Here is a 57,671-nt window from a genome sequence, read left to right as displayed (position 1 = left end):
GTGAAATATAGCGGACCTCGTCGATCGAATCTTTCAGAACCACTAAGTCCTCTTGAGTAAGGGCTTCATCCGGGTCGTCTGTTCTGTTTGCTGTCAGGTTGATCGTTGTGGCACCCAAGTCACTGAACGTTGAAGTAATTTCCTGAGCGGCCCCGTTCCCCACGGCCAGGATCGCAATAACTGACGCAATACCGATAATGATGCCCAGCATGGTCAGGAAGGAGCGCATCTTGTTTGCGAAGATACTGTCCAGTGCCATTTTAAAGTTTTCCTTTATGAACACTTAATCCACCTCCGCTTCTGAATGCTTTTTAGGTGTAACTTTTTCATCTTCGATGATTTTTCCATCACGGAAGTGAATGATACGTTTCGTATAGGCAGCCATTTCAGGCTCGTGAGTGACCATAACGATCGTGGTGCCTTCTGCATTCAAATCCTGAAAAATTCGCATAATGTCTTCAGTAGTCTTGGAATCCAAGTTCCCTGTAGGCTCATCTGCCATGAGTACGGAGGGCCGATTCACGATTGCACGGGCAATGGCAACACGCTGTTTCTGTCCGCCGGAAATTTCGTTCGTGAAGTGATACAAACGATCACCCAACCCCACTTTTTCCAGTGCTTCTGTTGCACGTTCTTTTCTTTCATTATAAGGAACTTTAGCATAAACAAGCGGAAGCATGACGTTTTCAAGGACATTCATGCGCGCCATCAGATTAAAGGACTGAAAGACAAAGCCGATCTCTTTATTTCTGATCCCGGCCAGCTGAGAATCAGATAAGCCAGTCACATCCTTACCGTTGAGCAAATATTTTCCGCTGTCAAATCGGTCAAGCAGTCCCAGGATATTCATCAGTGTGGATTTCCCGGATCCGCTGGGACCCATTACGGAGGTGAACTCTCCTTCTTTGATTGAGAGCGTTACTTTATCCAATGCTCTGATAGTTTCTCCGCCCAAACGATATATTTTCTCTATATCGGTAATTTCTATCACGAGATATCCTCCTTCTAGTTTTCCAGCTCGACTTCTAAGCCATCTTCAATATCTGCGCCTGGAGACAGTACGACCTGATCTCCGGCTGACACGCCGTTTGTCACTTCAATAATGGCTTCAGACTGAATGCCTGTTTCAATATCGGCACGTTCTGCGATCCCGTCGGTCACAATAAATACATAGGGTTCGTTGTTTTCGTTGTAATTCAGTGCCTCTACGGGTATGACCAGAGCCCCCTCTTCTGAATCCACGATGATATCGACATCGATCTCAAAGCCGGCAATCAGGCCGGACGTGTCTGAGTCAAATGTGACCGTGGCCCCCAGCTGAGTCGTGGCACCGGTTTGTGTCTGCTGTTGTGTAGCTACAGGGTCGATTTCAGAAACGGTCCCCTCAAATTCCGTGTCGTTATAGGTTAAGATAACAGCCTGATCGACCTCGACTTCACTCGCATCGGATCGTGATAATTGAAGAGCGACTTTCAAGTCAGTCAAATTCGCGATGACGAGCGACGGCCGTCCCTGCTGGGCACTGTTATCTGCAGCGTCTTCTGCTACATTCACCTGAGTGACTGTACCGTCAAAGTCCGCTTCAAAAGTCGTACCGTCCACATACGTTAGGAGCGTATCGCCTTCTTCGACTGTGTCTCCGACCGACACGTTCAGTTCAGTAACTAATCCCTGACCGATGATTTCCTGTGTCTCACTCGGTTCGATCATTCCCGATGTCACTACCGTATCGGTTATGTCTTCTTCTGTGACCTCAGCTGTTCTGACGGTCGCTATGTCATCTTCCTGTTGACTGCTGTAGATGCTGTAACCGACAAAGCCAACAAAAGCCAGAAACAGTATCAATCCTATCCATTTTTTCCCTCTCATAATTAAGCGTCCTTTCTCTTTTCTTATTTTTATAAACTAAGTAACAACCTTAATTATACAGCTTGAAAAGAGTGGTTTCTATGAATACGAGATAAAATCATGAAATCTTCATGCTTTGAGAACGGTAAAAAAGTTGCTTGGGATATAATAAACCGTTAATCAAGAGGGTCCGTTTAGTGTGTGATTTCGATATGTGGTAAACTATAAATACAATGAACGCAGATATCAACGATGCAAGTGAAAGGGAAGGAGAAACTCGAATGAAAGAGAAAGTTTTTGCAGTCGGTGACGTGCACGGGCAGATCACGATGTTTAAAGAGATCCTTGAGTACTGGAATCCTGATGAAGAACAGCTGGTCCTGGTCGGAGATCTGGGCGACAGAGGGGAAGACCCCAAAGCATGTTTCGAGTTAGCCAAAGACCTCGTGGATAATCATGATGCCATTTGTCTCCGGGGGAATCATGAAGAAATGCTTCTGGACTTTCTGCAGAATCCGCAATATTCCGCTGCCACTTATGAAATGAACGGAGGCATGGTGACGGTCCAGTCTTTCCTTCAGATGGAAGAAGGGAATTATGACGCTGTCGAACTTGCCGCAAGCCTGCAGGCAAAAGTCCCGTGGCTGAAACCCTTCATCGAGTCTTTACCTTTAAAATATGAATGGGAAGATTACGTTTTTGTGCATGCCGGGGTCGATCTGACGCTGGATGACTGGCGCGATTCCAAAAAACGTGATTATGTCTGGATCAGAGAAGGCTTTTACGATCAGCCGAATCATACGGATAAAACATTTATTTTTGGCCATACGGTAACGGCGATGCTGCATAACGTTCAGACGAATACAGATATCTGGGATTCCGGTGACGGAAAAATCGGTATCGACGGGGGAGCGGTATACGGCGGGACCATGCACGGGCTCGTTTTTGACAAAAAAGACCTCGTTGCTCAGTATAAAGTAGATAATACCGGGTACGCATTTTCTGAGTACCTGAGGAAGAAGGATTCATAATAAGCATGAGAATAGGCACACTATCGGATCTGCATATCGATCGAAATAAATGGGAGCTTGACGACGGAGAAACCACGCTTTCTATCCTGTCAGGTATGATAAAAGAGAAGGCAGTAAATGTCCTCCTTGTAGCCGGAGATATCTCCAATCATTACCTTGAAAGTCATGCATTCCTGAAAAAACTTGAGCAAGAAGCCGATGTTCCAGTGAAATTCGTTCCCGGAAATCATGATTACTGGGCCAAAGAACACGATGTTACAGACAGTCATGAAATCAATGCTTTTTTCAACCAGCAGCCATATTCTCTTGTTGGTAAACCTTACCTTTTAAATGAAGACTGGGCAGTAGTGGGGACACCCGGCTGGTACGATTACGGCTATGCGGACCAGGAAAAATACAGTGAAGCCCAGTTTGAAAAGAAGAAATATGGGTTTGCTTCCTGGAACGATCTGCACTTTGTCAACTGGAACCAGAGTGACAGAGATGTGAGTCAGGCTATGCTGAACCAGCTTTATAAAGACCTTCATGCAGTCAAAGGCAAAAAGGTCATTATGATGACGCATATAGCGACGCATCCGGAATTCGTGGTCCCACTGCCGCATCGCATCTATAACTATGCCAATGCCTTTCTTGGTGCAAAGGGATATGAAGCAGTATATAAGGACTTTGAATCCATCAAGTACAGTATCATGGGTCATGTGCACTTCAGAAAAGTCATCCGGGAGGGAGACAAAACCTTTATTTCTCCTTGTCTGGGGAGCAGTAAGCACTGGACAGATAAGCGGCTGAAAAATCAGCTGGAAAAAAGTCTGGTCACGTTCGACCTTTAAAAGGGCGGATCCAAGATTATGGATTCGTTCTTTTTCGATTTTATGATAAACTGGATGAGATGAACTAACGTATTGGAGATGAATGGTTTGACAGAAGAAAATAAGCATATATTAAATTTACTGATAAAGGATTTAAAAGGGTATTCTAAAAAACAGATCACCGCTGTACTGGACTTGCTCGAAGGCGGCAATACTGTCCCGTTTATTGCCCGTTACCGTAAAGAGGCCACCGGATCGCTGGATGAAGTGCAGATCAGAGAAATCGAAGAGCGGCACACCTATCTGACGAATCTGGAAAAACGAAAAACAGATGTCCTGGCATCGATCGAAGAACAGGGAAAACTGACTCCTGAGCTCGAAAAAGAGATCAAAACAGCGAATCAGATGCAGCGTGTGGAAGATTTGTACCGTCCGTATAAACAGAAACGTCGCACAAAAGCAACGATCGCCAAGGAGCAGGGGCTGGAACCTTTAGCAGAATGGGTACTGACCTACCCTTCAGGCTCTTTAAATGAAGAAGCCGCAAAATACATCGATGAAGAAAGCGGCGTGACATCAGTCGAAGATGCCTTGGCTGGTGTCCATGAAATCCTAGCGGAACACGTTTCAGACAATCCGACTTACCGCGAATGGATCCGTGAATATACCTACAACAAGGGCGAGATCGTCTCCAAAGTCAAAGATGAAGAGGCGGATGAAAAAGGTATCTTCGAGATGTACTACGATTACTCAGAGGCGCTGGACAGCCTTGTTTCCCACCGTATACTGGCATTGAACCGTGGGGAGAAGGAAGATATCCTTACAGTCGGTATCTCCGTAGACGAAGACTATATCCACCGCTACATGGCCCGTCAGGAACTGCCTGATGGAAAGGCGACAGAAGCAACTGAAAAAGTTAAAGAGGCGATCAGTGATGCCTATAAACGCTTCATCGGCCCGGCGATCGAACGAGAAATAAGAAGCGACCTGTTTGAGAAGGCGGAAGAACAGGCGATCAGTGTCTTTGGCGAAAATCTGCGTAATCTTCTGCTTCAGGCCCCTTTAAAAGACCAGACGATTTTAGGCCTGGACCCGGCTTACCGAACGGGCTGTAAACTGGCTGTCATCGACGCGACAGGTAAAGTGCTCGGTATCGATGTGATCTATCCGCATAAACCGGCGCCTGCCGGGAAGAGGAAGGAAGCCAAAGGTAAGTTTCTGGAGATGGTGAAAAAGTATAACGTGGATACGGTCGCCATCGGTAACGGGACGGCCAGTCGCGAGTCGGAGACCTTTACCGCTGAAGCACTTAAAGAAGTAGACAAAAAAGTGGCTTATGTCATCGTCAACGAAGCGGGAGCGTCTGTTTATTCAGCAAGCCCCGAAGCGCGCCGAGAATTTCCGGATCTTCAGGTCGAACAGCGGAGTGCCGTCAGCATCGCCAGACGTCTGCAGGACCCCTTAGCCGAACTGGTCAAGATCGATCCGGAAGCGATCGGGGTCGGACAGTACCAGCACGATGTGTCCCAGAAGAAACTGAGCGACCAGCTGGACTTTGTCATCGAAGTCGTCGTCAACCAGGTAGGCGTCAACGTGAATACCGCGAGTGCTGCGTTACTCAAACACATCTCCGGGCTGACCAAGACAACTGCTGAAAACGTCGTGACCTACCGTGAAGAAAACGGGAAATTTACCAGTCGCTCGCAACTGAAGAAAGTCAAGCGTCTTGGACCTAAAGCCTTTGAACAGTCGGTCGGCTTCCTGCGTATTCCGGACGGAAAAGAGCCCTTTGACAATACCGGTATCCATCCCGAGACATACAAAGAAGCAAAACAAATCATCGAACTGACTGGTCTGACAAAAGACAGTCTGGGTTCAAAAGATCTAAAAGCCCGGTTCAAACTTGTGGATGATGAAATGATCATGGAAGAAACGGGTCTGGGACAGGAAACGATCGAAGATATCAAAAAAGCTCTGGTCGCTCCAGGACGAGATATGCGTGACGACATGCCTGCACCGCTGCTGCGTACAGATGTTTTGACGATGGAAGATTTGCAGGAAGGCATGGAGCTTGAAGGGACCGTGAGGAATGTGGTAGACTTTGGCGCGTTCGTAGACATTGGTGTGAAACAGGACGGTCTGGTCCATATTTCAAAATTAAGTAATTCCTTCATCAAGCATCCAAGCAATGTGGTCGCTGTCGGTGATATCGTGAAAGTATGGATCGATTCAGTGGATGTGAATAAAGGCCGCATCTCACTCAGCATGATCGAAAAAGAGAATAAATAAGTATGTAAAAGGGGAGGTCAGGGGTCTGTTTTGACCTCTGACTTTATAAAAGGCGGAAGTTTTATGGAAACACATGAACTGCAGCAGTTAGTTGAAGAAATTTCTCTGAAAGAATTCAAGCAGCCGTTCAGGCACAAAGCATCATTTAACAGTCGACTGCGAACCACAGGAGGCAGGTATCATCTTGGTTCACATCATCTGGATTTTAATCCGAAAGTTTTCGAAAAAGCTGGGATGGAGACCTTCATAGGGGTCATCAAACATGAACTGTGCCATTATCATCTGCACTTAAACGGTAAAGGGTATCGGCACAAGGACAGCGACTTCAAAAATCTGCTCAAAGAAGTGGGAGGTCTGCGCTACACGCCGTCATTAAAAACATTGGACCAGCCGATAAAAGTCTGGCAGTATCAGTGCAGAAAGTGCGGCAGTGTCGCTCAAAGAAAACGGCGATTCAATACAGAAAAATTCGTCTGCGCCAAGTGTAAAGGTTGTTTTGAGCTGTTAGGAAAAACCGAAATGAAAAAGACAGCCGTTGACTGAGATCAGCGGCTGTCTTTTTCTCCTTATATCCTGATACCGACTTGTTCAAAGTGCTGTTCGAGGTCTGAAATGTTGCCGTCAAAAACATGACCCTCCATTCCCAGAGCGGCTGCGCCTTCGATATTCTCTCTTGAATCATCTACAAAGAAGCATTCGGACGGTGCGAGATCGAAGTAGCTGAAAAACATCTGATAAAGTTCTTTTTCCGGTTTGAGGCCTTTCCAGTCTGAAGAGAGAAACAGACCATCGAAATAATCCAGTCCTGGAATGATGTGTTTGAACTGGTGAAAATCCTGAGACACGTTCGAAAACAAATAGAGGTCATATCCATTGGCTTTCAGCCGTTCAAGAATATCTTCCATTTCAGATATGGGTGTCATATTTTCATACCAGGTGTCTAAAACATCGCTCACTGATCGATGAAGTTCAATAGGAAGATGTGCCGAAGCTCGTTCAACTAGTGCCTCTTTTGTTAGGGTCCCCCGGTCAAACTGCTGCCACAAGTCAGCGTAAAAGATTTCATCCAGTAATAGCTTCTGGTTTTCTGTGTTGGATGTATATGTCTTTATAAAGTCTTCCGGAGCATATCGGATCAATACATTTCCCATGTCGAATACTACGTTTTTTATCAAGTGTCTGCACTCCTTTATATCATAAAGTCAGCTCGTCTTCCATTTTAAGATACCATATAAATCCAGTATATCAGTAATATTCTGTATGATTTTTCGTATAGGATATTGACAATCAGGCAAAACATTGATATGATAACTTTTGTTGAGTATAAAGCGCACGTGGCGGAATGGTAGACGCGCCAGCTTGAGGGGCTGGTGGGGCGATGCCCCGTGGAAGTTCGAGTCTTCTCGTGCGCATAAAGAGAAAAAGGCGGCATCCAAAATTATTTTGGATGCCGCCTTTTTCTACCTTTATAAATATTTTATCAGCTGGATCATTACGCTGTTTAGGTATAAGAAACTCACCTATATTTTTAAACTTTCGGATTTTAAATACTTGTGACCAAAACTCAGCTGATATATCTTCACTGTACACATGAGAATATTTGCGCGTAGGGCCATCATGAAATTTATTATTCGGGACAAGTCACAGGAATTTTCTCGTTCACTTGTACCGAATAACTCTATTCGAAACAAGTGGGATTTAAAAAATACCTTACTCGTACCTAAAACAGTTATTCGGCATGAGTTTCGACGTTTAAGCGTTGCGCTTGTACCTAATAATCTTAAATAACCGCCAGCGTGCTAAGATGGATAGGTTCATATATTGGGTATTAAATTATAGTATTATTTGCTCAAGATGTTAAATATCAAAATGAGAAATCGACTACTTTCTCCAGAAAGTCCCGCAGTCTTTTTTATCTTCAATATTAAAGCGGATCATGTCGTCGAGCAAATCATAGTTGACAGGCTGCTTGCGTTTGATCTTGAAGGTTTCTTTAAGAAGGTCATAGTCGGATCCGTCGATCTTTTCCTTAAATCGACGCAAGGCTGCTTTTTCAGGGGCAACAGAAATATGATTTTTAGCTGCGCTGAACGCAATGATGAACGTATCATGATCCGTATACATCGGCTGGTTCCAAGCAATGCGCTTGCCTAGATCCGGAAACTCTTTTTCCACGTGCTGATGGATAGCAGCAACCTTTTGTTTCATTTCCTCATCATCTATGGTGTCCAAGTAATCTTCGAAAGTTTCCAAATTCAATCACTTCCAATCATAAGTGTAAATCGATTACAGCAAAACAGCTGAGGCAAGACTGATCATAAGAGGAATAGTCACGATGGCAAGGAAGCTGGCCAGAATAATGATCCGGGCGCCGTATTCATAGTCCCCGCCATATAGTTGAGAAAAAAGTGCCGTATTGACCGCTGTGGGTGTGGCATTGGCGATGGATAAAACCAGAAGAACTGACGGATGTGCGATCGGAAGCAGCCACAGCAGGAAAACACCGATTATTGGTGCTATAATTAAACGGATGGCCACCGTCCAGTAGTTCGATCTCACAAGGAAAATATCCTTGACCCTGCTTCTTGCCAGATAACCGCCCAGTAAGATCATGCCCAGAGGAGAACTCAGTCCGCCGATCGTATCTAAACTGTTATATAAAACACCCGGTATAGGGATACGGAGGATGTACAAACCGAAACCGATAAATGACCCTAAACTAGCCGGATTGGTCAGGATAGAACGCAGCGTGATGGCTTCATTTCCTTCTGACAGCATCCATTTTCCGTATGTATACTGGAAAATCGCCGAAGTCACGATATACATAGAAAGATAGAAGATACCTTCATAACCTAATATAGGCAAGACGATCGGAATCCCCATATAAGCGGTATTGGAAAAGACGATGGCATACCGGTCGATTTTCGACCGGTTCCGGAGCAGTGTATGAGCTAAAGCGATACGCGAAAGAATGATCGATAAAGCACCCATAAAGGATGTGAAGAGTATGTAAAGCTGACTGGGATCATAATCCTGCTGGAACGACATTAGAATGACGATCGGTATGATGAATTTTGTTACAATGTTAGCGAGCTGCTGCGTACCGTCCATGTTCAGGAATTTGAATTTAACTAAAACGAAGCCAAACATCATCACAAAAAACATTTGAAGCAGCTGATTAAAAATGACTGAAGATATTTCCATAATAAACGCCTTCTATCCATACGGTTTGTAGTCGGAGATTTCATTCTCTTATCGATTACTATACCGTTTCATCCACCTATTTGCAAAAGGAGAGACAGATAATGTTCACTGCCATTCATCACGTCGCGATCATTGCGAGCAACTACGACGTTTCCAGATATTTTTATACCGAATTGCTTGAGTTTCCTGTAATCAATGAGGTTTATAGAGAAGAAAGACAGTCCTATAAATGTGATCTGAAAGTGGGGGAAAGTCAGATCGAATTGTTCTCATTCCCTGATCCGCCCAAACGCCCGAATAGTCCAGAAGCAGCTGGGCTTCGTCACTTGTGTTTTGGGGTAAAGAATATCGATGAGACTGTGAAAAAACTTGAAAATAGAGGGATAGACTGTGAGGACATCAGAGTAGACCCGTATACCGGTAAGCGATTCACCTTTTTTAAAGATCCTGACGGCCTGCCCCTGGAAGTCTATGAAGGCTGAACCAATTCGGACTAAAGCGAGGGATGTTCTAGGCTGTACGATAAACGATAAAAAAGCACAAAAAAAAGCGCCCTTGTTTCCGCAAGGGCACCTGCATAGAAAGGAGATGATTTATGAAAAAGAAAACTAGTAGTACTGCTACTAACTTTGTTTCTACATAAATGATAACGCATACATCAGACTATGTCAACACTAAAATATAGATAAACAGAAAAATAATTAATCGCTTTCTTAATTGGCGTCAAAACTGAGGAAACGGACGGGAGAGCTTGACGCTAAGATGAAAGTAAGGCAAAATAAAGAATAAATATGAATGGAGGAACGAGTAATGAGTAAAAAAATGATCCACACATGCATCCGTGTAAAAGATCTGGATAAATCAGTCGCATTTTACCAGGATGTTTTAGGAATGGAAGAGGTCAGACGCCTGGATTATCCGGAGCATAAATTCACACTGGTTTATCTGGCTCTCCCTGGGGACAATTATGAACTGGAACTCACATATAACTACGATCAGGAAGAGCCGTATGAGTTAGGGAACGGCTATGGACATATCGCGATCGGTGTAAACGATCTGGAAGACACACATGAAGAATACAGCCAGTCCGGTTATCTCGTGACTGATCTGAAAGGTTTGTCAGACGGGGCTGCGTCTTATTTCTTCATTAAAGACCCGGATGGTTATAAAATCGAAATCGTTCAGCTTTAATAAACCGTGCCGGGAAATGTCCCGGCTTTACATATAAAGGGGATAAGTACACACATGGGGGATATGGGTTTTAATACTGGAACATTTCATTACGGTTCAAGGAGAGAGCTTGTTTACGGAAAAAACGGCATGGTCGCCACGTCTCATCCGCTGGCTGCACAGGCTGGACGGGATATTTTAAAAGCCGGTGGAAATGCCATCGATGCTGCGGTTGCGACTGCAGCGGCATTGACGGTGGTCGAACCGGGATCGAACGGTATCGGGGGTGACAGTTTCAGCATCATCTGGAAAGACGAGAAGCTTTATGGGCTGAATGCGAGCGGCCCCTCACCGAAAGGACTGGATCCCACTGGGTATCTGGATAAGTCAGAAACGTTTCCAACCTACGGACTCAAGGCAGTTAATGTGCCAGGCATCCCAGCCGGATGGGCGGAGCTGGTCGAAAAGCATGGCAAACTGTCACTTGAAGTTGTCCTGGAACCGGCAGCGAAACTGGCCGACGAAGGTGTGGCGATTTCTGATACCGTTCACAACGCTTATCGGCGCTCTTTTAAACGCTACACTAAAGAAAAAGAACGGTACCCGGAACTGGCCTCCTGGTTTGATGTGTATGCGCCCGAGGGTCGGGTACCTGATGTGGGTGAAGTATGGGCATCCAAAGGACACGCCAGAACGCTTCGCCTGATTGGGCAGACTGGGGCCCGTGCTTTTTATACGGGTGAAATAGCTGAGGCGATCGCTTCATTTTCTCAAGCATATGGAGGGTACCTGCGGAAAGGTGATTTGTCAGATTATAAGCCGGAATGGGTCGCTCCGGTGAAGGTGAACTACAAGGGCTACGAGGTGTGGGAAATGCCGCCGAATGGTCAAGGGGTTGTGGCCCTGATGGCTTTGAATATACTGAAGCAGGTGGAGCTTCGGGGAAAAGATGATCCTGATACGCTGCATAAACAAATCGAGGCTATCAAACTGGCATTTTCCGATGGTCAGCTGACCATTGCGGATACGGATCACATGAAATTGAGTGTTTCAGAACTCTTGTCAGAAGAGTATGCGAAAGAGAGAGCCGCCTTGATTCAGACACAGGCAATAGATGCCCGTCCTGGAATCAGGGACGATTCAGGAACGGTGTACTTGGCGACAGCAGATAATGAAGGGAATATGGTTTCCTATATTCAAAGCAACTACATGGGGTTCGGATCAGGTGCCGTTGTGCCCGAGTATGGTGTGAGCCTGAATAACCGTGCGGTCGGATTCGTTCTGGAAGAAGGTCATGTCAATGCGCTGGCCCCGGGAAAACGGCCGTTCAATACGATCATCCCCGGTTTTCTGACTAAAAATAATCGGGCTGTAGGACCTTTTGGGATCATGGGCGGTCACATGCAGCCGCAGGCACACCTGCAGGTCCTGCAGTCCATGATCGATTTTAAAATGAATCCCCAGGATGCCTTGGATGCACCAAGGTGGCAGTGGGTAAAAGATAAAAAGGTAATGGTCGAACCGACGATGCCGCTGGCCCTGATCACAGCGCTTAAAAACAGAGGGCATGCAGTAGAGGTAGAACTGGAAAAAGGTAACTTCGGCAGAGGAGAGATCATCATAAAAACAGAACATGGAACGTATATCGGTGCAACGGAACCGAGGACTGATGGGATGGTTGCGGTATGGTAAAGGTAAGGAACAGTCAATCAGCGTAATAAACCAGGAGGCAGAGATATGGCGATTTTAGTTTTTGATATTGGAGGATCCTCAGTCAAATATGGCGTTTGGAATAAGGATCAATTAATGGATAAGGGCAAGTTCACGACGCCTGAGACATGGGATGAGATGAAAGAGCAGCTTGCAGCTGTCAAGGAAAAAGCTGCCCGGCATTATTCTCTGGAAGGCGTCGCTTTGTCTGCTCCAGGTGCTGTGAATCAGGAAACAAAGCAGATCGAAGGTATCAGCGCAGTGAAGTACCTTCACTTTTTCCCCATTTATGATGAGCTGGAAGACTTGTTCGCTCTTCCTGTAGCTATTGAAAATGATGCGAACAGTGCCGCTCTGGCTGAAGTATGGAAAGGCTCTGCTAGAGAAAACGATACGGTTTTGTTTGTCGTGATCGGCACAGGCATCGGCGGAGCTGTCATCGTCAATAAAAAAGTCCACCACGGTCCACATCTGTTTGGCGGTGAGTTCGGGTATATGGTCTTGAATGAGGGCAAAACATTCAGTGAACTGGGAACGGCAGTGAAAATGGCCCGACGTTATGCCGAGCGGAAAGGGTTGGCTTATGAAGCGATCGACGGTAAACAAGTCTTTGAGTTGGCTGAAAAAGGGGATCCGGTAGCTATCGAAGAAGTGGATACTTTTTATTCATTTCTGATTATGGGACTATACAACCTCGCTTATTCCTTCGATCCAGAAAAGATCATAATCGGTGGTGGAGTCTCAAGTATGAATGGACTCATCGAACGCTTGAATCAAGAGTTCGATCGGTTTCTTAAACAGATCAACCATCATACTTTCCGTCCGGATCTGGAAGTATGCACGTTCAGAAATGACGCGAATCTCATTGGTGCTGTGTATAATTTCATACAGAAAAATAAGGACACAGATGACTGATTAAGGAGAATTTAAGATGAAAATAATGAATGATGATACCTTGTTGTTTATCGGAGACAGCATAACGGATGCCGGACGTATTAAAAGTGAGCCGGCAGATTTAGGTCGGGGTTTCCCGCTGCTCGTTTCTGCTTATCTTCAGGCAAACATGCCGGAAAAGAGACTCACTCTTTTAAATAGAGGGGTCGACGGAGACACATTGAGTGACGTTAAAAGCAGATGGGAAGAAGATTGTCTTGATATCAATCCGGATATCGTGACCTTGCTCATAGGTATTAACGATACTTGGAGAAATCAGGATAATAATCAGCTGGTGACAGACGAAGAGCTGGAGGCGTTTGAGTCGGATTACAGGTTTTTACTGAAATCTCTTCATCAGCGTACAGATGCCCGCGTCATTTTGATGGAACCTTTCGTGCTGCCTTATCCGAAAGACCGCATGAACTGGCGAAGAGATCTGGATCTGCGTATTCAGATCGTGAGGAAAATGGCTAAGGAATATCAGACAGAACTGATCCCTCTGGATGGCTTGCTGAATGCTCAGGGAATAAAAAACGGATTCAGTTACTATACGGGTGAAGATGGGGTTCATCCAACGGTTGCCGGACAGGGTTATATTGCCAAAGTCTGGATCGATGCAGTGATCGATAAAAAAGCCTTGTAAAGTTGTATATAATATGCTAATATTACTTTTATGCGATGAGTCGAATGTTTCCACCGTTTGTGGAAACTTCATGCACGATACAGATGTTAGATCATCACGACAGGAAGTCGGTATCGGAGAATTCACGCTGTGAACGTGAACCTCGCCTATTTTATAGGTTGCGATTATGCGGACAGGCCAAACTGTCCGTATTTTTTTTGCCTAAAAATATGTTTGTTTAAAAATAGAAAGTAAAAAAAGAGAGATCTTTCTCTCTTTTTTTATTTGCACTCCTTCAAAATGTGTGCTGAATCGAACCTATTGTAATCTTTAGTAATTTATTAGCCGTATAGCGTAAAAAAAGAAAAAAATGTTGAGAAAGTGCTTGCATTTCGTTAGTCATAAAGGTATTATATACCTGTAAGCGATATTAGTTTGTAAGACTAACAAACTAATATATTTTTTATCCGTTATGTAAACGCTTTTATCTAGCGCTCTTTCTAACTGATAATTAGATATAGTCTTGGTTTAACTTATATTGAAATAAACAAACTAGAAAGAGCAAAACATTTAAAGGAGGAACATTATCGAGAAAAATAGGGGATCAGGATCTGATTAGTCACTAAATTAAAATTTGGAGGGATATTCATGTTAAATAAAAAATGGTTTTTAGGTTTGGCAACAATGTCAGCGCTGACACTGGCAGCGTGCGGAAACGGTGGTGCAGCTGATGAAGGGACAGTAGACGAAGGGACGACGGATGAAGAAGTCGTTGAAACTGAGGATGGCGAGGAGTTTGAAGCGCCTACGACCGGCGGAGAAGGCGTCCTGGACGTCTGGACCTTTACTGACGAAGCATCAACGATGATCAATGATTATTACCTGGAAGAATTTCCTGATTTAGGTTATGAAATCAACATTTCAGAAATTCCAACAGAAGAATTTGAAACCCAGTTGGACCCTGTTTTTGGTACAGATAGTGCCCCTGATGTCATCTTTGCAGAGCAGGCCTTTGTTAAAAAATATGTTGAGTCAGGTATGCTTGTAGACTTAGGTCAATATGATGATCTCGTTAATGGTGCAGAAGCTACCTACGAGTACGTCAAAGAAATCGGCACACAGGAAGATACCACGTTCGTAATGAACTCATGGCAGACGACACCCGGGGCATTCTTCTATCGCCAGGATCTGGCAAGTGAATATTTGGGAATCGAATCACCGGAAGATATGCAGGCGGCGATCAATGACTGGGATGGATTCTTAGAAACTGCCCGTGAACTAAAAGAAGCCAGTGACGGTTCCGTTTATATGGTATCCAGTCGTGGGGACTTAAATCACCCTTACTACATGTCCCGTGAACAAGGATGGGTCGTAGATGGTGAACTGGTCATTGACGAACAGTTATATGAGCTTCTCGATACGGCTAAAACCATGGTAGACGAAGGTCTGATGATGGATGCAGATCCACAGGGCGAAGAATATTTCGCAGCGATGAATGGTGATGAAGTGTTGGGATACAGCCTGCCAACATGGGGCATGCACTTCTGGCTGAAACCAAATGCTGATGAAACAGCTGGAAACTGGAGAATGGTCACAGGACCAACGTCATACTTCCGAGGCGGCACATGGATCGGGATTACCCAAACTTCTGACATGCAGGATGAAGCGGCAGACTTGATTCAATGGCTGACAACAAGTGAAGACTTTATGACAACATGGGCCGAAGATACCGGAGACGTTGTTTCGAATGAAAATGTAGTAGAATCAGTTCGCGGGGATTACGAAGAAGAGTTCCTGGGTGGACAAAACCACTATGATGCATTTGCTGATGCTATTCCAGCGATCGACGGCTCGATCATTACGGAATATGACCAAACGATTTCCGGAGCTTTCGATGACTTGGCATTGACACCTTACTCTAAGGGTGAAATAACTCAAGAAGAAGCGATCGAAGCGTTCAAACTGGAAGTTCAAAACCTCTATCCTAACCTGCAGGTGGATTAAGAATAGTAAAGTGTAGCACAAAGAAAGTGCAGTTGAACGCGGACGACGAGCGTTCTCTGCACTTTCTCCACTACATGGAAAGGAGATATTATGGCAACATCAACAGAAACGACGACTGAAAAAGACGTAGCAGAAAAAAGACCGAGAAACTTGGCTAAAAGAAAAAATACGGATAAATGGGGCTATTTTTTTGTCGCACCCTTCTTTGTGTTCTTCCTGATTTTCAACTTTTACCCAATGTTTTATACTATCTACTTATCCTTTACGGATTTGGCAGGGTGGGCTACGGAGGCTAATTTTGTTGGTCTGCAAAACTATACAACGCTTTTAAACAACCAGCTGTATAGAAATTCTGTAGTCAACACATTTATTTTATGGGTCATTAACTTTGTGCCTCAAATTATTTTAGCCTTTTTACTGGCATACTGGTTTACTAATAGACGCTTGAACTTAAAAGGAACGGGCTTTTTCAAGAGTATGTTTTATTTACCAAATATAATCACTGCGGCATCCGTGGCGCTGATCTTCCGTTCCTTATTCAGTTATCCGAGAGGACCGCTGAATCTGATCATGCTTGATTGGGGATTGATCAGTACACCGGTCGATTTCTACCGCAGTGTATTTTCGACACGCCTGATCGTTTCATTTATTCAGTTCTGGATGTGGTATGGACAGACGAGTATCGTTCTTCAGGCGGGAATACTCGGTATTGATGACAGCTTGTTTGATGCGGCTCGTGTTGACGGAGCAACGGACTGGCAGTCCTTCACAAAAATCACTATGCCCTTAATGAAACCTATCACCTTATATGTACTGGTCACTTCACTGATCGGTGGACTCCAAATATTTGATATTCCGTATCTTTTAACTGGAGGCGGACCAGCTCAGTCGGTAGAAACAATGATGATTTTCATTTACAAACAAGCTTTCCAAGGTGGGAGAAATCTGAACATCGCTTCGACAGCTTCAGTCTTCCTGCTGATCATGACAGCTGTAATAAGTTTATTTATCTTCAATAGTTTTAGAGAACGATCCACTAAGAAAGGAGCGAGATAAGTCATGTACGATACAGATAATATGAAAAAACTTAAAATGCAGCGTATTTTGCTGTACGTATTCTTTGCGATACTGACATTGTTAAGTATGATACCTTTCTGGATCGTTATTGTGAACGCAACACGATCCGCTCCTGAAATCCAGCAGGGATTGTCTCTGATCCCTAGTGATTCGGCATGGGCGAACTGGACGCACTTGAGAGATCAGGGATTCAATATCTTCCAGGGATACGGGAACTCCTTCTTTATCGCTGCGAGTGCAACGATTTTGAGTTTGTATTTCTCCTCGCTGACTGCCTATGCGTTTATTGCCTATGATTTCAAAGGCCAGAAGTTTATCTGGACGATCATACTCCTGTTGATCATGATCCCAACTCAGGTAAGTATTATAGGGTTTTATAAATTCATGGCTAACCTGGATCTGCTGAACAACTATATCCCGCTGATTTTACCGTCAGTCGCCAGTGCACCCACTGTTTTCTTTATGAAACAATATCTGGAAACGATTTATCACCCTGCACTCGTGGACTCTGCACGGATCGACGGCGCCAGCGAACTGAGGATATTCCATACCGTGATTTTACCATTGATGCGTCCGGCCCTAGCAACGATGGCCATATTCGGTTTTATTGCATCATGGAACAACTTCTTGCTGCCATTGATACTGATCAATGAACGTTCGATGTATACACTCCCGATGCTGGTACAGCTTCTGACGACTGACGGCTACAGAACAGAGTATGGAGCGATGTATATGGGAATCGCCCTTTCAGTTGCACCATTGCTCTTGATCTATACCTTCCTGTCACGTTATATTATCGGCGGAGTTACAGCAGGAAGTATCAAACAGTAACCTATCATTAGAATAATATGATCAAAGATGAAAGAGGTTGGGACTAAAAGTCTCAGCCTTTTTTGTCTGTTAACTGTTGGTTAATCAGTGGTTGTTCATAAATTCTTCATAGAGTGATTCCAAGAAGTGCTGTTTAATGGCTGACTAATAAGGTAGTGTCAATTAATACCGGCATTATTGCTATGAATCTTTGCTCTCTTCTGACGTAAAAATGAAATAATCATTCTGTATCCACAGAACATATTAATTAAATTATTTAAAATGATGATTGATACTAGATACCTTACTTAGAGTATAATAGAAATAAGACTTTTATTATTATAGATTTTCGATATACTTGTTGTGAGATAAAAATAAGGAGAAGATAAATGTGGTTGATATAACTAAAATAGTTCAAGGAAAAGCACTTTCAGAGTTGGATGAGCAATTACTTCAATACATATTGGAGAACATGGACTGTGTTCTTCAAAAAGGTGTACGACAAATCGCGAAAGAGAATTTTACATCACCTGCAAGTGTTATTCGATTATCAAAAAAATTAGGTTATACTGGCTTTATTGATTTGTATTATCATCTGTTACCACTGGTTAATACCGAAGAGGAAACTGAGGATAATGATGAAAAGGGTTTTTTCGAACTCGAGCGTTCATTAGTTTTTCAACATAATTCATCTGATAAGATAGATAGATTTGTGAAAAAAGTACTCTGCTTAGAGGGAAAAGTTATTTTTATCTATGCCGCGGGATTTTCTGCGATTACAGCTGAGTATTTATATAAAAAATTACTATTACTTGGAAAACAGGTTATTATAGCTACTTCTTTGGATTCAGTGGGGGTGTTAGAGAACAATTTAAAGAACATAGGAGTTTTTGTAGCTGTTTCTAAATCCGGCGAAACACAAGGTGTCCTGGATAAAATGCATACAGCTAAAAATGCCGGTATTTATACCGTTTCCTTTACAAAAGAAACGTCAAATCGGATAGCTAAATGCAGTGATCTGAATTTTAAGGTTACCGATCAACATAAGTTAGACGACAGAAACTTGCTTCCTAACACTTTCTTTCCATTTACTTTATTACTCATTGAGTACTTGCTCAGTGTTTATTTAAAAGAATTAAATGAATTGACTAATGAGAATTAATAACAAAAAAGCAGCATTTATTTTAAAAATACAAATAGCTTTGTTCACTTGAGTCACTAAGAAGTATTTGTGATTTAGGGTAAATGACATTACAACGGTTTATCATGAAACGTGTTTCGTCTTGGCGAAACACGTTTTTTCACATCATGAAAGCCTTTTAATTGAAACGGTTTCTCGATACACTAAGTTCAACATAAAAATATTGGAGGGAAAAAGTATGAAAGAAAGAGTTATGGATACAATGCAGAAATTTTCAAAAGCGATGTTTATACCTGTGTTAATATTACCAATTGCTGGTATTTTAATTGCGATCGGTAATTTATTTACGAATGTACGGTTACTCGAAGTCGTTCCTTTTTTAGATAATCCAATCACTACAGGATTTGGAACGATTTTATCAGGATCACTTGTTTCGATACTAGTCAATCTTGGATTGGTCTTTGCGGTGGGGCTGGCAGTTGGTTTGGCCAACAAGAAGAAGTCAGAAGCTGGCTTCATTGCTTTACTTGGTTATTTAGTCTTTATCAATGCGATGAATGGCTATATGGGTATCCAGGGTATGTTGATAGAAGGTAGCCTGCAAGGTACTGGACAAACGATGGTATTAGGTGTGCAGATACTGGATATGGGCGTATTTCTGGGTATTTTCTTAGGGATTGCAACGGCGATCGTTCATAATCGCTTTGCAGACACAGAATTTAATAATGCTTTCCAAATTTATGGAGGAACACGCTTTGTATTTATCGTGCTGATTCCGGTTGTTGTACTGTTGGCTATTTTATTTACAACTGTTTGGCCTTATTTCCAAGCTGGTATCAGAAGTTTGGGATTAGTGATAAATCAAAGTGGGAACTTCGGGCTCTTCTTGTATGGTGCTCTTGAACGTCTACTCATTCCAACTGGGTTGCATCACTTAGTTTATACCCCATTCTTGTACAGTGAATTAGGTGGTATAGCTGAAGTAGGGGGAGAAATATTTGAAGGCGCACGTAATATTTATTTTGCCGAAATAGCCAACCCAGACGGGGGTTTGCTCGCACCAAGCGTGATTTGGGATGCCCGTGGTATTTCAAAAATGTTTGGTTTGATCGGTGCATGTTTAGCTATGTACCATAAAGCTAAACCTGAGAATAAAGCGAAAGCAAAAGCTATTCTGATTCCGGCGGCTGTAACATCTTTTCTTGCCGGTGTAACAGAACCAATCGAATTCGCTTTTATGTTTGTGGCACCTTTATTATTCGTTGTACATGCCGGTTTAAGTGGATTAAGTATGGTCGTGTTGAACTTACTTAATGTCCGGGCTATCGGACCGAACGGGTTTATGGACTTCCTGCTGTATAATGTTCCTCTTGGGGTCGATCGCACAGGATGGCCGATGTATATTGCTGTAGGCTTATTGTTCTTTGCTATTTACTATTTCCTCTTCAGCTTCCTGATCAAAGTTTTCAATTATAAAACAATCGGTCGAGAAGATGCAGAAGGTGAAACACGCCTATATTCTAAAAAAGATTATAAAGAGAAAAAAGCTAAAGGCAATGAATCTGTAGACGACTTAGGATTGGCCCACACGATTATTAGTGCGTTAGGCGGAGATAAGAACATAGAAACAGTCACTAACTGCTATTCACGTTTACGCTTGACTTTACTCAATCCGGATATTATCGATGAGGGTACATTAAAGAATGAAACAGGCGCAAGTGGAATCATGAAAAAAGGGAACAATGTACAAGTAGTGTATGGTCTGCAAGTAAATAAAATTCGAAAAGCCGTCGATACAGTACTGAATCGTAAACCTGTAGAAGAATAAAAGAATCAAAAATAGTGAGGATGATATGTATGAAAAAGTTTTCAGTAGTTATTGCAGGTGGTGGCAGCACATTTACACCTGGAATCGTTATGATGATGTTGGATAACATGGACCGGTTTCCTATGCGAGAGTTGGTACTGTATGACAACGATGAAGAACGACAAGCACAATTAGGGGAAGCGCTAGAAATTTTACTTAAAGAGCAGGCTCCAGATTTAAAATTTTCATATACCACAAATCCAAAAGTTGCCTTTACCAATAAAGATTTTTGTATGGCTCATATACGTGTAGGGAAATATGAGATGCGTGAAAAAGATGAAAAAGTTCCATTACGTCACGGTGTTGTCGGCCAAGAAACCTGTGGACCCGGAGGGATAGCATATGGCATGCGTAGCATTACAGGAATGTTAGAAATAATTGATTATATGGAAAAGTACTCACCTAATTGCTGGATGTTAAACTATTCAAATCCGGCCGCAATCGTGGCGGAAGCGTGTCGTGTTCTAAGACCTGATTCAAAGGTATTGAACATTTGTGATATGCCAGTAGGCACATTACGTAGAATGTCTCAAATCATTGAAAAAGATCCTGCAGATTTAGAAGTACGTTATTTTGGCTTAAACCATTTCGGCTGGTGGACCAGTATCAAAGATAAAGAAGGCCATGAGTATATCGATCAGATTCGTGATTATGTAGCCGAAAATGGATACTTGACGAAAGTAGAAGTGGATACTCAGCACATGGATCAGAGCTGGCAGGAAACACATAAAAAAGCGAAAGATTTATTAGCTGTCAATCCGAGTTACTTACCAAATACCTATTTAAAATATTATTTGTATCCTGATTATGAAGTGGCTCATTCGAATGTAGAATATACGCGGGCTAACGAAGTAATGAATGGCCGGGAAAAAGAAGTGTTCACTGCAGCGCGAAATATTATAGAAAAAGGAACAGCCGTAGATGGTGGCTTTCACATAGATAGTCACGCATCATTTATAGTTGATCTAGCTCGTGCGATTGCCTTCAATACCCACGAAAGAATGTTGATGATCGTAGAAAATAATGGAGCGATTGCTAATTTTCCAGATGATGCAATGGTAGAAGTGCCGTGTATCGTCGGCAATGATGGGCCAGAACCCTTAGCTCAAGGGAAAATACCTCCGTTCGAGCAGGCTATGATGTTCCAGCAAGTAACAGTAGAAAAACTTGTTGTTGAAGCATACATTGAAGGCAGTTACCAAAAATTGTGGCAGGCGCTCACCTTATCTAAAACTGTTCCGAGTGCCAAAGTTGCAAAAGATGTCTTAGATGACTTGATAGAAGTCAATCGCGAATACTGGCCTGAATTACGTTGATACTTATCTGATGGGAAATGAATGCTGAATGTGATAAATAGCGAAGGGCCGGATAAACTCCGGCCCTTTACTCATGAAAATAGGGAGGAAAAGAAGATGGAATTAGGAGTAATTGGTTTAGGTAAGATGGGATTAAATTTAGCAGAAAACATGGTGGAACAAGGACACCGCGTATTGGGGATGGATGCTGATTTGGCTTTGAGTGAGGAAGCGAAAGCGAGAGGGATTCAATTTTCACAATCGATTCCTGACCTGTTATCACGGTTCACTGATCGAAAAATAATTTGGATGATGTTACCGGCTGGGGAGATAACAGAATCTGTATTTCAAAAAGTTAAAGCACAATTACGCGCCGGAGACTACATTATAGATGGCGGGAATGCTCACTTTGAGGACTCGAAACGTCGCGGTATGGAATGTGAAGAAAATAATATTCACTTTTTTGATGTTGGAACATCCGGTGGTGTTTCAGGGGCTAGAAATGGTGCATGTATGATGATTGGTGGAAACGAAAAGGCATTCACAGAAATAGAAGAAGTCTTTACTTCTATAAATGTTGAAGATGGTTATTTGTATGCTGGGGCAAGTGGTAGTGGACATTATTTAAAAATGGTCCACAATGGTGTGGAATATGGCATGATGCAAGCGATCGGCGAAGGTTTTAACGTTTTGAAACATGCAGAGTATGATTTTGAGATGGGAAAAGTAGCGAAGGTATGGAATAATGGATCAGTTATTAGAAGCTGGTTGATGGAATTGGCTTTTGACTTTTTGAGTGATAATGGTCGTTTGGATGATATCGAAGGTGTCGTTCAATCATCTGGAGAAGGTCAATGGACAGTTCAAGAAGCATTAAAAATGCAGGTGCCGGTTCCTGTTATTGCTCAATCATTGATGAGTAGATATTCTTCAACGGATGAGGAAAAATATGGGGAAAAAATAGTAGCTTCTCTCCGAAATGGTTTTGGAGGGCATGCAATTATTAAGAAGGAGGATTAAGAAGCTGTTATGGAGTATAGAATCGGAATAGATATAGGGACAACGAGTACTAAAGGGGTTTTATACAATAAGCAGTTAGCTGTTGTAGAAGCAGCAGTAGAATCTTATCCCACTTTGCGTGCTGTAGAAGGGATGGCAGAGCAGGACCCAGAACATATCGTTGGCGCCGTGATATCTGTTATTCAGCAGTTGCTTCAGAACAACGAGGATATTAGAAAACAAGTCAAGTCGGTATCTTTTTCAAGTGCCATGCACAGTACTTTACTTCTTTCATCTGAAGGTAAACCTTTGGGCCCCGTTTATACTTGGGCAGATAACCGTTCGAATGATGTGCTGGAAACAATAAGACATGAGGGCGATCTACATTGGGTATATGAACGAACAGGTACCCCTATTCATTCGATGTCACCTTTTAGTAAACTGTTATGGTTGAAAAAGATTAGCCCGGAACTGTTGTTAGAAGCTGAGCACATCGTTGGTATCAAAGAATATGTTATGTTTCTTTTTACAGGCGAATGGAAAATTGATTACTCTATAGCTTCAGCAACTGGGCTATTTAATTTACAGACTTTAGATTGGGATAGAGATATTCTTGAGTTTATCGGTTTAGATCGAGAGTCATTTTCAGCCCCTGTTGACACCAACTATGTCTATACTCAAAGCCTTGAAGGAATGTATGACAAGGCTGGCCTTTCTCTTGACACGGTCCTAGTCATAGGAGCGAGCGACGGGTGCCTGGCTAATTTAGGATTAAATGCTGTAGGACTCAATGAAGTGGCGATGACTATCGGAACGAGCGGAGCATTAAGAATGGTAACTGATCAGATCATTCTAGATCCAAAAGGACGTCTCTTTTGCTATTATTTATCTAAAAACAGATGGGTGGTCGGAGGGGCTGTCAATAATGGCGGCAATGCGTTCCAGTGGCTGGCAGATGTTCTTTCGTTGAACTATGAGCAGTTGAATAAACTGGCTGAGGAGGTTGACCCTGGATCAGACGGTCTAATGTTTTATCCATACTTAAATGGGGAACGTGCTCCTCTTTGGGATGGATCAGTAAAGGCACAGTTTATTGGGATTGATGCAATTCACTCAAAGGGACATTTTGTAAGAGCTTTGATGGAGGGCGTTCTGTATAATTTAGCTGAGGTTTTAGAAATTCTGGAAAAATCTAGCGAGAAGTCTCGCTGTATTAAAGTAACAGGAGGCTATTTGCGTTCATCTTTGTGGAAGCAGATGACCGCAGATATTTTTAATAAACAAATTATACTTTCTAAACAATTTGAAAGCTCATGTCTAGGTGCCGTGCTGATAGGGGAACTGGATAATGAAAGTCAGTTGAGAAGTGACAGCGCTGAAGAAAGCATAATAGAGCCAGATGCTGATAGAGTTCAAATGTACGGTGAATTGTTTGAACTTTATCAGAAGTTGTCAGTACCACTAAAGGAGATGCAGCGGATAAGACAAGGATATCTGATTAATAATCAATAAAATATGACGAAAAATTCCTGCTGTGAAAAGCAGGATTTTTATCATCTTCAGATGGACGAAACTGGCGCGCCAGTTTCAGCCTTACAAGGGGGATGAGCGGAACATACGCGATTTCGAACGCGTATGGGCATTATGAAGAGCAGGTTTACGGATTTTCTAGGCGGGTTCGGTTCATTCGGATATGATTAGTACACATAGAAGCCGAACATTTGAAGGTTCGGTGTATTCGATAAAAGAATTAGGCTGAACAAACTGAAGATGTTACGTGTTCGGCTTATTCGTAATAAGCATGCGTGTGAACAGACTGAACAACTGTATCTTAGACGTATAGGAGGCCTCCTATACGTCTGAATAGGCTGAACCTTTCTTAAATTCAGCGTATACAACGAGATATACTGTTTGAATAAACCGAAGTTCCTATAGTTCGGCTCATTCGGGACCTTGGATCTTTGTGAGCACGCTGAAAATAACTAAATACATGATTTTTTAGGGATATATAATGGAAAGTTCAACTATATTAGCGGTCAATAATTGAGTCATAAGATTTATTTAAAAAAACGCTTGCAATTTATAATAGATATGCTATTATAAAATGTGTAATCGGTTACAGACGTAAAAAAGTCAGGTGACCGAATGAGAGTAATCATGAGTGACGAAGTGGGTGAAAAGAATGGTAACGATCAAAGAAGTCGCAAAACATGCGGGAGTCTCCGTGGCGACAGTTTCCCGGGCATTGAATAAAAACGGATACGTAAGTGACGAAGCCCGAAAAAAAGTGGAAGCGGCAATCAGGGAATTAGAATACTATCCTAATGAAGTTGCGCGGTCACTCTTTCAGAAAACATCCAAGATGATCGGGCTGTTGTTACCAGATATCTCTAACCCGTATTTTCCGCTCCTGATGAAAGGGATCGAAGAAAGTGCACGTGAAAACGGCTATAGTGTTATCCTGGGAAATGTAGAAGAAGGCAGTGAGCTGGGAGAGGATTATATGACGCTTTTTGCGCAGCAGAATGTGGCGGGAGTGCTGTCAGCCGTAGAAGGGACTTTAAGTCATGGATCTTCAATGCCGATCGTCATGCTGGACCGTGTTTTAGAAGAAGATGATTTTGCTGTTTATACGAATGATGTTAAAGGCGGTAAACTAGCTGCCCAGGCAGTTTTAGATAGAGATCCAGGCAATGTTCTGATTATTGCCGGTCCTAAGTCGGTTCCCGGGGCGATCGATCGTCTTATCGGGATACTGTCGGTATTGAACCCTTCAGATGTCACTTATCAAATCTATGAAACCACTTCTTATACAATAGAAGAGGCCGAAGAAACAGCCAGAAATATTTTCATAAAATATAAAAAAATAGACAGTGTGATAGCGAGTAATGATCTGTTTGCCCTGGCAGTAATGAAGGAAGCCCAGCAAAAGGGGTTACGTATCCCCGATGACATTCAAGTGATCGGCTATGATGATATACCTTTCAGTCAACTGATTTACCCGGGGTTGACCACGATTTCTCAGCCGGCTTTCAAACTGGGGTATCAAGCTGCAGATCTGCTTGTCAGCCGAATCAGAAAAAATAAAATAGAAGAAAAACGAATCAAACTGGATCCAAAACTAGTGATCCGGGATTCTCTAAGAGAAAAGATGGAAAGTGAGGATGGTTGAATGGTCAAATTAACAGTAGTGGGCAGTATATCTACCGATTTCATTATAGAAACAGATAAAAGACCGAAAACAGGAGAGACAGTTGAAGGTAAGAACTTTTCAACAGCTTTTGGCGGCAAAGGAGCGAACCAGGCTGTGGCTGCAGCACGGTTAAAAGCGGATGTCTATATGATAGGGACAGTAGGGAATGACACATTTGCCGATGAACTATTAACTAATTTGGAAGGCAACTCTATTTTTATCGACGGTGTGGAACGGGTTACACATCTGCCCTCCGGATCTGCCTTTATAACGATCCAGGATGGGGATAATGCGATCATTTATATTCCCGGTGCAAATAATGCACTGACACCAAAACGAATTGTTTCGAGTCAGGAAGAACTGAAAAAAAGTGATTTAGTCATCGTCCAGAATGAAGTACCTGTCGAAGCGATCGAAGCACTGGTGAGGGTGTGTGATGAACTTGATACACCTGTATTGTATAATCCCGCACCGGCAAGGAAACTAAGTAAAGAAGCAATCGAAAAAGTACGCTTCATTACACCGAACGAAACGGAGTTCTCCGTATTGTTCCCTGGAGAAAAAATGGAAGAGGTATTAGCGCACTATCCAAATAAACTGCTAGTGACTGCCGGCTCTGAAGGAGTATACTATCACGACGGCAGAGAAGTCAAACTGGTTCCGGCAAATAAAGTTACACCAGTTGATACGACAGGGGCCGGAGATACATTCAATGGGGCGTTCGCGGTCGCCTGGTCAAATGGGCTCACTATCGAAGACAGTATTCGCTTTGGTAATTTAGCCGCATCACTATCGATTCAGAAAATGGGTGCCCAGTCAGGCATCCCTACATTGGAAGAGATGAAAGGAAGCACATTGTATGAAAAAGAATGGCATATTGAATAGCGAAATTAGTAAGGTGTTAGCTGATTTAGGTCATACCGACCAGATAATGATCGGGGATTGCGGTTTACCCATTCCTCAAGGAGTGAAAAAAATCGATCTGGCCCTTGAACTGGGAGAACCTAAATTTATTGATGTATTGACTGTCATACTAAAAGAGATGGAAGTAGAAAAATACCTCTTAGCTGATGAAGTAAAAGAGTACAATGCAGAACAGCTGAAAAAAATAAAGGAACATATGGGAGAGACAGAGACGAAATGGCTCTCGCATGAAGAATTGAAGCAGCAGTCTCATAAAGTAAAAGCCATAATCAGAACGGGTGAAGCAACACCTTACTCAAACATCATTTTACAGTCCGGTGTCATTTTTTAGGAGGTGCAAGCAGTAGTGGAAATTCAAATGAAAGATATAGTCAAAAGTTTTGGAAGCAATAAAGTCCTCTTAGGTGTGAACCTCGATATTAAATCGGGTGAAGTTCATGCCCTAATGGGTGAAAACGGGGCAGGGAAGTCTACCTTGATGAATATCCTGACCGGGTTGCATAAATATGATTCCGGTGCGATCTATATCAACGGAGAGCAGCGAACCTTTGATAATCCTAAAGAGGCAGAAGAAAATGGCATCAGTTTTATCCATCAGGAAATGATTACCTGGCCGGATTTGACGGTACTGGAAAACTTGTTTATGGGACGCGAAATGAAAACCAGTTGGGGATGGATAAAAACAAAAGATATGCGCAGCACAGCTCAGAAGTTATTTGAAGATTTAGGCGTAAATATCGATTTGAATAGAGAAATGCGGACGCTATCTGTGGGTCAGCAGCAGCTGGTGGAAATCGCGAAGTCTCTCATGTCAAATGCGGAAGTCATCATCATGGATGAACCCACGGCAGCGCTGACAGAACGGGAAATCAGCGTGCTGTTTGATACGATCGAAAAACTGACAGCTAAAAATGTTGCCATTATTTATATTTCACATCGTATGGAAGAAATTTTTGCCATCAGTGACAGGATCACTGTGATGCGGGACGGCGTGAGTGTGGATACAAAACCAACGGCTCAGACTGATAATGATGAAGTCGTCCGTAAAATGGTCGGTCGGGATCTGGAAGATTACTATCCGGATATCGAAACAGAGAACGGGGATGTCCTGTTTGAAGTGAAAGATCTAAGTGATGGCAGACACTATAAGAACATCAACTTCAGTGTTCGTCAAGGCGAAATCCTTGGTGTATCAGGCTTAATGGGAGCAGGCCGTACAGAAATCATGCGTGGTATATTTGGTATGGATAAACTGGCTTCTGGTAAGCTGATGCTCGATGGTGAAGAAATAACGATAAACTCACCGGCTGATGCCATTCAAAAAGGGATCGGGTTTCTGACCGAGAATCGGAAAGAAGAAGGTTTGATACTGGAGGATTCACTGAGAGAGAATATTTCATTGCCTTCCATCAATGAATTCAGCCGTACAGGCTGGATCAATACAAAAGAAGAAAAGGAATTTGCCGACCTGCTGATCAAACGACTGACTGTAAAAACAGTCAGCGGCGAGGTTCCAGTCAGTACCCTTTCGGGAGGTAATCAACAGAAAGTCGTCCTGGCTAAATGGATCGGTGCCGGTTCACGTGTCCTCATACTCGATGAGCCAACACGGGGTGTCGATGTTGGAGCTAAACGCGAAATTTACATGCTGATGAAAGAACTGGCGGAACGTGGCGTGGGTATCATTATGGTGTCCAGTGACCTGCCTGAAATAATCGGTATCAGTGACCGGGTCATCGTCGTTCACGAAGGCCACATTGCCGGCGAAGTAGAAAAAGAAGAGCTATCAGAAGAAAAAATCATGACCTTAGCGACAGGAGGATACAAATGAGTGCAGAAGTGAGTAATGTATCAAAGAAAAAAGAAAACAGAAGTGAAATGTTACGGAAGTTAGGTCCGTTTTTCGCCCTGATCGTGTTGATGATTTTTGTAACGATCATGAATCCGAATTTCATTCAGATCGGTAATATCCTGAATTTATTGCGTCAGGTATCCATTAATGGACTCATTGCCTTTGGGATGACATTCGTTATTATTACAGGTGGGATCGACTTGTCGGTCGGCTCGACCCTGGCACTCAGTGGGGCATTGGGAGCCGGGATGATCGCCGGGGGATGGAGCCCGGTAATAGCCACGCTTGCCGCTTTAGTTATCGGAGCGATTTTGGGAGCAGTGAACGGAGTGGTCATTACAAAAGGTAAAACGGCTCCATTTATAGCCACACTGGCAACGATGACGATATATCGCGGCTTGACTCTCGTGTATACTGACGGAAATCCGATAACTGGAATCGGTGACAGTTTTTTCTTTCAGTTCATAGGTAAAGGGTATCTCTTCGGTATCCCTTTCCCAGTCGTATTGATGGCTGTCGCATTCGGCATCCTCTATGTTGTCCTTCATAAGATGACTTTCGGCCGTAAAACATTCGCTATCGGTGGGAATGAAACGGCTGCTTATATCGCAGGGATAAAAAGTGATCGCATCAAGATAGCTGTTTATGCTATTTCCGGATTCATGGCATCTTTATCAGGTCTGATCCTGGCATCCCGATTGAACTCTGCACAACCGACCGCCGGGACCTCTTATGAGCTGGACGCTATTGCCGCTGTCGTTTTAGGCGGAACCAGTCTTTCAGGCGGACGTGGCCGATTGTTCGGTACGCTTGTCGGTGCGCTTATAATCGGGACATTGAATAATGGCCTGAACCTGATCGGAGTATCCAGTTTTTATCAGCAGGTCGTTAAAGGGATCGTCATCATCATTGCTGTATTATTAGATAGAAAAAATGATTAAAAATATAAAAAATATTAGGAGGAAACAAAGATGAAAAAATTAGTCGCATTGTTCAGTGCATCAGCATTACTATTGGGAGCGTGTGGAACGACAGGATTAGAAGGAAGCAATACTGAAGATAACGGTGAAACAGATATCGAAAGTGTCGAGCGAGATGAAATGGTTGTTGGTCTATCCTTGTCAACGTTAAACAATCCGTTCTTTGTCTCACTGGAAGAAGGGGTCGTGAATACGGCTGAAGCTGAAGGGACAGAGGTCCGTACGGTAGATGCCCAGGATGATACAGCTAAACAGTTGAACGATATCAATGACCTCATTCAGCAGGACGTCAATGTGCTGCTCATAAATCCTGTCGATTCAGCCGCGATCGAACCGGCCATCGAATCAGCTAACAGTGCGGGTATCCCTGTTATTACGATCGACCGTTCGACAGAAGGCGGAGATGTGGTGACGCTGGTTGCTTCTGATAACGTTGAAGGAGGAGAAATGGCGGCTCAGTACATTATTGACCTTGTAGGTGAAGGCGCAGTAACGGTTCAGCTGGAAGGTGTACCAGGAGCTTCCGCTACACGTGAACGTGGAGAAGGGTTCATGAATGTTGCAGAAGAAGGACTGGATGTTGTGGACAGCCAGACAGCCAACTTCAACCGTTCAGAAGGCTTGACTGTCATGGAGAATATGCTCCAGAGTAATTCAGATGTTGAAGCTGTCTTTGCACAGAATGATGAAATGGCCCTAGGCGCTTTAGAAGCAATCGAAGCAGCAGGACTGGCTGAGGATATCGTTGTTGTCGGATTTGACGGAAATGATGATGCTTTAGAAGCCATTGAAGCCGGACGTATGGATGCCACGATTGCACAGCAGCCAGATGAAATGGGACGCATCGCAATGGAAACAGCTTATGAATACTTCGACGGAGAAGAAATCGAAGAGTATATTGCTGCACCTCTAGAACTCATAACAAACGAATGATAAAAATAGTTTGCCAAAAAAAGGAGCTCTTTGAGTTCCTTTTTTTGCTCGATAAGACCGATAGCGTTTCGTAAACATCGAAGCATTCGTGGACAGCCTGTTTTTAAGTCATATTTCATGACCCGCTTCCTTTCTTTTGCTATTCTATATGTAATCAGTTTTTAGTGAGAGGTGTAAAAAAGCATGTTGCCTAAGAAACCAATCAGACCGAAAAAACCTTTAATAGAGAAAAAAGAACATAAAGTTGAACCTGGAAAAGATGAGGATGTCGTTGTAAAAGTGGGTGGGTTCCGTGTCTATTTTCAGAACTACTATACGATCGTATCCTTGACCAATGATTTGCTTACAGGTGGATTATATTTATCGGGAAGCTTAGTCCAGACCTTTACAAATATGGAACGTATCGGTATGTATTTATATATATTTGCCAGTTTTTTCCTGCTGATGCGTCCTGTTCTTAAAATACTCCAGTATGTCTATTTGTACAATAAAGAGGAATACGAAAAACAGATTTTAGGAGAAGCCGAAGAAAACTTTAAACCCGGTGAAGAACTGAAAGGTAAGAATGATGAAGTAAAGAAACAAAAATCAGAGGAAAAACCGAAAGTAGAAGCAGATGCGGATAATAATCAAGTGTCTGGAAGCAAAGAAAAAACGGAGTAGATGTCATCTACTCCGTTTTTAAGAACTATATTTTAGGCTGAATCGACGACCGCTAATTGACGATGGATTTCTGCCAGTTCGATTTCACGGACCTTACGCGGAAGGAAGCATCTGATTTCTTCCTCATTGTAGCCGATTTGTAAACGACGGTCATCCATTATGATCGGACGACGAATCAGGCTTGGCTGTTCGGTAAACAAATCCAAGAGTTCGTTCATGGATAAGTCCTCGATGTCTAGTGTTAATGACTGATAAGCCTGTGAACGATAAGAGATGAGTTCACTGGTACCTTCCTCTGTCAGACTAAGTATCCGTTTGATTTCCTGTTTCGTTAAAGGTTCATGAAAAATGTTTTTTTCAGTAAAGGGTAACTTCTGTTCTTCTAACCATGCTTTAGCTTTTCGGCAAGATGTGCAGCTCGGAGAGACATATAATGTGATCATGGATTATGGCTCCTTTCAAAAGTCCAAGTGTGAGTATGTATACTCGATTTAAGATTTCAGAAAAGTGTGAACAATTTGTTACAATTACTATTTTAGAGGTTTTATAAGAAAATGCAATACTATTTGACACTTTTCTGTCACAAATGAGCTGATTTAATATAAGTAATTTTTTTGACACATTTTTGACACAAAAGTTCAGAAGGAATCATATTCGTGCTTTGTGTAAGTTTAGCAATTATCTTACAAAGAGAGTACAATAAAAGTATCATATATATGGAGGGTTCAATGTGAAAAAAATCAAATTAGGTCGATCAGATTTGAACGTGTCTGAAATTGCCTTAGGCTGTATGCGTATGGATAAACTGAACGCTGAAGATGCAGCAAAAGTGATTGAAACAGCTTTTGATGAAGGCATCAATTTTTACGATCATGCAGATATCTACGGAAAAGGTGAATCGGAAAAGCGTTTCGCAGAATCTTTAAAGAGAACATCTATCAAAAGAGACGACATACTCCTGCAGTCTAAAGCAGGGATCCGTTCAGGCTTTTTCGATTTCTCTAAAGAACACATTATTTCAACAGTAGAAGGGTCATTAAAACGTCTGGATACTGAATACTTAGATGTGCTTCTGCTGCACCGTCCTGATGCGCTTGTCGAGCCGGGAGAAGTAGCGGAAGCGTTTAATGAATTGTATTCAGCTGGAAAAGTGAAGCATTTCGGAGTAAGCAATCATAGTCCGCTGCAGATCGAACTCCTGAAAAAATACATCGATCAGGATTTGATAGCCAACCAGCTGCAATTCAGCGTGATGCATACCGGTATGGTTGATGCAGGGATTCATGTGAATACCAAAAACGAGAATTCTATCGATCATGACCGGGCGATACTGGATTACAGCCGCATCAATGATATGACGATCCAGCCGTGGTCTCCTGTCCATGCTGAAAAAGGGGTCTTTTTGAACAATCCTGAATATCAGGAAGTCAATGATAAGCTGACAGAAATCGGCAAAAAATACGATGTGGACAATGAAGCAATGGCGATTGCGTGGATTTTAAGACATCCGGCACAGATGCAGGTCATTCTGGGTACAATGACACCGGAACGGATACGAAATTATGCCAAAGCTTCTGGAGTGATGATGACACGGGAGGAATGGTACAGTATATATCGTGCCGCAGGCAATATCGTTCCTTAAAAAGTTTGAATTTGCTTATATCTGACATCAGAACAAATGAATGATATAATGGGGTTGTACATTAACGAAAGGGGTTATCATATGTTAGAAGATATCAAAAAAGCGCTGTTGATTGGAGTTGGCTCTACAGCGATCGCGGTTGAAAAAGCTGTCGAGCAGGTAGATAAATTAGTCAGTCGTGGGAAATTGACCGTTTCTGAGGGCAAAAAATTGACAGAAGAATTGATACAGAAGAAAAATAACACCCTGACTTCGGAAGATAAAGAGACACTGGAAGCCGTACTGCTGGAAATGAATGTAGCACAGCGACAGGACATCGATGATTTAGAAGAAAAAGTAAAAGAACTTGAAAGAAAACTCGATAATAAATCTACTGATGCATAAGGTTGGTGGTGTTGATCATATCCTTGGTCAGCACCTCTTTTCAACTTAAAGAGAGGAGGCAGACACGTGAAAAATAATCGTGAACGTTTGAGAGAAATCGCCAGTGTGCTGGCATCTTATGGGTTTGGGCATATTTACCGCACGCGCCTGCGAACGAAACATAAAGAACAGGATGCTCGAAACCTGCGCTTGGCTTTCGAAGAGCTTGGTCCGAGTTTTATTAAAATCGGCCAGATCATTTCGACGCGTCAAGATTTATTGCCTCCCAGTTACATAAATGAAATGTCTAAGCTAAGAGACGATGCACCACCTTTCCCATTTTCTGAGATCAGTCGGATATTTCATGAGGAATTCAAGGAATCTCTGTCTGACGTATTTGAGTGGGTCGACGAAAAACCGATAGCAAGTGCCTCTGTGGCTCAAGTGCATAAGGCTAAACTACTAACCGGTGAAGATGTTGTTATTAAAGTTCAGCGTCCTGAAATCGAAGAGAATCTTCTCAGAGATATCAAGCTGTTTTCTCGAATCGTTTCCATGGCTCCTGAGACGGTAAAAGAGATGCTTGTGGATGTGGAAGCGGCTTTTAAAGAAATCGAAGAAACCACAAAGAGAGAACTTGATTTCAGAAATGAAGGTCAGGCACTTGTTAAATTCAAGCAGCTGAATAAGCAAAACGATGCCGTCAGTGTCCCGAGCCCATACCTGCCTTATACATCCAAGCGTGTCCTGGTCGAGGATTACGTCGGAGGCATCAGAAGTCTGAATCTTCAGCAAATCAGAGAAGAGGGTTATGTCAAAAAAGATATCGCAGAAAAACTGGTCTTTTCCATTTTGTCCCAGGTATTTAAAGATGGGTATTTCCACGGCGACCCCCATCCCGGGAATATCATACTAAGCGATAATAAAATCGTATTTATTGACTTCGGGATTATCGGAGAGTTGTCTGAAGCAGTAAAAAAAGATCTGATAAAAATGATGAGAGCTATCGTATTTGAAGATATCGACCAGCTGATGAACCTGTTACTGCAGATGGCCATCACGAAAGAAAAAGTCGACCGGTTCGAATTCTCAGAAGATCTGGATGATTTTTATCAGTCTTATATTTCTAAAAGCTTTGGACAAATCGATTTAAGTTCATTCTTTTCTGATGTCCTGCACGTCACGCGCAAATACAAAATGGTCATGCCCAATGATTTCATTCTTTTAGCTAAATCCTTAACGATTTTGGAAGGGGTTGTAACCGAGCTTCATCCTGATATAAATATCCTGGAGATCGCATCGGATTATATCAAGTCAAGTGATGATATCGAAATCTTTGAATCCTTCTCTTCTGCTAAAGTGAAAATGAGCACCTATCAGCTGGCGATGGATTCGATCAAGTTTCCTTCTGCACTCAAACGTGCTCTGGATACCGTTAATAATGGGCGACTGATGCTGCACATCGATCTGGTGCATTTTGATGAAAAATGGCGTGAAGTAAATAAAATGGTCAACCGATTAGTTTTTGCTGTTATCATCGCTGCGCTCATTCTCGCCTCCGCCATCATATTTGTCATGGCGGAAGCTGCTGGGGTTTCCCTATTTGCTATCATCATTTTTATAGGAGCAGGAGTGATGGGACTTTGGCTGCTGATTTCTATCATCAAATCAGGGACCTTATGACGCAGGTTCAATGACTGCAGTGTTTAAAGGATAACTGAATTGAATGGAACAAAATAAGGGAGGACAGAGTGCATGACCATCAAACTGAAAACAATAAAAATCGTCCTCGCAACCTTTATTTCCATACTGATCGCGCAAGCGCTCGATCTGGAATATCCGCTGGCAGCAGGCATTATTGCCATCTTAAGTGTGCTGGATACAAAAAAGGAGTCGATAGCTACGGCATATCAGCGGTTAGCGTCGACAGTAGTGGCTTTTTTTATTGCCTCCGTGATTTTTTATGTTTTTGGCTTTTCTGTTTTGACATTCAGTCTGTATCTGCTTTTCTATGTCCCTGCTGCGTACAAGTATAACCTTCAGTCAGGAATCGCTCCCTGTTCTGTCTTGGTCACGCACTTTGTCGTGGCTGAGAGCATCGCTTTATACTGGCAGATCAATGGCTTGCTTTTAATGGCTATTGGGGCGGTGGTCGCGATCCTTTTCAATTTATGGATGCCTTCTTATGAGAAAGATTTAAATCAGAAGATCCATTCGATCGAAGAGGAACTGCGTCAGTTTTTAGGTCTTTTCTATACTTATCTCATGGGAAGCACTGTACATCAGGATCTGAATTCAAAGGCACGCAAACTTTCCGCTCTTCTGGAGGAGACCGAAAAGATAGCTTTGATGGATCATGAAAACCAGTTAGTCAAAAATAGTGACTATTACATCAAGTACACACAAATGAGAGAACGACAGCTTGATCTGCTGAAAGTGATGATACAGAATATAACGGCTGTACGGCTTGAAACAGAACAGAACAGGGCCCTTGCCCAGCTGTTCGATGATATCTCCAAGCAGCTGCATGAAAAGAACGCAGGCCTGTCGCTGCTGGAGCATATTTCGGTGCTGTATCGTCACTTCAGACAGTCAGAATTGCCTAAAACAAGAGAAGAATTTGAAAGCCGGGCTATTTTATTTCAGATCCTGAGAGATATTGAGCGTTTTATTGAAATAAAGAGAGACTTTTTTATGGCTCATTCAGAGTAAATGAAAAGCTTCAAACAGAGAAGAACAGACTGCAGTCTGTCTTTTCTTGTTTGAAGCTTTTATTTATCATTAACTAGTCGTCTCGCATAGAGACGGGCTTATCCAATATCTCTTTGTAGACGATGGCTTCCTTCAATCTTTTTCTATTGAAAGAAGGCGATACTTTTTTTTCTTTAGTACGGTAGGGATCTTCTATAGTAGTGACTTCTTTGATCAGTGGCTTATGCGATTCGCGTACCTTGTCTCTGGCACGTGGTGTGCGTGTGTATTTTGATTCCCGTTCCGGACGGTTGCTTTTTTTCTCCGGTTTCTTTTCATTGCGTCTGATGGTTTCAACCCTTTGTTTTGGGACCTCCATCTCACTCGGGTCATTTCTAGGCACCTGTCTGGATGCGTTTTTAGTGATCCTGGAAAAGATAGTGGCAATGGATGAAACAATAGCGAAGAACACAAGTAACTGAATGATCCAGATAATTATGAATGACATGGTGATCACTCTTCTTCTTCAGATGACTGTCCGGAAATAGCTGTTCTCATTTCTGTGTCTGCATTCACGTTTTTCATTTTATAATAATCCATGACACCTAAGTTGCCACTGCGCAATGCTTCTGACATGGCAAGAGGAACTTCAGCTTCAGCCTCAACAACTTTGGCGCGCATTTTCTGAGTTTCAGCACGCATTTCCTGTTCTTGAGCGATAGCCATGGAACGGCGTTCTTCAGCTTTGGCCTGCGCGATGTTTTTATCAGCTTCAGCCTGTTCTGTCTGCAGCTTAGCGCCGATGTTTCGACCGACATCCACGTCCGCGATATCGATGGACAGGATTTCAAAAGCCGTGCCGGCATCCAGACCTTTGCCGAGGACAGTTTGAGAAATCATGTCAGGGTTCTCAAGGACATCCGAATGCTTTTCAGCGGAACCGACTGTGGTAACGACCCCTTCACCGACACGGGCGATGATCGTATCCTCTCCGGCACCACCGACTAAGCGCTCAATGTTTGCGCGTACCGTAACTTTCGCTTTAGCGATGATTTCGATACCGTCTTTTGCCACTGCGGCAATGTCCGGTGTCACGATAACCTTAGGGTTGACCGAAACCTGAACAGCTTCAAATACATTACGTCCAGCCAGGTCGATGGCTGCAGCTTTTTCAAATTCCAGATCGATTTCAGCACGATGAGAAGCAATCAAGGCGTCGATCACAGCGTTGACATTCCCTCCGGCTAAATAGTGGGCTTCCAGTTCATCTGTTGATAAGTGAAGTCCGGCTTTCGTCGCTTTGATCAAAGGACGAATGATCGAATGGGGGCTGACTTGACGCAGTCGCATTCCTACCAGCGTCCCGATGCCGACTTTAACTCCTGAGAAGTAGGCTGTGACCCACAATCCCACTGGAACAAAACGCAGAAAGACACTGATCAGTATTAATATGACCACTGCGGTGATGATGATGCCAATGTATCCGTTACCCAATAAATCCATAGTCATTTCTCCTATCTATTTTTTTCTAACTGTTATCTTTGTTCCTTTGACTTTATCTACGATTACTGCTGTTCCTTTTGATATATGTCCTTCTGTACTTAGTACATCATATAAAGTAGGGTCATCACCAAAAGTTACTTTACCAGATGGGCGGAGCGGGGTGACAGCGACACCTTCATCATCGACTTGAATAATGTCTTTTTCGACGGTTTTGTTATTATTTGAACTTTGCATATTGGTCTGCAGAATGAGTTTATTGACGTTCGACAAGGAATAACCGTTTTTTATGAGATAGATAATGACACCGGTGGTTATGACTACGGATAAACTCAGATCTCTGATCGTCTGTCCGAAATCACCAATAGTTAAATACAATCCGGAAATCAGAAGTACGATACCGATGATTCCCGCAGCGCCGAATTCCGGGACGAAGATCTCAAAGACAATGAGCAATAAGCCTGCAGTAAACAGCACGATCGGCAGCCAGGTCTCCGTTCCAATAAAGTGAAAATAGGCGGCTGTGCTTATGAGTGCGAGGCCGGCCCCACTTTTTAAATAGGGTGTGAGGATGGCGACGGCCACTCCAATGAACCCTAAACCTAGTAGTAATCCTTCCATTTGTAGAAATCCTCCTTTCTGCTTATTCGTTAACGATCTTACAAGGTCATCATACCATTTTAAGAAAGGGTTGTCATCGGTCCTGGGGCCGATTAAAAAATCGTTAAAATCTTTCGATTGATAACTATTCACAAGATGAAAAGTTTGGTATAGTATAGGTATTACGTTACAATGGTACTACAATACCATTTGTTACAGTCCTAATGTTACAGGACTTAGAAAGATTGGTTTCACAAAGGGGGATATTAATGAGTGATGGAAAAGAAAAGTTAGAATATGATAATAAAGATCTGGCATCTTATTATCTGTTTAACGAGGGGACGCAGTATGACAGCTATACCACTATGGGATGTAAAAAAGTGGAAGATGGCTATGTTTTCACCGTTTGGGCACCACATGCGCAGGCAGTTTACCTGGTCGGGGACTTCAATGAATGGTCTGAACTAGATGAGATGCAGAAAGTTGAAGAAACAGGTATGTTCAGATTAAAAGACGCAAGAGCCAAGAAGGGACAATGTTATAAATACAAGGTCGTGCAGGCAGACGGGTCTGTGGCATACAAGATAGACCCGTATGCCTATGAGTTTGAGGTCCGGCCTAACGATGCAGCCGTTGTGCGTGATCTGCCAGCTAAACAGTGGAAAGACGGTTTGTGGATGGCTAATCGTAGAAGACTCGAAATCTACAATCGTCCTTTGAATATATATGAAGTGCATTTGAGCTCATGGAAACACCATGAAGATGGTTCATGGTATACGATCGAAGAGTTGAAACGAGAACTGATCCCCTATGTGAAAAAACTAGGGTACACACATATCGAATTCATGCCCCTGATGGAACATCCGCTTGATGCAAGCTGGGGCTATCAGGCCACAGGCTTTTTCGGACTGTCTTCCAAGTACGGCACGATCGAAGAACTGCAGGATTTTGTGGAGACGGCTCACCAGGAAAATATCGGTGTCATCATGGACTGGGTACCGGGTCATTTTAATCGAAATGATTATGGAATGGCTTATTTTGATGGGACGCCTCAGTTTGAATATAGTGATCCAAATCAGGCAAACAACAACCGGTGGGGAACATTGAATTTTGATCTGGGTAAAAATCAGGTACGCAGTTATCTGATATCGAATGCATTATTCTGGCTGGAACAGTTCCATCTGGATGGTTTGCGCGTCGATGCAGTCAGCAACATGCTGTATCTGGATTACGACCTGGGGGACTGGACACCAAATGACGAAGGAACGAATATCAATAAATCGGGTGTCGAATTTATACAGATCATGAATAAGAAAATATTCGAAAGACATCCGGATGTATTAATGATGGCTGAAGAAAGCACGGCCTGGCCTAAAGTGACGCACCCTGTGCACGAAGGTGGACTGGGCTTCAATTACAAGTGGAATATGGGATGGATGAATGACACGCTCCGTTTCTTTGAAATGGATCCTTTATACAGAAAAGACCATTTTAATTTGATTACCTTTTCATTCATGTATACATTCAATGAAAATTACGTCCTGCCTTTTTCACACGACGAAGTTGTTCACGGCAAAAAATCAATGATGCATAAGATGTTCGGTGACCGGTACAATCAGTTCGCAGGACTAAGAACGATCGAAACATACCGGATGATGCATCCCGGCAAGAAACTTCAGTTTATGGGGGCCGAATTTGGACAGTTCCTTGAATGGCGCTTCCAGGAAGGGCTTGTATGGGACAGCCTGAATGACTCAATGAATGCGAAACATTTAGCATTCACCCAGCAGCTGAATGCTTTCTATAAGGAACACAGGGCGCTTTGGGAAGTGGATCACCAGCCGGCAGGAACAGAGATTCTGCAGGCAGACAACGCAGATGAATCCCTACTGTTCTTTATCCGTAATGGAAAGAAACCGAGAGATTTTCTTGTCGTTTTATGCAATTTTGTCCCTGTCGAAAGGCAGAACGTAAAAGTCGGTGTGCCTTTCAAGGGACAGTATGAAGAAGTCTGGAATACTGAGTGGGATGCCCTTGGCGGCACCTGGACGACGCCTCAAGGGGTACTTAAAACCACTGAAGAGTCGGTCCATGGTAAAGACTATGCAGTCGAAGTTATATTGCCGGCCTTAAGTGTTGTCGTGTTAAAACCTAAACGTGTTTATGGAGTACCAAAAAATAAATAGGAGAAACTAATTCAGTTATAAGGAGGGAAGGAAGGTCAATAGACACTTCCGAAATAGAATGAAAACTGAAACAGTCGCAATGATATTAGCCGGAGGCCAGGGGTCACGACTAGGAAAGTTAACCAAACATATCGCTAAGCCAGCTGTCCCTTTTGGAGGAAATTACCGTATCATTGACTTTGCACTGTCCAACTGTGCAAACTCTGGTATGAATGACGTTGGCGTTGTTACACAGTATCAGCCGTTGATTTTAAACAATCATGTAGGCAATGGATCCAGCTGGGGGTTAAATCGACATAACGGTGAAGCAACGATCCTTCAGCCTTATTCCAGTATGGAAGGTGAAAAGTTTTTCAAAGGTACGGCCCACGCTGTTTTTCAAAATATCGACTTTATCGATAAAAAAAATCCTAAGTATGTAATGATCCTTTCTGGCGATCATATTTATAAAATGGATTATCAGAAAATGCTGGATTATCACAAAGAACAGGAGGCAACATTAACTGTTGGAGTCATGCCGGTGCCTTGGGAAGATGCTTCACGATTTGGTGTCATGAATACAGATAAGACAGACCGGATCATTGAATTCCAGGAGAAACCGGAGAATCCTAAATCCAATCTGGCTTCAATGGGTATCTACATCTTCAACTGGGACAGACTCAAAAAATACTTGGTGGATAATCAGGCGAAAGACAGACAACTGACTGATTTCGGTCATCATGTCATACCGGCCTACTTAAGAAACAATGAAGCGATCTTTGCCTATTCATTTGAAGGGTACTGGAAAGATGTCGGAACGATCGAAAGCTTATGGAGCGCCAATATGGAGTTTCTGGATCCTGAACATGAACTGGATATTCGAGATAGAAACTGGCGAGTCTATTCAAATAATCCGAATACGACACCACAGTTTTTGACAGAATCTGCCAAGGTGACAGATTCCATGATCACAGATGGCTGTTATATTTCAGGCGAGGTGGTTCATTCGATTATTTCTCACAATGTCAAGATAGGTAAAAATTCCTCCATCAAAGACTCGTTCGTCATGCCTAATGCCGTCATTGGAGAAAATGTGAAAATCGAAAAAGCCATCATCGGAGAAGGGGCACAGATCCATGATGGAACTGAAATCATTGGTTCTGACGATAATATTGAAGTTGTCGGTTATGATGAAGAAGTAGGAGGCTATACAGATGAGAACTAAAATCGCACCTATTTTAAACTTAGTAGAAGAGAACGAAAACCTTAAGCCGCTGACAAATAGACGGCCAGTGGCATCATTACCCTTTGCCTGCAGATATCGGCTGGTGGATTTTCCCTTTTCAAGTTTATCCAGTATTGAAGCGCCTTCTGCCGCCTTGTTCATTTCCGGATCCGGTCATTCCCTCTATGATCACATCAGATCCGGAGCCACTTGGGGTCTTGAGTCGTCCGTAGGCGGAGGTGTTTTCACTCACTCTCATATAAATCTTAAAGCAGAACTCGAAGATCCGCAGTATCAAGGGAATTACTATGATGACCACTATCACTATGTGTCACGCTCGCATGCAGAGTATGTCATGATCATGGGATCGAATATGTTGTCTAATATTCGTCTGGATTCTCTCTTGCGTTTTCATGAGAAAAAAGACAGCGATGCTACGGTCATTTATAAAAAAATCAAAAGAAGTGAAGTGCGTGAAGATTCTATCCATTCTGCACTGATCATGAGCGAAAAGGATAATGACAAGATTGAGGGGATTCGCCCTGTAACGGACACAACAGATCCGAATGACTCACTCCTTCTGAATATGGAAATGATGATCTTAAGTAAAGATGCCTTTTTGAATTATTTATTTAAAGCTAAAAAAGAAAACTTAGATGTCAGCGTGAAGCATATCATCACGTACTGTCATGGTTCTGAACACAATATTTACGGCTATGAATATACAGGCTACCTGAAAGTGATCGAAGACATCGGCAGTTATTATCAGGCGAATATGGACATGCTGAACGAGGATAATTTCAATTCTTTATTCTATCGTTCTAATCCGGTGCTCACAAAGCTGAAAAACTCAGCACCCACATATTACGGCAAACATGCTGAGATCAACAACGCCCAGTTTGCCAATGACTGTGAAGTATACGGGAAAGTTGAAAATTCACTTGTTTTCCGAAAAGTAACCATTGCTGAAGACGCGCATATTGAAGATTCGATCATCATGCAGGATTCATGCATCGAGGAAGATGTTCACCTGAAATATGTTATTCTGGACAAGCACGTGTATGTCAAGAGAGGTGCAAAGCTGGAAGGGACACCTGACGAACCGATCGTTGTTGCTAAAGACAGTGTCATTTATGAGGACGGGACGATAGAGGAAGGTGAATAAAAAAATGAAATTATTATTTGCCGCCTCGGAATGTGCACCCTTTTTTAAAACCGGCGGCCTCGGGGATGTCATGGGGGCATTGCCGAAAGAGTTATCTGAAAATGGGCACGATGTCCGTGTTGTGCTGCCGTACTTTGTTCAGAAAATGGATGAAGAGACAAAAGCACAGCTGGAAGATGTCATGAACTTTACGGTGGAAGTCGGGTGGCGAAAGCAGTATTGCGGCATTAAAAAGCTGGTCAAAGATTCGGTCACCTATTATTTTATAGATAATCTCTTCTATTTTGACCGTTCTGAATTGTATGATTATGGGGATGACGGCGAACGTTTTGCCTTCTTTCAACAGGCAGCGATTGAAATGCTGGAGAAAATAGATTTTATTCCAGATGTGCTTCATGTCAATGACTGGCAGACGGCTATGATCCCTGTGTTACTCAAAGATAAATATGCCTGGATAAACGACTTGAGAGATATCAAGACGGTCGTTACGATCCACAACATTCTCTTTCAGGGGGTCTATGATCAGTATATATTATCTGATTACTTCAATATCGGCTATGCCGCTTTCCATGAGGAAGGTTTGAAATATGGAGATAAGGTCTGCTGGTTGAAAGGCGCGCTTTACTATTCAGATTTAGTGACGACCGTTAGTCCGACCTATGCTGAAGAGATCAAAACGCCTCGATTTGGCTACGGTCTGGACAATGATTTGAGAAAGGTCAGTCACAAACTGGTAGGGATACTCAACGGCATCGATTATGATACCTATGATCCTGAAACAGATGAGACGATCCCTTATAACTTCTCAATTAAAGATTTGACCGGCAAGGCGAAAAACAAAAAAGCTCTGCAGGCTAGAGTCGGATTGCCTGAAGAAGATGATATCGCCCTGATCGGTGTGGTCACACGTCTGGACGAACAGAAGGGTGTGCAACTGATCGTTGATGGGATGGAAGAACTGCTCACTTACCGGAATGCACAATTTGTGCTGCTTGGAACAGGGAAGCCATATTTCGAAGATGCTTTCAGATATTTTACCGACAAGTATCCGGATAAGTGTCAGGCGATCATCCACTTTGACAGTGAATTGGCTCAATGGATCTATGCGGGTGTCGATTTCTTCCTGATGCCTTCTGAGTTCGAGCCGTGCGGCTTGTCACAGTTAAACTCGCTGAGGTACGGCACCCTGCCTATCGTTCATGAAGTCGGCGGTCTAGTGGACACGATCGAACCATATAATCCAGTGTCAGAAGAAGGCAATGGTTTCAGTTTCTATGATTTTAATACTCAGACTATGCTGGATACTATCGATCGCGCTTTAACGGTTTACTACGATAAACCGGAAAGCTTGAAAAAGCTGCAGATTAGAGCCATGCAGACGGATAACAGCTGGGAAAAGTCGGCACTGGAGTATATTGAGAATTACAAATGTCTGATTTACTGATAGAGACTCGAACGACCAGTTACCTGCTGGTCGTTCGAGCTTTTTCTATAAAATTAATAGGGTTATCAAATGTTACACGATTAACGAATATTTTTTTGATAATGGATAATATGAGTTATTATTAAGCGTTTGATCTAAGAGTGAAAATCCTGGGCCTTATGAGCATCTTTTTTTATTTTTACCTTTAGGGTATACTTGTTACCAACACATGGAGGAATGCTTATGTCAATTACAACTAAACAATTCATAAAAGATTTTAAAGCACAGTTTCAAAGTATGTATGCTTATTCATATGAAGAAGGATCCACCGAACAGTTATATAATGCCTTGGGGCTATATGTGAAAAATCAGCTCTCCGGGAATTGGAAAGAAACCCGTGAAAAATATGTAAAGAATAGTGTAAAGCAGGTCTTTTACTTTTCCATGGAGTTTCTTCCAGGCCGGCAGCTGGAGAGCAACGCCTATAATTTGGGATTGCTCGATACCATTAAAAAAGGTTTGAAGGAGATGGGCCTTTCATTTGATGAATTAGAAGAAGCAGAAGCAGATCCCGCACTGGGCAACGGTGGGTTGGGTCGCCTGGCCTCCTGCTTTATGGATTCGCTAGCCTCCTTAGGTATCCCGGGAAACGGCAATGGAATCCGATATCAGTACGGCCTTTTCAGACAGAAATTCGTAGATGGCTATCAAGTCGAACTTCCTGAAAACTGGCTGCGTCACAGAAACGTCTGGGAGACACGCAACGACAAATCCACCTGTATGGTCAGATTTGGCGGTAATGTATGGCTCGAGAAAAATCATCTGGGATTTATGGAGACGAAATATGAGAACACATTAAATGTCCTGGCTGTTCCTTATGATACACCTATGGTGGGCTACAGAAATGACGTCGTAAATAATTTAAGACTCTGGTCAGCAGAGATTCCTGTTGATGAAGAGGAAAATTATCATACTCTGGAAGCAACGGAACCGATCAAAGAAATCACACAGGTCCTGTATCCAGATGATTCTAATTACGAAGGCCGTCTGTTAAGACTGAAACAGGAATATTTCATGGTGTCAGCTGGTGTCCAGTCGATTCTGCGCCACTACAGAAAATACAATCTGCCGAGGAAAAATATCCCGGACAAAGTAGCTATCCATATCAATGACACTCATCCGGCTTTGGTTATTCCGGAAATGATGCGTATTTTACTGGATGAAGAACATTTATCCTGGGAACAGGCATGGGAGATCACGTTCAAGACCTGCAGTTATACCAATCATACTATTTTGAGAGAAGCGCTGGAGAAATGGCCGATAGATATGATGAAGGAATTACTTCCCCGTATTTATATGATCATTGAAGAAATCAATCGTCGCTTCGTAGAAACAACGCTGCCTATTTATGGTGAACGGCTCACCTGGCAGACAGCTATCCTGCAGAATGGTGTGGTCAATATGGCTCACTTGGCTGTTATTGGCAGTCATAGTGTGAACGGTGTGGCAAAACTTCATACTGAGATTTTGATGAATGATGTCTTGAAAGACTTCTTTCAGCTTTACCCGGAACGATTCAATAATAAAACGAACGGGATCACACAACGCCGATGGGTCCATTTATCCAACCCGGGATTGACTAAGCTTATTGACAAAAAAGTTGGGGAAGACTGGAAGAAAAAACCTTCAGAACTGAAAGTTTTCAAAGGGTTTGAAAAGGATAAGCAAACCCTGCAGAAACTGGCCGAGATCAAATTGGAGAATAAACAGCGTTTAGCTGACTATATTGAAGAAGTACAGGGAATCAAAGTCGATCCGAAAGCCATCTTCGATGTACAGATCAAACGACTGCATGCCTATAAACGTCAGCACTTGAATATGCTCCACATTCTCTACCGGTATCTGGAAATCAAAGAGAATCCTTCAGTAGATTTCGTCCCGCGTGTCTTTATTTTCGGAGCTAAAGCGGCACCGAGCTATATTTATGCTAAACAGATCATCAAAGTCATTAATTCACTGGCCAGGCTGGTGAATAATGATCCGGATGTCGGAGACAAGCTAAAAGTCGTTTTCTTTGAGAACTATGGCGTCTCACTGGCGGAAAAAATCATTCCGGCTGCGGACATCAGTGAACAGATTTCGCTTGCCAGCATGGAAGCCTCAGGAACAAGCAATATGAAACTGATGGCTAATGGCGCATTGACCTTGGCCACGCTGGACGGGGCCAATATCGAAATCAAAGATTTTGTCGGGGAAGAGAATATGTTCATATTCGGTCTGTCCAGTAAAGAAGTATACGAATTAAAGGCAGCAGGCAACTACAATGCCAGAGAAATTTATGAGTCGGACGACAAACTGAGACGTACGCTGGACGCCTTGACGAATGGGACGATCCCTGGTCTTCAAGACGAAGGCTATGCGATTTTTGATTCATTAGTTAATTACAATGATGAATACTTTGTATTAAAAGATTTTGATTCATATGTAAAAGCGCACAAAAAAGTGGATGAGTTATATAAAAATGAAAAAGAATGGACACGCAAGTCTCTTCTGAATATTGCTTCTTCTGCACCGTTCTCAGCTGACTACACGATTAAACGCTATGCAGATGATATCTGGAAAGCGAAACAGTTCAGCAAGCAAGGGCGTAGTGTTAAACCTTTAGACGAACCGATAGCTTAACTGATCATAAGAACTTGTCTCTTTTTTGGGGACAAGTTCTTCTTTTCATTTAAGTAGAATCTTGTTAAACTGAATAGTGCTGTCAAAAAAAATAGAAAGAGGCTAGATTTAATGTTTAAACGCTTTGATTTAATGGATAATAAGACAACAGTCAGACAGGAAATATTAGCTGGACTCGTTACATTTTTCTCCATTTCTTATGTCTTGTTCGTTAATCCCATGATCCTTGGACAGGCAGGGGTCCCCAGCGAATACAGTGTTTTTTCCACAATCTTCATTTCTGCTATCGGCAGTTTTCTGATGGGCTGGTTTGCAAACGCTCCCTTAGCTATGGCACCGGGTATGGGCGAAAATGCATTCTTCACTTTTACCTTGGTAGCTGCAATAGGTCTGACCTGGCAATCGAGTCTTGGGGTAGTGGTCGTCTCCGGGGTGATTTTCACACTGCTTGCTTTGGTTGGAGTAATGAGTAAAGTCAGTCAGTCTATTCCGACGGTACTGAAACAGTCCATCACAGTAGGGATCGGATTGTTTCTGATGCTGATCGGATTTGAGAATATGGGAGTTTTTATCGAGGGGGGCCTTCGGTGGAATACAGTCGGAATAATCGGCCTGATCTTTGTTTTGCTGATCAAACGCTTCAATGTCAAAGGCGGATTCCTGTATACGATCCTGTTTACCACTTTGCTGTACTGGGCGATTTACTTTGATTCTTTTGAGCCGGTATCCTTTGATCTGGAGCCTCTCTTTAATTTTGGAGAACTTGTCACAGCTATCGATTTCAGTCAGATACTATCTGTTGAATTCCTGCTTGGTGTGTTTTCACTGACGATGCTTTTGATGTTTGAAACCATCGGGATGATCGAAGCTTTCTTATCCGATCAGAAAAGAAGTCTGAAAGCGTATAAAGTCGGAGCGATAGCAAGCCTTCTGTCTGGGCTGCTTGGAACAAGTCCGGCTATTCCTGTTGCAGAAAGCGGGGCCGGAATTGCAGAAGGTGGCAGAACGGGATTAACAGCCATGACCACAGGAATGATGTTTCTTCTGGCTCTGGTTTTTACACCTTTCTTATCATATATTCCGTCAGAAGCAGTCGGTCCCGTTATCGTTGCGACCGGGGCATCCATGGCTTTCACAGCGAGATCTATCCAAGTGGGTAAAGGCCTGGAGTGGCTCCCTCTTGTGTTGATCATCGTACTCATTCCGTTAACTGGGAGTATTGTTGAAGGAATGGCTTACGGCTTTATCGCCTATCCATTAGTTCAGATCACTGTCGGCAAAAAAGAGCAGCTGACGCCTGTTCAATGGCTAGTCAGTGGGTTGTTTATGCTCACACTCCTTGCCACGTATTTCTTGATATGATAAGTGTAAAAGCCGGGATGATAATCCCGGCTTTTATTAATGATCTAAAAGGATTCAATAAAGTTCTGCTGTAGATATCGATCGGTCACTTCTGGGTAGACTGTTCTACAGAGAAAAAGACTCTATAGTGTGTGTGACAGGAAAATCTTTCTCTGTATCATTGTGGTAGAAGTCGTTTCACAATGGAAACGGGAACCCCTCATGGACTCCAGCTGTTCATAATGTGTCCGAAAAGGAAGATAGGTATTAGTTCCTGTCCTAGCACCTTCAGAACTGGTCACAAAAGCAGCATTGCGACCACTTCCCGAGAGCGGGCCGTCAGAACTGGTTAGGAAAGCAGTAGTGAAGCAATGTTAATAACGATATGCTTTTAGAACGTGTTTCAAAGAAATCAAGCGGTAAAATACTTTGGTTACTAAAAAAGACATTAGAAATGAAAGAAGAGGCTGGGAAAGCTCCCAGCCTCTTCTTTACTGTATCTTTTCACTAACCTATCAGGGCAAAATAGCCGATAACGACAAAACCGATGACGATCCGGTACCAGCCGAATGAACTGAAATCGTTTTTTCTGATGTAATTCATCAGGAATTTAATCGCAAAAATCGAAACAACGAATGAGAACAGACAGCCAACGAGTAAGATGATCAGTTCTTCAGGTGTGAAACTGAAGCCGAAACCGAGAAGTTTCAGTAAACTGGCTCCCAGCATGACAGGGATCGAAAGGAAGAACGAATACTCTGCTGCGATGGGTCTGGCCGTTCCGATGAGTATCGCTCCGACGATCGTAGCTCCGGACCTTGATGTGCCTGGTATAAGAGCCAGGACCTGAAAGAAGCCGATCATCAAGGCGATTCTATAAGTGAGTTGTTCCCAAGTCGCGATTTTCGGTTTTTTACCTTCATTCATCTTTTCAATAACAATGAAAGCAATACCGTAAACGATCAGGGCAACAGATACGGTCTGCCAGTTATAAAACACATCATTGATCGTATCTTCGAACAGTAGGCCGAAGACACCGGCAGGAATGACCCCGATGATCACTTTCAGCCAGATATGCCAAGTTTCCTTTTTCTCATTCTCACTTTTATCTCTGTCGAAAGGATTTAGTTTCTTGAAAAAGATGATGATGACAGCCAGTATGGAGGCCAGCTGAATGACGACCAAAAACATTTCTTTAAACGCTTCACTGGTATTCAGGACCAGAAACTCGTCTACCAGAATCATGTGGCCTGTGCTGCTGATGGGGAGCCACTCGGTAATCCCCTGAACAATGCCTAAAATGATTGATTTAATAATTTCTATAAACACGTAATTATCTCCTTCAGTTTAATTATTCGCTTTCTTATAATATCGAACTTAAGAATAAAATGCCAGATGTAATGCATATTTTAATGTAAAAATCATTTTGGTTCAGAAAACGGACTGAGTATGCTATTATTAATATTAAGATACTCATGAATAAAACTATAATAAGTACAAAAGAAAGTAGGGAGAAATATGGGCATGTTTGATTTTCTGAAAGGTAAAGGAAATGAAGAAAAAGATCCAAAAGTAATATTGACTAGTCCGGTCAATGGTAAGGTTATTCCGATCGAAGAAGTGGAGGATCCAGTCTTTTCTCAAAAAATGATGGGGGACGGTTTCGGCGTCGATCCTAGTGATGGTGACGTGTACGCTCCCGGCTCCGGAAAAGTCGTAAGTGTGTTTCCTACCCAGCATGCGGTCGGACTGGAAATGGATAATGGTGTGGAAGTGCTCGTGCACATCGGTATCGATACTGTTGAACTTGAAGGCGGACCGTTCGATACTTTAGTGAAAGAAGGCGATACAGTGACTTCTGAAACGAAAATCTCAACCGTCGATCTTGCAGGGCTGAAAGAAGCCGGCAAAAAAGAAACGGTGATCGTCGTCTTTACGAACATGGATCAAGTGGATGATTACTCATTAGATACAACCGGAGATACAACCAGAGGAACTGAGATCGGTACAGTGACTTCAAAATAATCCAACAATCAAAAAGCGTAGCTGGATCTTCCAGCCACGCTTTTTTACTTATTCAGCTCGTGGGACGAACCATAGAAATGATCTCACCTAAAGCAGCGTAATCCAAACCCGATAAACGGGCCATCGGTTCAAGCTTGTCAGCTAGAATATAATCTCTGTCAGTATCTAAGACCTTTTCATCGAAATGGAAATCCGTCACTTTCAGCAAAAAGTGATCCGTGATGATTTCGTCTGTCTCGTTTTTTATAGGGATATGCTGATACAGCACAGTTTCGAAGCGGACCAGCGCTTCCTTGACGGCAGGTACATCGACTGTAGTGCTTTTTACTAAATGCAAATCAGTGCGGTCAAGCTCACTCTCGTCAGGCGGGAGCGGTGCTGATGTTTCATTCATATTTTCTGTCAGCGGTCTGCTGACGATATGAATAACAGCTTCTTTCTGATTTAATATATTATCGGCTGTATCTTTAGATTTTTGGTTGGTTCTTAAAATCGAAACAGAAAGCAACGGGATCTGATTGGATGCCACACTGAAAAAGCTGAAAGGGGCTAAGTTTACGATGCCGGCAGCTTGATTAAGTGATGTGATCCAGGCAATAGGACGAGGAATGATGCTTCCTGTCAGAAATTTATATTGCTGTTTCGGTGATAAGTCATCTGTTTTAAAATGATGCATAGGCTCTCCTTTAGTACATAATAGTTATAGACAGTGGATCAAGATGGAAATTTTACGCAGATGACTTCAGGGGCGAAGATGTCTTTCTGTAGTAGTGTCAATTTCCCGTCTTTTTTATTTCGTTCAAATAATGTCAGATTATCTGAATCCTGATGGCCGACCACAACGAATCGTTCAGTAGGATCCAGATTGAAATCACGCGGGGTCTCACCTTCAGTCGGTGTATAATTGACCAGTGATAAGGTGCCGTCTTCAGCTACTTCATAAATGACGATGGAATCATGTCCGCGATTAGATGCATAAACGAATTTGCCGTCAGAAGAAACACGGATCGCTGCTCCACCATTGAATGATTCGTGTTCTTTAGGTATGGTTGAAATCGTCTGGATCGGGCTCAATGTTCCATTTTGACTGTTGTAACTAAAGACGATGACATCACTGCTCAACTCTCCGAAAACATAGGCAAAGCGGTTATTCGGATGAAAGACCACATGCCTTGGCCCGGTCCCGGGTGAGACAGAAATCACATCACTCACCGCCAGTTTATGCTCTTCGTCTAATGTATACATGATCACTTCATCAGTGCCAAGATCACAGGCGATCAGGAACTGACCGTCAGGCGTCAAATCAAAATAATGGGCATGAGGAGACTGCTGATTGTCGTGAACCGATTTCCCGGTGTGCGTATGTTTATCGACAAAAGACAGGTCACCTTTTTCAGAAGTCTGGTAAACAGCTACTTCCCCTTTATGATAGTTTGCGGTATAGACGAGATTCCTGGACTGATCGTAAGCTATATAGCAGGGCGGGGCACCTTCTTCAAAGGCACTGTCCACTTCTGTATATGTCTCTGCTCCAGCCTGACGACTAAATGACTTGATGCCGCCTTTTCCGTCCGCTGACTTGGCAATAGAAAAAAGCAGGCTGTAGTCTTCATTTCCGGCAAGATAAGTCGGACTTTCGACGTTCACTTCTTCTTTCAAGTCGGTCAGCTGTTTTTTCTGTTCATCTAATTCTATACTGTAGATTCCTTTGCTTGTTCTTTTCGTATATGTGCCCAGCATAATTTTCTGAGTCATAGTGCATTCCTCCTGAAATCGATTGTATTCACTTCAATAGTATAACAGATTTCAGAAGACGGATACAAAGAGAGCGTGACTTGGGATGGATAAATGTATATGTGTACCTTTTCAGCAAAGGTGTATGCTAAAATGTAAATAACGAGCAGGAAGTGGGTGAAAGACTTGAACACTGAAGAAAAGAACGACCACTCCAGAAGATGGCATAACACCTGGTTCTGGAAGCAGATCATAGACAATAAATTTGTGACCATACTGCTTATCATATTTCTAATGGCGTTGAATATATACATGATTGCCCGTATCTCCTATATATTTGAACCGATCGAAATAGCTTTCAGCATTATCGGTCCGCCGATTATTTTCGCCGTTATTTTTTATTATCTTCTCACACCGCTGGTCGACTGGCTGGAGCAGAGGCGTTTTTCCAGAAATACGGCCATTGCTTTTGTATTCAGTATCGTCATTCTTATCATCATTGGTGGAATGAATTACATCGTTCCCATCATCCAAAGACAAGTGGCTTCGCTCATAGAAATATGGCCGGAATACTGGAGCAATTTTATCGGGCAAGTTGAAAGTCTGCTGAATATAGAAGTTTTATCTGTTTTTGTGAATCAGACAGAAGACACATCTTTTATTGAAACACTGACAGAACAGGTTTCCTCAGTTTTAAACGCCACAGTCGGTGGTATCGGCAGTGTCATCGGTACGATCACACGTGTGTTCATTACGCTGTTTACCATGCCGTTTGTGCTCTTTTACCTGCTTAAAGACGGGGAAAAGATTCCTTATAGAATTTCCCGATTTATTCCAACGAAAGCACGACCGACAGTAAACAAACTGATGACAGATATCAACCGGCAGATCAGTTATTATGTTAGAGGGCAACTGATCGTCGCTATCTTCGTGGGCTTCATGTTTTACATCGGTTTTTCGATCGTCGGATTGGATTTCGCCTTGACCTTAGGCATATTTGCAGGTTTTCTAAATCTCATCCCTTATTTGGGTTCATTTATTGCGACCATCCCCGCACTGATCATCGCTGTGGTGGATTCACCATTCATGCTGTTTAAAGTCCTCATTGTTTTCGGCGTTGAGCAGCTGCTGGAGGGCCGTGTGATTTCTCCACAGATACTCGGCAATTCTCTGAAGATACATCCGGTGAACATTATTTTTCTCCTCCTTGTTGCCGGGAGACTGTTTGGGCTCATGGGTGTTGTTTTTGGAATCCCTGGTTATGCCATCATAAAAATCATCGTATCGATGCTTTTTGAATGGTACAAGAAACAGTCTGAACTTTATGAAGAAGAAGTGACCCCTGAGGTATCAGATGAGGTTGTTGAAACAACAGAATAGATGTACATCTTAGTTCTGACCAACGTGAACTAAGATGTATTTTTTTTAATATGCCCTTGCATCATGACAGGTTGTCACATATAATAATATAATATGACATCTTGTCATTTCCATTAGGTCTTAGGAGGTTATGAATTGCCGACACAAACATTTTTTAATTTGCCGGAAGAAAAGAAGAAACGATTGATCGCCGGAGCTATGAAGGAGTTTTCAGCCAAATCACTGAATGAGGCTTCGATCTCTAATATTGTCAAAAATTCGCAAATATCAAGAGGAAGTTTTTATCAGTATTTCGAAGATAAAAAAGATTTGTATTTCTTTCTGATCGGGAAATTCCGTTACAACTATCGTAACTTGATGCTGAAAAGTTTCCAGGAAAAAGATGGAGATTTTCACGAAGGGTACAGGCTCTTCAGCGAGAAATACATCAAGTACATCATGGAGTCTGAAAAGTTCGGTTTTTTTGAGAATATGTATCTGCATATGAACTATCAGATCAATCAGGAAGCACGCGTCGATTTCAAAGAAACCAAATCTCAAAAACTGCCTGACGGCAAGCGCATTGTCGATGTTGTGAAAAGAGACAATCTGAAATTGACGTCTGAAAATGAGCTGATCGATATTCTCAGGTATATTTTGAGTATGTTGAATGACACGATCATGGAAGGGTTCTGGAAAGAACTGACAGTCAATGAAACACAGGAGTTATTTTTAAAACGATTGGAATGGATCACCTATGGTATCGCCGTTCCGGAAGAGGAAGAGGTAACATATGATTAGATTAGGAAAATGGATGAACCCCGGGCGTATTTTTATCAGACTGGTATTTCTGGCTGTACAAGTTATCGGGATGCTGGCGATGCCGACATTCACGGCCAATATCATCGATTATGGTGTGGCTGAAGGAGATATCGATTATATTATACGGACAGGTATGATCATGCTCGGATTTACATTGATCACTATTGTTTCCGCCTTGATCAATGTGTATTTTGCAGCCAAAGAATCACAGGGTCTCGGTGACAAGATACGGAGAAAAATTTATACGATGGTGGCATACTTCACCAATGAGGAAATAGACAAATTCGGTACATCTACACTGATCACACGAACAACGAACGATGTCATGCAGATCCAGTTTGTCATGATGATGGTCCTTCGGATGATGATGCTGGCGCCTTTCCTTGTCATCGGCGCAGGCATCATGGCTTATATCAGAGAACCGCAGCTGGCATTCGTCTTCCTGATATCCATTCCGATATTAGGGTTGCTCCTTTTTATCATACTAAAGTCTACGGGGCCGATTTTTAAATCCATGCAGTTGAAAACAGACCGATTGAATAAAGTCTTTCGTGAGGGGCTGACGGGGATCCGCGTGATCCGTGCCTTCAACAAAGATGACTATGAAAAAGAACGCTTTGATGAAGCAAACTGGGATTTTGCCTCTACCTCGATCCAGGCCTATACGCGACTGGCATTCATGATGCCTTCAATGATATTTGCCGTAAGTGTTACGAATATCATGATCATCTGGTTTGGAGCTCAGTTCATCAGTGCCGGAGATATGCAGGTGGGGAATCTGGTTGCCTTCATGACTTATGCGATGCAGATACTGATCGGTGTCTTCATGGTATCGATGGTCCTGTTTTTCCTTCCCAGAGGACAGATCGCTGCTGCGCGTATTATAGAGGTGCTTGATACACCTAATATCATCAAAGATCCTACCCATCCCACTCATTTAGATAAAGGTCAGGATGCATCGCTGCGGTTCAATCATGTAAACTATCGGTATACTGGAGCCGAGAAATTAGCGCTCAAAGATATCGATTTCACCCTGAAGAAAGGCAAACGACTGGCTGTCATCGGCGGAACAGGGTCCGGTAAATCGACTCTGGCAAATTTGATCCCCCGTCTTTATGATGTGGAAAGTGGCGCGGTAGAGATCAACGGGACAGATATAAGAGACGTTGAACAAGGAGAAATCCGTCAGCTTATCGGTTTTGCTCCTCAAAAAGCTGTGCTGTTTTCCGGGACGATCCGGGATAACTTAAGGTATGGGAAACCGGATGCGACCGATGAAGAAATCTGGCATGCTTTGGATATTGCTCAAGGAAAAGACTTTGTGTCAGGCTTGCCTGAAGGTCTGGACTCACGCGTTGAACAAGGAGGGGGCAACTTCTCAGGTGGTCAGAGACAGCGATTGAGCATAGCTAGAGCACTCGTAACTGAGGCAGATATCCTGGTCTTTGATGATTCATTTTCGGCCCTTGATTTTAAAACAGATGCCAAGCTTCGCGCTGCCCTGGCACCTGAAACAGAGGATGTCGCCGTCGTGATCATCGCACAGCGTATCAGCACGGTAGTGGATGCCGATGAGATCATTGTACTGGATAAAGGGCAAATAGCCGGAAAAGGTACTCATGAAGAACTGAAAAGAACGAACAAAGTGTATCAGGAAATCATGGAATCTCAGCTGAAAGGAGAGGACATTTAATGAAAAACGGAGAAAAGAATGCCGCCCATTTAAAAGCAAAAAAAGCTAAAGACTTCTGGGGCACGACACGAAGACTCGTTAAGTATATGTCCACTCGTTCCTGGGCCTTAGCGGCCACGTTACTGATGGTTATTGCTTCGACGATCATGGCGACTCTGGCTCCTTACATTCTGGGGCAGGCAACCACTGAAATATATCGGGGGGTTCAAGAAGGCGCAGCGAATCCGATCGATTTTGATTTGATACGGAATATCCTGCTTATTGTTGCAGTGGTGTATATTGTCGAAGCTGTATTCCGTTATTTTCAGCAGTTTATTACTGCACGTATTGCTCAAAAGACCGTCTACGATATGCGTAAAGATTTGAAAGAAAAGATGGCGACCTTGCCTATACGTTATTACGACACGCACTCTAATGGAGATATCATGTCCCGGGCGGTCAATGACATGGATCAGATCGCTAACACACTGCAGCAGTCCCTGACTCAGTTTATTTTAAGTGTGGTTCAGTTCGTCACTGTTCTCGTGATCATGTTCGCCATCGATATAAGACTTTCACTCGTAACTATCGTGACAGTACCGATCAGTTTCCTGCTTATAGCTTATGTTGCACCTAAGTCACAGAAACAGTTTGGTCTTCAGCAGAAAGAGCTGGGCATACTTAATGACCAGGTGGAAGAAACGTATTCAGGCCATACGATCGTGAAAACCTATAATAGAGAAGAAGAGGAAATTGAAAAATTCGTGAAACAGAGCGCCAAGCTGAACGATGCTTCCTGGAAAGCCCAGTTCCTGACTGGGATCATGATGCCTTTAGTCAGCTTCTCACGCGATTTAGGCTACTTTGGTGTCGCCATTGTTGGTGGTATCGGTGTCGCTAACGGGACCGTCTCTTTAGGTAACGTTCAGGCTTTCATTCAGTACGTCAACCAGTTCTCTCAACCCGTCAGACAAATCGCCAACCTGGCGAACACCATTCAGGTCACGATTGCCTCATGTGAGCGCGTTTTTGAAGTGCTGGATGAAGAACCGATGAAAGAAACACATTCGGACTTGGAACCGAAAGAGACCTCGCCTTATAAGGTGGAATTTGATCATGTTCAATTTGGATATGAAGATGACGACTTGCTGATGACAGACTTCAATCTAACCGTCAAAGAAGGAGAAATGATTGCTGTTGTCGGTCCGACTGGAGCAGGAAAATCCACACTGATCAACCTTTTAGAACGCTTTTATGATGTCAAAGGTGGAAGTATCCGCTATGAAGGCGTGGATACGAGAGATTTAGACCGGAATGAACTGCGAAGCAAGTTCTCCATGGTGCTTCAGGATACGTGGCTGTTCAACGGAACGATATGGGACAATCTTAAGTACGGAAGTCATGATGAAGAACCAAGTGAAGAAACGATCCTGGAAGCAGCCAAAGCAGCTCACGTGGATGAATTCGTCAGACGTCTGCCGGATGGCTACGATACCATATTGAATGAAGAAGGAACGAATATTTCCCAGGGACAAAGGCAGCTGATCACGATTGCTCGTGCATTCCTTGCTGATCCCGAGATTCTTATTCTGGATGAAGCGACCTCTTCAGTAGATACACGAACCGAGATATTGATTCAGCGCGCTATGGGTAAACTTCTTGAAAGCAGAACAAGTTTTGTCGTGGCTCACCGACTGTCTACGATCAGAGATGCAGATAAAATCATCGTGATGAACCATGGTGATGTGATCGAAACAGGGAACCATGATGACTTGATGCGTCAGGATGGCTTCTATGCCGATCTGTATAATGCACAGTTTCAGACAGCAGAACCCCAACTTAAAGCTGTATAAAGAAAGAGCTGCCTCCCTGCGGGCAGCTCTTTTGGGTATTTCTCGAACTATA

General features: G+C 42.9%; 52 protein-coding genes and 1 tRNA gene (1 of these 53 only partly in view). 40 read left to right on the top strand and 13 right to left on the bottom strand.

Annotated features, from left to right (window positions below; translation table 11 throughout):
* The 3 genes in view from BM049_RS06130 to BM049_RS06120 are tightly spaced (at most 14 nt apart) and all read right to left on the bottom strand, a layout consistent with a single transcriptional unit that may run on beyond the window.
* Positions 1-283, bottom strand: partial view of an ABC transporter permease gene (locus tag BM049_RS06130; protein WP_091529518.1) — the 5' portion only. The gene continues 938 nt to the left of window position 1, outside the view; only the first 283 of its 1,221 coding nucleotides appear in the window; it begins with the start codon at positions 281-283; the stop codon falls past the left edge of the window.
* Entirely contained in the window at positions 284-991 is a 708-nt protein-coding gene (locus BM049_RS06125) for an ABC transporter ATP-binding protein (RefSeq protein WP_091529516.1), read from the bottom strand.
* Between the two features lie 14 nt (positions 992-1,005).
* Entirely contained in the window at positions 1,006-1,869 is an 864-nt protein-coding gene (locus BM049_RS06120) for an efflux RND transporter periplasmic adaptor subunit (RefSeq protein ID WP_091529515.1), read from the bottom strand.
* A gap of 260 nt (positions 1,870-2,129) precedes the next feature.
* Between BM049_RS06120 and BM049_RS06115 the strand changes: the two genes are divergently transcribed.
* The 4 genes from BM049_RS06115 to BM049_RS06100 all read left to right on the top strand — a co-directional run bounded on the left by BM049_RS06115 (position 2,130) and on the right by BM049_RS06100 (position 6,520).
* Positions 2,130-2,879, top strand: coding sequence for a metallophosphoesterase (locus BM049_RS06115; protein WP_091529513.1), 750 nt, complete (start codon positions 2,130-2,132; stop codon positions 2,877-2,879).
* A 5-nt stretch (positions 2,880-2,884) separates the two neighbouring features.
* Positions 2,885-3,709 carry a metallophosphoesterase gene (locus tag BM049_RS06110; RefSeq protein ID WP_091529512.1) on the top strand — a complete coding sequence of 275 codons (825 nt, stop codon included), beginning with the start codon at positions 2,885-2,887 and terminating at the stop codon, positions 3,707-3,709.
* 87 nt (positions 3,710-3,796) lie between these two features.
* Entirely contained in the window at positions 3,797-5,977 is a 2,181-nt protein-coding gene (locus BM049_RS06105) for a Tex family protein (RefSeq protein WP_177188612.1), read from the top strand.
* 63 nt (positions 5,978-6,040) lie between these two features.
* Complete coding sequence (locus BM049_RS06100) at positions 6,041-6,520, top strand: SprT family protein (RefSeq protein ID WP_091529510.1); 480 nt, start codon at positions 6,041-6,043, stop codon at positions 6,518-6,520.
* A 23-nt stretch (positions 6,521-6,543) separates the two neighbouring features.
* Here BM049_RS06100 and BM049_RS06095 read toward each other — a convergent pair whose 3' ends face one another.
* Positions 6,544-7,152: an HAD family hydrolase gene (locus tag BM049_RS06095; protein WP_091529508.1), complete on the bottom strand. Its 609-nt coding sequence runs from the start codon at positions 7,150-7,152 to the stop codon at positions 6,544-6,546.
* 153 nt (positions 7,153-7,305) lie between these two features.
* Between BM049_RS06095 and BM049_RS06090 the strand changes: the two genes are divergently transcribed.
* Positions 7,306-7,389: transfer RNA gene (locus tag BM049_RS06090), tRNA-Leu, on the top strand.
* A 469-nt stretch (positions 7,390-7,858) separates the two neighbouring features.
* Here BM049_RS06090 and BM049_RS06085 read toward each other — a convergent pair.
* Together BM049_RS06085 and BM049_RS06080 are read right to left on the bottom strand one after the other, a co-directional pair.
* A complete protein-coding gene (locus BM049_RS06085) occupies positions 7,859-8,230 on the bottom strand; it encodes an iron chaperone (RefSeq protein WP_091529507.1) in 372 nt (123 codons plus the stop codon).
* 33 nt (positions 8,231-8,263) lie between these two features.
* Entirely contained in the window at positions 8,264-9,181 is a 918-nt protein-coding gene (locus BM049_RS06080) for an AEC family transporter (protein WP_091529505.1), read from the bottom strand.
* Positions 9,182-9,282: 101 nt separating this feature from the next.
* Between BM049_RS06080 and gloA2 the strand changes: the two genes are divergently transcribed.
* The 20 genes from gloA2 (at position 9,283) to BM049_RS05980 (ending at position 31,357) form a co-directional block, all read left to right on the top strand.
* The gene (gene gloA2 / locus BM049_RS06075) at positions 9,283-9,663 is read left to right on the top strand and encodes an SMU1112c/YaeR family gloxylase I-like metalloprotein (protein ID WP_091529504.1); all 381 of its coding nucleotides are present in this window, start codon (positions 9,283-9,285) and stop codon (positions 9,661-9,663) included.
* Positions 9,664-9,991: 328 nt separating this feature from the next.
* Positions 9,992-10,372, top strand: a complete 381-nt coding sequence (gloA, locus tag BM049_RS06070; protein ID WP_091529502.1) for a lactoylglutathione lyase — start codon at positions 9,992-9,994, stop codon at positions 10,370-10,372.
* 54 nt (positions 10,373-10,426) lie between these two features.
* Positions 10,427-12,043: a gamma-glutamyltransferase gene (gene ggt, locus BM049_RS06065; protein WP_245751877.1), complete on the top strand. Its 1,617-nt coding sequence runs from the start codon at positions 10,427-10,429 to the stop codon at positions 12,041-12,043.
* Positions 12,044-12,088: 45 nt separating this feature from the next.
* Positions 12,089-12,976, top strand: coding sequence for an ROK family protein (locus tag BM049_RS06060; protein ID WP_091529500.1), 888 nt, complete (start codon positions 12,089-12,091; stop codon positions 12,974-12,976).
* Positions 12,977-12,992: 16 nt separating this feature from the next.
* The gene (locus BM049_RS06055; RefSeq protein ID WP_091529499.1) at positions 12,993-13,640 is read left to right on the top strand and encodes an SGNH/GDSL hydrolase family protein; all 648 of its coding nucleotides are present in this window, start codon (positions 12,993-12,995) and stop codon (positions 13,638-13,640) included.
* A gap of 627 nt (positions 13,641-14,267) precedes the next feature.
* Positions 14,268-15,623: an ABC transporter substrate-binding protein gene (locus BM049_RS06050; protein ID WP_091529497.1), complete on the top strand. Its 1,356-nt coding sequence runs from the start codon at positions 14,268-14,270 to the stop codon at positions 15,621-15,623.
* A 90-nt stretch (positions 15,624-15,713) separates the two neighbouring features.
* Positions 15,714-16,679, top strand: coding sequence for a carbohydrate ABC transporter permease (locus BM049_RS06045; RefSeq protein ID WP_091529495.1), 966 nt, complete (start codon positions 15,714-15,716; stop codon positions 16,677-16,679).
* 3 nt (positions 16,680-16,682) lie between these two features.
* Positions 16,683-17,531, top strand: coding sequence for a carbohydrate ABC transporter permease (locus BM049_RS06040; protein WP_245751875.1), 849 nt, complete (start codon positions 16,683-16,685; stop codon positions 17,529-17,531).
* 370 nt (positions 17,532-17,901) lie between these two features.
* Positions 17,902-18,672 (top strand): MurR/RpiR family transcriptional regulator, encoded by a 771-nt coding sequence (locus BM049_RS06035; protein ID WP_091529494.1) that lies wholly within the window; start codon positions 17,902-17,904, stop codon positions 18,670-18,672.
* A 217-nt stretch (positions 18,673-18,889) separates the two neighbouring features.
* Complete coding sequence (locus BM049_RS06030) at positions 18,890-20,479, top strand: PTS transporter subunit EIIC (RefSeq protein ID WP_091529492.1); 1,590 nt, start codon at positions 18,890-18,892, stop codon at positions 20,477-20,479.
* A 29-nt stretch (positions 20,480-20,508) separates the two neighbouring features.
* Entirely contained in the window at positions 20,509-21,834 is a 1,326-nt protein-coding gene (locus BM049_RS06025) for a 6-phospho-alpha-glucosidase (protein WP_091529491.1), read from the top strand.
* Between the two features lie 96 nt (positions 21,835-21,930).
* On the top strand, positions 21,931-22,833 hold the full coding sequence (gene gnd / locus BM049_RS06020; protein ID WP_091529489.1) for a phosphogluconate dehydrogenase (NAD(+)-dependent, decarboxylating): 903 nt from the start codon (positions 21,931-21,933) through the stop codon (positions 22,831-22,833).
* Positions 22,834-22,842: 9 nt separating this feature from the next.
* A complete protein-coding gene (locus BM049_RS06015; protein ID WP_091529488.1) occupies positions 22,843-24,324 on the top strand; it encodes a gluconokinase in 1,482 nt (493 codons plus the stop codon).
* A 670-nt stretch (positions 24,325-24,994) separates the two neighbouring features.
* Entirely contained in the window at positions 24,995-25,984 is a 990-nt protein-coding gene (locus BM049_RS06010) for a LacI family DNA-binding transcriptional regulator (RefSeq protein ID WP_091529486.1), read from the top strand.
* Positions 25,985-26,890 (top strand): ribokinase, encoded by a 906-nt coding sequence (rbsK, locus tag BM049_RS06005; protein WP_091529484.1) that lies wholly within the window; start codon positions 25,985-25,987, stop codon positions 26,888-26,890. It begins immediately after the preceding gene.
* A complete protein-coding gene (rbsD, locus tag BM049_RS06000; RefSeq protein ID WP_091529483.1) occupies positions 26,865-27,260 on the top strand; it encodes a D-ribose pyranase in 396 nt (131 codons plus the stop codon). The genes rbsK and rbsD overlap by 26 nt, the downstream gene beginning before the upstream one ends.
* A gap of 15 nt (positions 27,261-27,275) precedes the next feature.
* Positions 27,276-28,760: a sugar ABC transporter ATP-binding protein gene (locus tag BM049_RS05995; RefSeq protein WP_091529481.1), complete on the top strand. Its 1,485-nt coding sequence runs from the start codon at positions 27,276-27,278 to the stop codon at positions 28,758-28,760.
* Complete coding sequence (locus BM049_RS05990) at positions 28,757-29,722, top strand: ABC transporter permease (protein ID WP_091529479.1); 966 nt, start codon at positions 28,757-28,759, stop codon at positions 29,720-29,722. Before BM049_RS05995 ends, BM049_RS05990 begins: the two co-directional genes overlap by 4 nt.
* Positions 29,723-29,752: 30 nt before the next feature.
* A complete protein-coding gene (locus BM049_RS05985) occupies positions 29,753-30,694 on the top strand; it encodes a D-ribose ABC transporter substrate-binding protein (protein WP_091529477.1) in 942 nt (313 codons plus the stop codon).
* Positions 30,695-30,877: 183 nt separating this feature from the next.
* The gene (locus BM049_RS05980; RefSeq protein ID WP_091529476.1) at positions 30,878-31,357 is read left to right on the top strand and encodes a YrhK family protein; all 480 of its coding nucleotides are present in this window, start codon (positions 30,878-30,880) and stop codon (positions 31,355-31,357) included.
* Positions 31,358-31,389: 32 nt separating this feature from the next.
* Here BM049_RS05980 and spx read toward each other — a convergent pair whose 3' ends face one another.
* Entirely contained in the window at positions 31,390-31,800 is a 411-nt protein-coding gene (gene spx / locus BM049_RS05975) for a transcriptional regulator Spx (protein ID WP_091529474.1), read from the bottom strand.
* A gap of 287 nt (positions 31,801-32,087) precedes the next feature.
* Between spx and BM049_RS05970 the strand changes: the two genes are divergently transcribed.
* The 4 genes from BM049_RS05970 (at position 32,088) to BM049_RS05955 (ending at position 36,074) form a co-directional block, all read left to right on the top strand.
* A complete protein-coding gene (locus BM049_RS05970; protein ID WP_091529473.1) occupies positions 32,088-32,999 on the top strand; it encodes an aldo/keto reductase in 912 nt (303 codons plus the stop codon).
* 81 nt (positions 33,000-33,080) lie between these two features.
* Entirely contained in the window at positions 33,081-33,383 is a 303-nt protein-coding gene (locus BM049_RS05965) for a phasin family protein (protein WP_091529471.1), read from the top strand.
* Between the two features lie 66 nt (positions 33,384-33,449).
* On the top strand, positions 33,450-35,045 hold the full coding sequence (locus BM049_RS05960) for an ABC1 kinase family protein (protein ID WP_091529469.1): 1,596 nt from the start codon (positions 33,450-33,452) through the stop codon (positions 35,043-35,045).
* A 72-nt stretch (positions 35,046-35,117) separates the two neighbouring features.
* Positions 35,118-36,074, top strand: coding sequence for an aromatic acid exporter family protein (locus BM049_RS05955; protein ID WP_091529467.1), 957 nt, complete (start codon positions 35,118-35,120; stop codon positions 36,072-36,074).
* 73 nt (positions 36,075-36,147) lie between these two features.
* Here BM049_RS05955 and BM049_RS05950 read toward each other — a convergent pair whose 3' ends face one another.
* The 3 genes from BM049_RS05950 to BM049_RS05940 are packed head-to-tail and all read right to left on the bottom strand — an operon-like array spanning position 36,148 to position 38,174.
* A complete protein-coding gene (locus BM049_RS05950; RefSeq protein ID WP_091529466.1) occupies positions 36,148-36,561 on the bottom strand; it encodes a hypothetical protein in 414 nt (137 codons plus the stop codon).
* A 5-nt stretch (positions 36,562-36,566) separates the two neighbouring features.
* Positions 36,567-37,556, bottom strand: coding sequence for a flotillin-like protein FloA (floA, locus tag BM049_RS05945; protein ID WP_091529464.1), 990 nt, complete (start codon positions 37,554-37,556; stop codon positions 36,567-36,569).
* 15 nt (positions 37,557-37,571) lie between these two features.
* On the bottom strand, positions 37,572-38,174 hold the full coding sequence (locus BM049_RS05940; RefSeq protein WP_091529463.1) for an NfeD family protein: 603 nt from the start codon (positions 38,172-38,174) through the stop codon (positions 37,572-37,574).
* A gap of 248 nt (positions 38,175-38,422) precedes the next feature.
* On the opposite strand from BM049_RS05940, the gene glgB reads away from it, so the two are divergent.
* The 6 genes from glgB to BM049_RS05910 all read left to right on the top strand — a co-directional run bounded on the left by glgB (position 38,423) and on the right by BM049_RS05910 (position 48,175).
* On the top strand, positions 38,423-40,339 hold the full coding sequence (gene glgB / locus BM049_RS05935; RefSeq protein ID WP_091529461.1) for a 1,4-alpha-glucan branching protein GlgB: 1,917 nt from the start codon (positions 38,423-38,425) through the stop codon (positions 40,337-40,339).
* Positions 40,340-40,397: 58 nt separating this feature from the next.
* Positions 40,398-41,543 carry a glucose-1-phosphate adenylyltransferase gene (locus BM049_RS05930; RefSeq protein ID WP_091529460.1) on the top strand — a complete coding sequence of 382 codons (1,146 nt, stop codon included), beginning with the start codon at positions 40,398-40,400 and terminating at the stop codon, positions 41,541-41,543.
* Positions 41,533-42,708, top strand: coding sequence for a glucose-1-phosphate adenylyltransferase subunit GlgD (glgD, locus tag BM049_RS05925; RefSeq protein ID WP_091529458.1), 1,176 nt, complete (start codon positions 41,533-41,535; stop codon positions 42,706-42,708). The genes BM049_RS05930 and glgD overlap by 11 nt, the downstream gene beginning before the upstream one ends.
* A gap of 4 nt (positions 42,709-42,712) precedes the next feature.
* Positions 42,713-44,152 (top strand): glycogen synthase GlgA, encoded by a 1,440-nt coding sequence (glgA, locus tag BM049_RS05920; protein ID WP_091529457.1) that lies wholly within the window; start codon positions 42,713-42,715, stop codon positions 44,150-44,152.
* A 222-nt stretch (positions 44,153-44,374) separates the two neighbouring features.
* Positions 44,375-46,813, top strand: a complete 2,439-nt coding sequence (locus BM049_RS05915) for a glycogen/starch/alpha-glucan phosphorylase (protein WP_091529455.1) — start codon at positions 44,375-44,377, stop codon at positions 46,811-46,813.
* A gap of 111 nt (positions 46,814-46,924) precedes the next feature.
* Positions 46,925-48,175 (top strand): NCS2 family permease, encoded by a 1,251-nt coding sequence (locus BM049_RS05910; RefSeq protein WP_091529453.1) that lies wholly within the window; start codon positions 46,925-46,927, stop codon positions 48,173-48,175.
* Between the two features lie 486 nt (positions 48,176-48,661).
* Here BM049_RS05910 and BM049_RS05905 read toward each other — a convergent pair whose 3' ends face one another.
* Positions 48,662-49,483 (bottom strand): undecaprenyl-diphosphate phosphatase, encoded by an 822-nt coding sequence (locus BM049_RS05905; RefSeq protein WP_091529452.1) that lies wholly within the window; start codon positions 49,481-49,483, stop codon positions 48,662-48,664.
* 195 nt (positions 49,484-49,678) lie between these two features.
* Here BM049_RS05905 and BM049_RS05900 point away from each other — a divergent pair, with 195 nt between their 5' ends.
* Positions 49,679-50,179: a PTS sugar transporter subunit IIA gene (locus BM049_RS05900; protein WP_177188611.1), complete on the top strand. Its 501-nt coding sequence runs from the start codon at positions 49,679-49,681 to the stop codon at positions 50,177-50,179.
* Between the two features lie 52 nt (positions 50,180-50,231).
* On the opposite strand, the gene BM049_RS05895 is transcribed toward BM049_RS05900, so the two are convergent.
* The gene (locus BM049_RS05895) at positions 50,232-50,855 is read right to left on the bottom strand and encodes a flavin reductase family protein (RefSeq protein ID WP_091529448.1); all 624 of its coding nucleotides are present in this window, start codon (positions 50,853-50,855) and stop codon (positions 50,232-50,234) included.
* 38 nt (positions 50,856-50,893) lie between these two features.
* Entirely contained in the window at positions 50,894-51,934 is a 1,041-nt protein-coding gene (locus BM049_RS05890) for a lactonase family protein (RefSeq protein WP_091529446.1), read from the bottom strand.
* A gap of 156 nt (positions 51,935-52,090) precedes the next feature.
* Between BM049_RS05890 and BM049_RS05885 the strand changes: the two genes are divergently transcribed.
* From BM049_RS05885 to BM049_RS05870, 4 genes are all read left to right on the top strand, one after another.
* Positions 52,091-53,293, top strand: a complete 1,203-nt coding sequence (locus tag BM049_RS05885) for an AI-2E family transporter (RefSeq protein ID WP_245751874.1) — start codon at positions 52,091-52,093, stop codon at positions 53,291-53,293.
* A 135-nt stretch (positions 53,294-53,428) separates the two neighbouring features.
* Complete coding sequence (locus BM049_RS05880) at positions 53,429-54,073, top strand: TetR/AcrR family transcriptional regulator (RefSeq protein ID WP_091529445.1); 645 nt, start codon at positions 53,429-53,431, stop codon at positions 54,071-54,073.
* Positions 54,066-55,787 (top strand): ABC transporter ATP-binding protein, encoded by a 1,722-nt coding sequence (locus tag BM049_RS05875; RefSeq protein ID WP_091529443.1) that lies wholly within the window; start codon positions 54,066-54,068, stop codon positions 55,785-55,787. The genes BM049_RS05880 and BM049_RS05875 overlap by 8 nt, the downstream gene beginning before the upstream one ends.
* Positions 55,787-57,619 carry an ABC transporter ATP-binding protein gene (locus BM049_RS05870; RefSeq protein ID WP_091529441.1) on the top strand — a complete coding sequence of 611 codons (1,833 nt, stop codon included), beginning with the start codon at positions 55,787-55,789 and terminating at the stop codon, positions 57,617-57,619. Before BM049_RS05875 ends, BM049_RS05870 begins: the two co-directional genes overlap by 1 nt.
* The last annotated feature ends 52 nt before the right edge of the window (positions 57,620-57,671 follow it).

The organism is Alkalibacterium subtropicum (genome assembly GCF_900112455.1).
In the GTDB taxonomy this organism is placed as follows: Bacteria; Bacillota; Bacilli; order Lactobacillales; family Carnobacteriaceae_A; genus Alkalibacterium; species Alkalibacterium subtropicum.
Note: the sequence above shows the minus strand (reverse complement) of the source record. Positions and strands in the feature narration are given on the sequence as shown.

Bases quoted from the DNA above. Each gene is read 5' to 3' on its own strand.
- BM049_RS06120 (WP_091529515.1), bottom strand. From the start codon at position 1,869: ATGAGAGGGAAAAAATGGATAGGATTGATACTGTTTCTGGCTTTTGTT.
- BM049_RS06115 (WP_091529513.1), top strand. From the start codon at position 2,130: ATGAAAGAGAAAGTTTTTGCAGTCGGTGACGTGCACGGGCAGATCACG.
- BM049_RS06110 (WP_091529512.1), top strand. From the start codon at position 2,885: ATGAGAATAGGCACACTATCGGATCTGCATATCGATCGAAATAAATGG.
- BM049_RS06100 (WP_091529510.1), top strand. From the start codon at position 6,041: ATGGAAACACATGAACTGCAGCAGTTAGTTGAAGAAATTTCTCTGAAA.
- BM049_RS06080 (WP_091529505.1), bottom strand. From the start codon at position 9,181: ATGGAAATATCTTCAGTCATTTTTAATCAGCTGCTTCAAATGTTTTTT.
- gloA2 (WP_091529504.1), top strand. From the start codon at position 9,283: ATGTTCACTGCCATTCATCACGTCGCGATCATTGCGAGCAACTACGAC.
- gloA (WP_091529502.1), top strand. From the start codon at position 9,992: ATGAGTAAAAAAATGATCCACACATGCATCCGTGTAAAAGATCTGGAT.
- ggt (WP_245751877.1), top strand. From the start codon at position 10,427: ATGGGGGATATGGGTTTTAATACTGGAACATTTCATTACGGTTCAAGG.
- BM049_RS06060 (WP_091529500.1), top strand. From the start codon at position 12,089: ATGGCGATTTTAGTTTTTGATATTGGAGGATCCTCAGTCAAATATGGC.
- BM049_RS06055 (WP_091529499.1), top strand. From the start codon at position 12,993: ATGAAAATAATGAATGATGATACCTTGTTGTTTATCGGAGACAGCATA.
- BM049_RS06050 (WP_091529497.1), top strand. From the start codon at position 14,268: ATGTTAAATAAAAAATGGTTTTTAGGTTTGGCAACAATGTCAGCGCTG.
- BM049_RS06045 (WP_091529495.1), top strand. From the start codon at position 15,714: ATGGCAACATCAACAGAAACGACGACTGAAAAAGACGTAGCAGAAAAA.
- BM049_RS06040 (WP_245751875.1), top strand. From the start codon at position 16,683: ATGTACGATACAGATAATATGAAAAAACTTAAAATGCAGCGTATTTTG.
- BM049_RS06030 (WP_091529492.1), top strand. From the start codon at position 18,890: ATGAAAGAAAGAGTTATGGATACAATGCAGAAATTTTCAAAAGCGATG.
- BM049_RS06025 (WP_091529491.1), top strand. From the start codon at position 20,509: ATGAAAAAGTTTTCAGTAGTTATTGCAGGTGGTGGCAGCACATTTACA.
- gnd (WP_091529489.1), top strand. From the start codon at position 21,931: ATGGAATTAGGAGTAATTGGTTTAGGTAAGATGGGATTAAATTTAGCA.
- BM049_RS06015 (WP_091529488.1), top strand. From the start codon at position 22,843: ATGGAGTATAGAATCGGAATAGATATAGGGACAACGAGTACTAAAGGG.
- BM049_RS06010 (WP_091529486.1), top strand. From the start codon at position 24,995: ATGGTAACGATCAAAGAAGTCGCAAAACATGCGGGAGTCTCCGTGGCG.
- rbsK (WP_091529484.1), top strand. From the start codon at position 25,985: ATGGTCAAATTAACAGTAGTGGGCAGTATATCTACCGATTTCATTATA.
- rbsD (WP_091529483.1), top strand. From the start codon at position 26,865: ATGAAAAAGAATGGCATATTGAATAGCGAAATTAGTAAGGTGTTAGCT.
- BM049_RS05990 (WP_091529479.1), top strand. From the start codon at position 28,757: ATGAGTGCAGAAGTGAGTAATGTATCAAAGAAAAAAGAAAACAGAAGT.
- BM049_RS05985 (WP_091529477.1), top strand. From the start codon at position 29,753: ATGAAAAAATTAGTCGCATTGTTCAGTGCATCAGCATTACTATTGGGA.
- BM049_RS05980 (WP_091529476.1), top strand. From the start codon at position 30,878: ATGTTGCCTAAGAAACCAATCAGACCGAAAAAACCTTTAATAGAGAAA.
- spx (WP_091529474.1), bottom strand. From the start codon at position 31,800: ATGATCACATTATATGTCTCTCCGAGCTGCACATCTTGCCGAAAAGCT.
- BM049_RS05965 (WP_091529471.1), top strand. From the start codon at position 33,081: ATGTTAGAAGATATCAAAAAAGCGCTGTTGATTGGAGTTGGCTCTACA.
- BM049_RS05955 (WP_091529467.1), top strand. From the start codon at position 35,118: ATGACCATCAAACTGAAAACAATAAAAATCGTCCTCGCAACCTTTATT.
- BM049_RS05950 (WP_091529466.1), bottom strand. From the start codon at position 36,561: ATGTCATTCATAATTATCTGGATCATTCAGTTACTTGTGTTCTTCGCT.
- floA (WP_091529464.1), bottom strand. From the start codon at position 37,556: ATGGATTTATTGGGTAACGGATACATTGGCATCATCATCACCGCAGTG.
- BM049_RS05940 (WP_091529463.1), bottom strand. From the start codon at position 38,174: ATGGAAGGATTACTACTAGGTTTAGGGTTCATTGGAGTGGCCGTCGCC.
- glgB (WP_091529461.1), top strand. From the start codon at position 38,423: ATGAGTGATGGAAAAGAAAAGTTAGAATATGATAATAAAGATCTGGCA.
- BM049_RS05930 (WP_091529460.1), top strand. From the start codon at position 40,398: ATGAAAACTGAAACAGTCGCAATGATATTAGCCGGAGGCCAGGGGTCA.
- glgD (WP_091529458.1), top strand. From the start codon at position 41,533: ATGAGAACTAAAATCGCACCTATTTTAAACTTAGTAGAAGAGAACGAA.
- glgA (WP_091529457.1), top strand. From the start codon at position 42,713: ATGAAATTATTATTTGCCGCCTCGGAATGTGCACCCTTTTTTAAAACC.
- BM049_RS05915 (WP_091529455.1), top strand. From the start codon at position 44,375: ATGTCAATTACAACTAAACAATTCATAAAAGATTTTAAAGCACAGTTT.
- BM049_RS05910 (WP_091529453.1), top strand. From the start codon at position 46,925: ATGTTTAAACGCTTTGATTTAATGGATAATAAGACAACAGTCAGACAG.
- BM049_RS05900 (WP_177188611.1), top strand. From the start codon at position 49,679: ATGTTTGATTTTCTGAAAGGTAAAGGAAATGAAGAAAAAGATCCAAAA.
- BM049_RS05895 (WP_091529448.1), bottom strand. From the start codon at position 50,855: ATGCATCATTTTAAAACAGATGACTTATCACCGAAACAGCAATATAAA.
- BM049_RS05890 (WP_091529446.1), bottom strand. From the start codon at position 51,934: ATGACTCAGAAAATTATGCTGGGCACATATACGAAAAGAACAAGCAAA.
- BM049_RS05875 (WP_091529443.1), top strand. From the start codon at position 54,066: ATGATTAGATTAGGAAAATGGATGAACCCCGGGCGTATTTTTATCAGA.
- BM049_RS05870 (WP_091529441.1), top strand. From the start codon at position 55,787: ATGAAAAACGGAGAAAAGAATGCCGCCCATTTAAAAGCAAAAAAAGCT.